Origin of the sequence: Streptomyces fildesensis (assembly GCF_016107395.1) — a bacterium.
Classification (GTDB): domain Bacteria; phylum Actinomycetota; class Actinomycetes; order Streptomycetales; family Streptomycetaceae; genus Actinacidiphila; species Actinacidiphila fildesensis.
This window is the reverse complement of the sequence record NZ_JAAIKO010000034.1, coordinates 1-54,829: the sequence shown is the minus strand read 5'-3', so window position 1 is coordinate 54,829 and position 54,829 is coordinate 1. Positions and strand designations below refer to the sequence as shown.

At 69.1% G+C, this 54,829-nt stretch carries 59 protein-coding genes and 4 pseudogenes; 22 read left to right on the top strand and 41 right to left on the bottom strand.

The features are described from left to right. Positions 1-327 precede the first annotated feature (327 nt). Positions 328-825, top strand: a complete 498-nt coding sequence (locus tag C6N31_RS31320; RefSeq protein ID WP_138355334.1) for a pyridoxamine 5'-phosphate oxidase family protein — start codon at positions 328-330, stop codon at positions 823-825. A 243-nt stretch (positions 826-1,068) separates the two neighbouring features. After that, positions 1,069-1,794 carry a PIG-L deacetylase family protein gene (locus tag C6N31_RS31315; RefSeq protein ID WP_138355333.1) on the top strand — a complete coding sequence of 242 codons (726 nt, stop codon included), beginning with the start codon at positions 1,069-1,071 and terminating at the stop codon, positions 1,792-1,794. A gap of 164 nt (positions 1,795-1,958) precedes the next feature. On the opposite strand, the gene C6N31_RS31310 is transcribed toward C6N31_RS31315, so the two are convergent. Further along, positions 1,959-2,375 carry a hypothetical protein gene (locus C6N31_RS31310; RefSeq protein ID WP_198358681.1) on the bottom strand — a complete coding sequence of 139 codons (417 nt, stop codon included), beginning with the start codon at positions 2,373-2,375 and terminating at the stop codon, positions 1,959-1,961. A gap of 202 nt (positions 2,376-2,577) precedes the next feature. Then, positions 2,578-3,471 (bottom strand): ISL3 family transposase, encoded by an 894-nt coding sequence (locus C6N31_RS46185; RefSeq protein WP_198358679.1) that lies wholly within the window; start codon positions 3,469-3,471, stop codon positions 2,578-2,580. A 356-nt stretch (positions 3,472-3,827) separates the two neighbouring features. Between C6N31_RS46185 and C6N31_RS31300 the strand changes: the two genes are divergently transcribed. Beyond that, on the top strand, positions 3,828-4,565 hold the full coding sequence (locus C6N31_RS31300) for a VOC family protein (RefSeq protein ID WP_138355330.1): 738 nt from the start codon (positions 3,828-3,830) through the stop codon (positions 4,563-4,565). Positions 4,566-5,029: 464 nt separating this feature from the next. Here the strand turns inward: C6N31_RS31300 and C6N31_RS31295 are convergent, their stop codons facing one another. The 12 genes from C6N31_RS31295 to C6N31_RS31240 all read right to left on the bottom strand — a co-directional run bounded on the left by C6N31_RS31295 (position 5,030) and on the right by C6N31_RS31240 (position 18,514). Continuing rightward, positions 5,030-5,914, bottom strand: a complete 885-nt coding sequence (locus tag C6N31_RS31295) for a GNAT family N-acetyltransferase (RefSeq protein WP_138355329.1) — start codon at positions 5,912-5,914, stop codon at positions 5,030-5,032. 812 nt (positions 5,915-6,726) lie between these two features. After that, positions 6,727-7,239, bottom strand: a complete 513-nt coding sequence (locus tag C6N31_RS31290; RefSeq protein ID WP_198358676.1) for a tetratricopeptide repeat protein — start codon at positions 7,237-7,239, stop codon at positions 6,727-6,729. Positions 7,240-7,588: 349 nt separating this feature from the next. Next, a complete protein-coding gene (locus C6N31_RS31285) occupies positions 7,589-7,999 on the bottom strand; it encodes a DUF3291 domain-containing protein (protein ID WP_138355328.1) in 411 nt (136 codons plus the stop codon). A 294-nt stretch (positions 8,000-8,293) separates the two neighbouring features. Then, the gene (locus tag C6N31_RS31280) at positions 8,294-8,827 is read right to left on the bottom strand and encodes a MarR family winged helix-turn-helix transcriptional regulator (RefSeq protein WP_138355327.1); all 534 of its coding nucleotides are present in this window, start codon (positions 8,825-8,827) and stop codon (positions 8,294-8,296) included. A gap of 235 nt (positions 8,828-9,062) precedes the next feature. Beyond that, on the bottom strand, positions 9,063-9,710 hold the full coding sequence (locus tag C6N31_RS31275; protein WP_138355326.1) for an SGNH/GDSL hydrolase family protein: 648 nt from the start codon (positions 9,708-9,710) through the stop codon (positions 9,063-9,065). 66 nt (positions 9,711-9,776) lie between these two features. Continuing rightward, on the bottom strand, positions 9,777-10,616 hold the full coding sequence (locus tag C6N31_RS31270) for a sugar phosphate isomerase/epimerase family protein (protein WP_198358674.1): 840 nt from the start codon (positions 10,614-10,616) through the stop codon (positions 9,777-9,779). Positions 10,617-10,758: 142 nt separating this feature from the next. Further along, positions 10,759-12,186 (bottom strand): polysaccharide lyase 6 family protein, encoded by a 1,428-nt coding sequence (locus C6N31_RS31265; protein WP_138355324.1) that lies wholly within the window; start codon positions 12,184-12,186, stop codon positions 10,759-10,761. A gap of 32 nt (positions 12,187-12,218) precedes the next feature. Continuing rightward, positions 12,219-13,652 carry a polysaccharide lyase 6 family protein gene (locus C6N31_RS31260; RefSeq protein ID WP_138355323.1) on the bottom strand — a complete coding sequence of 478 codons (1,434 nt, stop codon included), beginning with the start codon at positions 13,650-13,652 and terminating at the stop codon, positions 12,219-12,221. Positions 13,653-13,699: 47 nt separating this feature from the next. Next, positions 13,700-15,076 (bottom strand): alpha-L-fucosidase, encoded by a 1,377-nt coding sequence (locus C6N31_RS31255; RefSeq protein ID WP_138355322.1) that lies wholly within the window; start codon positions 15,074-15,076, stop codon positions 13,700-13,702. 278 nt (positions 15,077-15,354) lie between these two features. Then, entirely contained in the window at positions 15,355-16,221 is an 867-nt protein-coding gene (locus C6N31_RS31250) for a carbohydrate ABC transporter permease (RefSeq protein ID WP_138355321.1), read from the bottom strand. Next, positions 16,218-17,189: a carbohydrate ABC transporter permease gene (locus tag C6N31_RS31245; protein WP_138355320.1), complete on the bottom strand. Its 972-nt coding sequence runs from the start codon at positions 17,187-17,189 to the stop codon at positions 16,218-16,220. The genes C6N31_RS31250 and C6N31_RS31245 overlap by 4 nt, the downstream gene beginning before the upstream one ends. Next, positions 17,186-18,514, bottom strand: coding sequence for a sugar ABC transporter substrate-binding protein (locus C6N31_RS31240; RefSeq protein WP_138355319.1), 1,329 nt, complete (start codon positions 18,512-18,514; stop codon positions 17,186-17,188). Before C6N31_RS31240 ends, C6N31_RS31245 begins: the two co-directional genes overlap by 4 nt. A gap of 480 nt (positions 18,515-18,994) precedes the next feature. On the opposite strand from C6N31_RS31240, the gene C6N31_RS31235 reads away from it, so the two are divergent. Further along, positions 18,995-20,005 carry a hydroxyacid dehydrogenase gene (locus C6N31_RS31235; protein ID WP_138355318.1) on the top strand — a complete coding sequence of 337 codons (1,011 nt, stop codon included), beginning with the start codon at positions 18,995-18,997 and terminating at the stop codon, positions 20,003-20,005. 633 nt (positions 20,006-20,638) lie between these two features. Here C6N31_RS31235 and C6N31_RS31230 read toward each other — a convergent pair. The 4 genes from C6N31_RS31230 to C6N31_RS31215 all read right to left on the bottom strand — a co-directional run bounded on the left by C6N31_RS31230 (position 20,639) and on the right by C6N31_RS31215 (position 22,831). Further along, on the bottom strand, positions 20,639-21,136 hold the full coding sequence (locus C6N31_RS31230; RefSeq protein WP_138355317.1) for a GNAT family N-acetyltransferase: 498 nt from the start codon (positions 21,134-21,136) through the stop codon (positions 20,639-20,641). Between the two features lie 140 nt (positions 21,137-21,276). Then, positions 21,277-21,654, bottom strand: a complete 378-nt coding sequence (locus C6N31_RS31225) for a hypothetical protein (RefSeq protein ID WP_187145200.1) — start codon at positions 21,652-21,654, stop codon at positions 21,277-21,279. A 1-nt stretch (position 21,655) separates the two neighbouring features. After that, entirely contained in the window at positions 21,656-22,243 is a 588-nt protein-coding gene (locus C6N31_RS31220; protein WP_138355316.1) for a DUF3558 family protein, read from the bottom strand. 84 nt (positions 22,244-22,327) lie between these two features. Beyond that, positions 22,328-22,831: a VOC family protein gene (locus tag C6N31_RS31215; protein ID WP_198358672.1), complete on the bottom strand. Its 504-nt coding sequence runs from the start codon at positions 22,829-22,831 to the stop codon at positions 22,328-22,330. A 133-nt stretch (positions 22,832-22,964) separates the two neighbouring features. On the opposite strand from C6N31_RS31215, the gene C6N31_RS47015 reads away from it, so the two are divergent. The 3 genes and pseudogenes from C6N31_RS47015 (at position 22,965) to C6N31_RS31200 (ending at position 25,697) form a co-directional block, all read left to right on the top strand. Further along, complete coding sequence (locus C6N31_RS47015; protein ID WP_427196975.1) at positions 22,965-23,471, top strand: LmrA/YxaF family transcription factor; 507 nt, start codon at positions 22,965-22,967, stop codon at positions 23,469-23,471. Positions 23,472-23,875: 404 nt separating this feature from the next. Continuing rightward, entirely contained in the window at positions 23,876-24,415 is a 540-nt protein-coding gene (locus C6N31_RS31205; protein WP_138355315.1) for an ArsR/SmtB family transcription factor, read from the top strand. Beyond that, positions 24,412-25,697: pseudogene (locus tag C6N31_RS31200) on the top strand (MFS transporter). The gene C6N31_RS31205 and the pseudogene C6N31_RS31200 overlap by 4 nt, the downstream one beginning before the upstream one ends. A 731-nt stretch (positions 25,698-26,428) precedes the next feature. On the opposite strand, the gene C6N31_RS31195 reads toward C6N31_RS31200, so the two are convergent. Continuing rightward, positions 26,429-26,902, bottom strand: a complete 474-nt coding sequence (locus C6N31_RS31195; RefSeq protein WP_138355314.1) for a hypothetical protein — start codon at positions 26,900-26,902, stop codon at positions 26,429-26,431. 354 nt (positions 26,903-27,256) lie between these two features. Between C6N31_RS31195 and C6N31_RS31190 the strand changes: the two genes are divergently transcribed. Then, the gene (locus C6N31_RS31190; protein ID WP_138355313.1) at positions 27,257-27,577 is read left to right on the top strand and encodes a serine hydrolase; all 321 of its coding nucleotides are present in this window, start codon (positions 27,257-27,259) and stop codon (positions 27,575-27,577) included. On the opposite strand, the gene C6N31_RS31185 is transcribed toward C6N31_RS31190, so the two are convergent. The 5 genes from C6N31_RS31185 to C6N31_RS31165 all read right to left on the bottom strand — a co-directional run bounded on the left by C6N31_RS31185 (position 27,465) and on the right by C6N31_RS31165 (position 31,498). Further along, positions 27,465-28,388: a M20/M25/M40 family metallo-hydrolase gene (locus C6N31_RS31185; RefSeq protein ID WP_138355358.1), complete on the bottom strand. Its 924-nt coding sequence runs from the start codon at positions 28,386-28,388 to the stop codon at positions 27,465-27,467. The two genes, C6N31_RS31190 and C6N31_RS31185, sit on opposite strands and share 113 nt — an antisense overlap. Positions 28,389-28,489: 101 nt before the next feature. Then, positions 28,490-29,527 (bottom strand): dipeptidase, encoded by a 1,038-nt coding sequence (locus tag C6N31_RS31180; RefSeq protein ID WP_138355312.1) that lies wholly within the window; start codon positions 29,525-29,527, stop codon positions 28,490-28,492. Positions 29,528-30,345: 818 nt separating this feature from the next. Further along, positions 30,346-30,582 carry a YbjQ family protein gene (locus tag C6N31_RS31175; protein WP_138355311.1) on the bottom strand — a complete coding sequence of 79 codons (237 nt, stop codon included), beginning with the start codon at positions 30,580-30,582 and terminating at the stop codon, positions 30,346-30,348. Positions 30,583-30,693: 111 nt separating this feature from the next. Further along, the gene (locus tag C6N31_RS31170; protein ID WP_138355310.1) at positions 30,694-31,023 is read right to left on the bottom strand and encodes an SH3 domain-containing protein; all 330 of its coding nucleotides are present in this window, start codon (positions 31,021-31,023) and stop codon (positions 30,694-30,696) included. Positions 31,024-31,138: 115 nt separating this feature from the next. Continuing rightward, positions 31,139-31,498, bottom strand: a complete 360-nt coding sequence (locus tag C6N31_RS31165; protein ID WP_138355309.1) for an SH3 domain-containing protein — start codon at positions 31,496-31,498, stop codon at positions 31,139-31,141. 454 nt (positions 31,499-31,952) lie between these two features. Between C6N31_RS31165 and C6N31_RS31160 the strand changes: the two genes are divergently transcribed. Together C6N31_RS31160 and C6N31_RS31155 are read left to right on the top strand one after the other, a co-directional pair. Beyond that, positions 31,953-32,537, top strand: a complete 585-nt coding sequence (locus C6N31_RS31160; RefSeq protein WP_138355308.1) for a dihydrofolate reductase family protein — start codon at positions 31,953-31,955, stop codon at positions 32,535-32,537. Beyond that, positions 32,534-32,947 carry a VOC family protein gene (locus C6N31_RS31155; protein WP_138355307.1) on the top strand — a complete coding sequence of 138 codons (414 nt, stop codon included), beginning with the start codon at positions 32,534-32,536 and terminating at the stop codon, positions 32,945-32,947. The genes C6N31_RS31160 and C6N31_RS31155 overlap by 4 nt, the downstream gene beginning before the upstream one ends. 160 nt (positions 32,948-33,107) lie before the next feature. Here the strand turns inward: C6N31_RS31155 and soxR are convergent, their stop codons facing one another. Next, positions 33,108-33,572, bottom strand: a complete 465-nt coding sequence (gene soxR, locus C6N31_RS31150; protein WP_138355306.1) for a redox-sensitive transcriptional activator SoxR — start codon at positions 33,570-33,572, stop codon at positions 33,108-33,110. Positions 33,573-33,664: 92 nt separating this feature from the next. Here soxR and fdxA point away from each other — a divergent pair, with 92 nt between their 5' ends. Beyond that, complete coding sequence (gene fdxA, locus C6N31_RS31145) at positions 33,665-33,991, top strand: ferredoxin (RefSeq protein ID WP_198358670.1); 327 nt, start codon at positions 33,665-33,667, stop codon at positions 33,989-33,991. A 148-nt stretch (positions 33,992-34,139) separates the two neighbouring features. Then, positions 34,140-37,403 (top strand): hypothetical protein, encoded by a 3,264-nt coding sequence (locus tag C6N31_RS31140; RefSeq protein ID WP_198358668.1) that lies wholly within the window; start codon positions 34,140-34,142, stop codon positions 37,401-37,403. Between the two features lie 171 nt (positions 37,404-37,574). Here the strand turns inward: C6N31_RS31140 and C6N31_RS31135 are convergent, their stop codons facing one another. From C6N31_RS31135 to C6N31_RS31115, 5 genes are all read right to left on the bottom strand, one after another. Continuing rightward, a complete protein-coding gene (locus tag C6N31_RS31135) occupies positions 37,575-37,847 on the bottom strand; it encodes a DUF4235 domain-containing protein (RefSeq protein WP_269770842.1) in 273 nt (90 codons plus the stop codon). A 20-nt stretch (positions 37,848-37,867) separates the two neighbouring features. Further along, a complete protein-coding gene (locus C6N31_RS47010; RefSeq protein ID WP_381588841.1) occupies positions 37,868-38,110 on the bottom strand; it encodes a hypothetical protein in 243 nt (80 codons plus the stop codon). Next, the gene (locus C6N31_RS31125) at positions 38,107-38,631 is read right to left on the bottom strand and encodes an ATP-binding protein (RefSeq protein ID WP_232485873.1); all 525 of its coding nucleotides are present in this window, start codon (positions 38,629-38,631) and stop codon (positions 38,107-38,109) included. Before C6N31_RS31125 ends, C6N31_RS47010 begins: the two co-directional genes overlap by 4 nt. A gap of 91 nt (positions 38,632-38,722) precedes the next feature. Continuing rightward, positions 38,723-39,232 (bottom strand): DUF3618 domain-containing protein, encoded by a 510-nt coding sequence (locus C6N31_RS31120; protein WP_198358662.1) that lies wholly within the window; start codon positions 39,230-39,232, stop codon positions 38,723-38,725. Beyond that, positions 39,229-39,648, bottom strand: coding sequence for a phage holin family protein (locus C6N31_RS31115; RefSeq protein ID WP_198358689.1), 420 nt, complete (start codon positions 39,646-39,648; stop codon positions 39,229-39,231). The genes C6N31_RS31120 and C6N31_RS31115 overlap by 4 nt, the downstream gene beginning before the upstream one ends. A 236-nt stretch (positions 39,649-39,884) precedes the next feature. On the opposite strand from C6N31_RS31115, the gene C6N31_RS31110 reads away from it, so the two are divergent. The 6 genes from C6N31_RS31110 (at position 39,885) to C6N31_RS31085 (ending at position 44,904) form a co-directional block, all read left to right on the top strand. Beyond that, entirely contained in the window at positions 39,885-40,154 is a 270-nt protein-coding gene (locus C6N31_RS31110; RefSeq protein ID WP_198358660.1) for a DUF5133 domain-containing protein, read from the top strand. Positions 40,155-40,253: 99 nt separating this feature from the next. Continuing rightward, entirely contained in the window at positions 40,254-41,303 is a 1,050-nt protein-coding gene (locus C6N31_RS31105; protein ID WP_198358659.1) for an acyl-CoA dehydrogenase family protein, read from the top strand. Continuing rightward, complete coding sequence (locus tag C6N31_RS31100; RefSeq protein WP_198358657.1) at positions 41,300-42,088, top strand: PIG-L deacetylase family protein; 789 nt, start codon at positions 41,300-41,302, stop codon at positions 42,086-42,088. The genes C6N31_RS31105 and C6N31_RS31100 overlap by 4 nt, the downstream gene beginning before the upstream one ends. Beyond that, positions 42,085-42,702 (top strand): SAM-dependent methyltransferase, encoded by a 618-nt coding sequence (locus C6N31_RS31095; RefSeq protein WP_232485872.1) that lies wholly within the window; start codon positions 42,085-42,087, stop codon positions 42,700-42,702. Before C6N31_RS31100 ends, C6N31_RS31095 begins: the two co-directional genes overlap by 4 nt. Beyond that, a complete protein-coding gene (locus C6N31_RS31090) occupies positions 42,699-43,424 on the top strand; it encodes a glycosyltransferase family 2 protein (protein ID WP_244809730.1) in 726 nt (241 codons plus the stop codon). The genes C6N31_RS31095 and C6N31_RS31090 overlap by 4 nt, the downstream gene beginning before the upstream one ends. Before the next feature lie 394 nt (positions 43,425-43,818). After that, positions 43,819-44,904 carry a glutamate--cysteine ligase gene (locus C6N31_RS31085; protein WP_198358655.1) on the top strand — a complete coding sequence of 362 codons (1,086 nt, stop codon included), beginning with the start codon at positions 43,819-43,821 and terminating at the stop codon, positions 44,902-44,904. Between the two features lie 169 nt (positions 44,905-45,073). On the opposite strand, the gene C6N31_RS31080 is transcribed toward C6N31_RS31085, so the two are convergent. Further along, positions 45,074-45,298, bottom strand: coding sequence for a DUF5133 domain-containing protein (locus C6N31_RS31080; RefSeq protein ID WP_138355294.1), 225 nt, complete (start codon positions 45,296-45,298; stop codon positions 45,074-45,076). A 378-nt stretch (positions 45,299-45,676) separates the two neighbouring features. Between C6N31_RS31080 and C6N31_RS31075 the strand changes: the two genes are divergently transcribed. Beyond that, positions 45,677-46,534, top strand: a complete 858-nt coding sequence (locus C6N31_RS31075) for an RNA polymerase sigma factor SigF (RefSeq protein ID WP_138355293.1) — start codon at positions 45,677-45,679, stop codon at positions 46,532-46,534. A gap of 176 nt (positions 46,535-46,710) precedes the next feature. On the opposite strand, the gene C6N31_RS31070 is transcribed toward C6N31_RS31075, so the two are convergent. Beyond that, positions 46,711-47,061, bottom strand: a complete 351-nt coding sequence (locus tag C6N31_RS31070) for a PRC-barrel domain-containing protein (protein WP_198358653.1) — start codon at positions 47,059-47,061, stop codon at positions 46,711-46,713. Between the two features lie 250 nt (positions 47,062-47,311). Further along, a complete protein-coding gene (locus C6N31_RS31065; protein ID WP_138355291.1) occupies positions 47,312-47,485 on the bottom strand; it encodes a CsbD family protein in 174 nt (57 codons plus the stop codon). A 196-nt stretch (positions 47,486-47,681) separates the two neighbouring features. Between C6N31_RS31065 and C6N31_RS31060 the strand changes: the two genes are divergently transcribed. Beyond that, on the top strand, positions 47,682-47,852 hold the full coding sequence (locus tag C6N31_RS31060; protein WP_138355290.1) for a hydrophobic protein: 171 nt from the start codon (positions 47,682-47,684) through the stop codon (positions 47,850-47,852). A 277-nt stretch (positions 47,853-48,129) separates the two neighbouring features. Here C6N31_RS31060 and C6N31_RS31055 read toward each other — a convergent pair whose 3' ends face one another. The 5 genes from C6N31_RS31055 to C6N31_RS31035 form a co-directional block, all read right to left on the bottom strand. Continuing rightward, complete coding sequence (locus C6N31_RS31055; RefSeq protein ID WP_187145198.1) at positions 48,130-48,336, bottom strand: hypothetical protein; 207 nt, start codon at positions 48,334-48,336, stop codon at positions 48,130-48,132. 57 nt (positions 48,337-48,393) lie between these two features. Beyond that, on the bottom strand, positions 48,394-48,669 hold the full coding sequence (locus C6N31_RS31050) for an isoamylase early set domain-containing protein (RefSeq protein ID WP_138355289.1): 276 nt from the start codon (positions 48,667-48,669) through the stop codon (positions 48,394-48,396). A 408-nt stretch (positions 48,670-49,077) separates the two neighbouring features. Further along, positions 49,078-49,890: a VOC family protein gene (locus tag C6N31_RS31045; protein WP_138355288.1), complete on the bottom strand. Its 813-nt coding sequence runs from the start codon at positions 49,888-49,890 to the stop codon at positions 49,078-49,080. A 545-nt stretch (positions 49,891-50,435) separates the two neighbouring features. Further along, on the bottom strand, positions 50,436-50,990 hold the full coding sequence (locus tag C6N31_RS31040; RefSeq protein ID WP_138355287.1) for a type 1 glutamine amidotransferase domain-containing protein: 555 nt from the start codon (positions 50,988-50,990) through the stop codon (positions 50,436-50,438). A 284-nt stretch (positions 50,991-51,274) separates the two neighbouring features. Then, positions 51,275-51,643, bottom strand: a complete 369-nt coding sequence (locus C6N31_RS31035; protein WP_164297738.1) for a hypothetical protein — start codon at positions 51,641-51,643, stop codon at positions 51,275-51,277. 438 nt (positions 51,644-52,081) lie between these two features. Between C6N31_RS31035 and C6N31_RS47005 the strand changes: the two are divergent. Next, positions 52,082-53,141, top strand: a pseudogene (locus C6N31_RS47005) (IS630 family transposase). 39 nt (positions 53,142-53,180) lie between these two features. Here the strand turns inward: C6N31_RS47005 and C6N31_RS31020 are convergent. Continuing rightward, entirely contained in the window at positions 53,181-53,642 is a 462-nt protein-coding gene (locus C6N31_RS31020) for a DUF4279 domain-containing protein (RefSeq protein ID WP_138351879.1), read from the bottom strand. Positions 53,643-53,858: 216 nt separating this feature from the next. Beyond that, positions 53,859-54,263, bottom strand: a complete 405-nt coding sequence (locus tag C6N31_RS31015) for a type II toxin-antitoxin system PemK/MazF family toxin (protein WP_198358651.1) — start codon at positions 54,261-54,263, stop codon at positions 53,859-53,861. 166 nt (positions 54,264-54,429) lie between these two features. Here C6N31_RS31015 and C6N31_RS31010 point away from each other — a divergent pair. Next, positions 54,430-54,633, top strand: a pseudogene (locus C6N31_RS31010) (transposase); the annotation flags it as partial. Here C6N31_RS31010 and C6N31_RS47000 read toward each other — a convergent pair. After that, positions 54,618-54,829, bottom strand: a pseudogene (locus C6N31_RS47000) (transposase); the annotation flags it as partial. The pseudogenes C6N31_RS31010 and C6N31_RS47000 overlap by 16 nt on opposite strands.

Here is a 54,829-nt window from a genome sequence, read left to right as displayed (position 1 = left end):
ATCCCGGCGGTATCTGTCATGACCTGTGGGCGGGCCAGTTCGGCCAGGTCCACGAGCAGGCGGGCACCGCCGTCCTCGGCGATGCGGCGGCGCCGTTCCCACATCGCTGTGGCCCTGGGCCTGCCAGCGGCGCGCGCTGAACCGACGGAGCGGCACGCATTGCCAGTACACCTCCCCCAGGCTCCGACCGTAGACGGCGTACTCCTGCGCGGCCGCCTCCAGGAGAATTCGTGCGCGGGATGTCGAGAACGTGCGGCCGGCTCCGTCCCAGGGGCACGAGAGGCCGCGAACCGGCCGCTCCACGACCTCGACGAAGGAGCGATCACCATGCAGCCGACCCAGATCACCGAGATCCTGAACCGCCCGATCAGCCAGGATCTGCTGGCCCGCGACCTGACCCGGCTGGCCTACGTCGCCACGGACGGCACCCCACGCAGTATCCCGATCGCGTTCACCTGGAACGGCTCGCAGATCGTCCTGTGCACCACGAAGAACGCCGCGAAACTGCCCGCACTGCGCAAGAACCCGATCGTTGCCCTGACCATCGACACCGAGGTCCACCCACCGAAGATCCTGCTCCTGCGCGGGCGGGCCGAGCTGGACGTCGTCGACGGCATCCCGGAGGAGTATCTCCAGATGAACGGCAGCTACGCGATGACACCCGAGCAGCGCACCGAGTGGGAGGCCGAGGTCCGCTCCCTCTACGACGGCATGGTCCGCATCGTCATCACCCCGACCTGGGCGAAACTCATCGACTTCGAAACCACCCTGCCCACCGCCGTCGAGGAGCTGATCCGACAGCGCGCCGAACGTCAGTGCACCTGAGATCACCGCCTTCGCAAAACGGCGTGGCAGTTCTGCGGTACGAGATCAGGAAATGGGCCGAGGCTCCGCTCCATCGAAGAATCCGAACGCCTGCGATGCTGCTCGTTTCGAGCAGCGACCGGCGTCCGCTCTTCCGCTACCGGCTGCCGGCCCTCACGTCGGGCTCCGCACATCGCGGCTCGCCGCACCACCGCGGCACAATCCCGGTTCCAACTCGACCGGACAGGCCCTAACGTGGCGGAAATGACGGACCAACTGACACCCATGCCCGACGACTGGCAGCGCGCACTGGCCATCGTCGCCCACCCCGATGACCTGGAGTACGGAGCCGCCGCGGCGATCGCCCAGTGGACCGCAGCGGGACGCGAGATCACCTATCTGCTGGTCACCCGCGGCGAGGCCGGGATCGACGGCCTCGAGCCAAAGGAGTCGGCCCGGATCCGCGAGGCCGAACAGCGGGCCAGCGCGGCCGTGGTCGGTGTCACGGCGGTGGAATTCCTCGATCACCCTGACGGCGTCATCCAGGACGGCCTCGAACTGCGCCGCGACCTGGCCGCGGCGGTGCGCAGGCACCGGCCCGAGCTGCTCATCACGCTCAACCACCACGACACTTGGGGCGGCACGGCCTGGAACTCCCCCGACCACCGAATCGTCGGCCGCGCCACGCTCGACGCGGCGGGCGACGCGGGCAACCGCTGGATCTTCCCCGACCTGCCGGACGCGCCGTGGGACGGCGTGCGGTGGGTGGCTGTGGCCGGGTCCCCCCAGGCCACGCACGCGGTGGAGGCCACGCCTTCGGGAGCGGAGCGGGCGGTGGCTTCACTGGCGGAGCACCGGGCGTACATCACGGCGCTCTCCGACCAGTCCCCGAAGGACTACGCCCAGTCCTTCCTCCAGGGCATGCTCGACATGGCCGCCCCACGCTTCGGGGGCGTCCCAGCGGTGACGTTCCAGGTCTACCCCCGCTAGTTGCCGGATCAAGGAGCGTTTGCCATGCCATCGAGGACGAGCAGCCCGTCATCTCCGCCTGGAACGTCCCATAGCCGCAGACCACCCGCTCCACGCCTGCCGCACGTGACTGTGCCCCGGCGCGCATCCGGCGCCGGGGCACAGTCGAGGTCGATCACCGGGGACTAGCGCACCGTCGCGTTGAAGACGGGGGAGGCCGTGTTCCCGCTGACGATGCGCAGGCTGTTCTTGCCCTTGAGGCCGAGCTTGACGCCCAGCGAGTAGGCGCCGTTGCGCGCGACGGGGACGGAGGCGGGCAGCATGACCCACTTGCTGCCCTGCCTCTGCTGCAAGGTCACCTTGGTGCCCGCCTTGAGGCCGGTCGTCGTGCCGGTGACACGGAACAGCTGCCACGCCTTGACGGAGCCCACCGACGGCTTCGCACTGATGGTGGCCTTGGCGGCGAGTGACTTCTGCGCGACGGAGGTGCTGGCCGTCGCCGGAGTCGCGGCCATCGCGGCGGTGCCTGCCAGAGCGACGGAGGCTGCCGCGATGGCGCTGACTACGGCGATACGCAGGGAGTGCCGCTTGGTGACGATCATGGTGGTCCCCTCCAGTGAAGCTGTCGGTTGTCACACAAAGGCAAGACAAATGCCATTGGCGTGGTTCTCACCAGAAGAGATGTTCCGTCACGCGAATGCGTTGTCGGCGCGGTGTCACTGTCCTGTAACAGGCACGGCCGGCTCCGTTCACGTGTCGTGCGATGGCGCGAAGGCTGTCACCGCGCTCGATGCGTTCGTGGATTTACTGGTGGCGTTCACGGGTGCGGGTGACCAGAGGCCGTGGCCGTCCATGGATGTCCAGTTCCGTGTGGTCTGGGTTCTCCTGAGGCCGGCTGTCTTCAGTCTGATCGTGATGGGAGGTGAGAGGTTCTCGCAGGTCGGCACGGTGTCGGCCTACAACGCGTTCGACTGCTTCGGCCAGATTGTGCAGGAGGTGCCAGGCGTCGGCCACCTGCTGGGCCTGCGGGGCGCCCGCCTGGGCTCCGTCACGGAATGAATCGGCACGGTCGCGGCAGATGATCCGCACTTCGGGATGGTTCCGCAGCCATGATGCGAAGGTGTTCGCGGCGCGAGCGAGAACGTCGATCGGGCGGTGGGTGGACATGTCGATGAGGATCGTTGCGTAGGTCCGCCCGCGCCGCAGGGCGAACTCGTCGACACCGAGAAGCGGGACATGGGCCGAGGACGGGAGTGGCAGGGCGCGGATGAACCGGAGCAGGGTGTCCTTGCAGGTGCCGATGGACATGCGTTCGGACAGGCGTGCTCCTGCCCTGCCGCCCAGGAACAGGGCCAGGTCGGCGAGCTGGGCGGTGAGAGCGTCCGTGCGGCGTGCGTACCGACGCGTCAGGGCCGGTATCTGCTCGGTGAAAGTGCGGCGGTCACACTGATCGTTGTCACACAGGAGTCGGCGGGCCTGAAGTTCAAGTCGTACACGCTTGCCTGCCACCGGACGATCCGCCAGAGTCCGCGGGTAGTAGCAGTGCACCCTCGCGGATCGCCGTCCATAGTCGGGACATGCTGCCGACGCGGCCTGAGACCTTACGGCGAGCCGGACCTCCGTCTCCGTGAGTGTCACTCGATCGATCCGAACCTCGACACCTGGCAGCAGAACGTCCGCGATGCGGACCCCACCCATCACACAGAATTGATGCCCAACCACCCCCAAAATAGCGACAGAGCGCAGAAGCTGAGCCAGAACCCGTGAAGTAGCAGCGATTGGTCAAGGGTTTGGGCAGCAGCCGGCGATCTTGTGTGCTCCGGATGTCCACCAGAAATGACGTCATCCGACGACCGAGATCGCCTCAAGGCAACGGGATGCCGGTTCTGCGCCTCGGCCGATGATCCGGGCTGGTTCGCGAACCGTTGGCCGATCCGTTCGAGGAACTCCTGCAGGCTGGTCGCGGCGACACAGAAAGAGGCGACCATGGTCACTACCGGGTCGAGCACATGTCGGATCACGGCGGTCGGGCGGCATCTTCTAGGATCTGAGACATGGCAACAAGACTCGTACAGATTAATATGAAGGCCCAGGACGACTCCGTGCTCGGCCGGTTCTGGGCGGAGGCACTCGGTTGGGGTGTCGACAGCGAGGGACCTGGCGTGACCAACCTCGAACCCGTGGGCTTCGTCTACCCCGACCCCGTGGCCGTCTGCATCGACATCGTCGCCCGCCCGGAACCCAAAACGGTGAAGAACCGGGTGCACCTTGATCTGGCCACCACCTCGACCGCCCATCAGGCGGAGTTGGTCGCGCGCCTGAAGGATCTCGGCGCGACGCTCGCCGACGTGGGTCAGGGTGACGTCCCCTGGACGGTCATGGCCGACCCGGAAGGCAACGAGTTCTGCGTCCTGGAGCCCCGTCCGATCTACCAGGACACCGGGCCGATCGCCGCGGTGGTGGTCGACTGCACCGACCCACGAGGGATGGCCCGGTTCTGGGGCGAGACGATGGACTGGACGCTGCACGAGGTCACCGACGACCATGCGACCATGCGTTCCGCCAAGGGCGTCGGGCCCTACCTGGAGTTCCTCCGCACCCCCGATACCAAGAGCGTGTGGAACCGCGTCCACCTCGACGTGTGCCCCTACCCCGGTGACGACCTGGGAGCAGAGGAAGCCCGACTGCGCGCTCTGGGCGCCACCGACCCTGGTATCGACCGGTCCGCGATCTCCTGGACGGTTCTGGCCGATCCGGAAGGCAACGAGTTCTGCCTCCTCTCCCCTCGCTGACCTTGAGCAACGGCTCCGGCCGTTTCGGGTCGGCGGCGAGGACCGCGTTGCGTCAGCGCATGCCGCCGGTGAGGGGGACGGTGTCCCCGGGTGATTCAGCGCGCGTCAGTGGACGCCAGGAAGGCCAGGAGCGGGCCGCCGCTCCCTCTACGTCTCCTACCTGGCGGCCCTGGCACAGACCCGGCACACCTGTCGCGTTGCTGTGCGCGAGCCAGACCCAGATCCGCAGCGGCGCGGGCGTGCCGTGTGGGAATCCTTCGAAGCATGCACAGCCCTGCGCTACGAAGTATCGATCTGCGCGCCTCGCTACATCGTCGGGCCGGCGGATGACACATTCCGCCGGCTCCGCGACCTGCGCGACGTGGTCGCCGACGGATGCGGCCGGGCCAGCGACGAGTACATCACGGGCCGGCTGCGCTACGACGAGGCATACCAGTCTCTTCGGGATGCCATGCGGAGAGACCTCAACGCGGATGCCCAGTGCGTGCGAGCGTGTAGGAGTGGAGTTGGTCGATCTCGATGAATCCTGCTGAATCGTAGAGGCGGTTCGTTGCGGTGCGGTCTCGGTCGTCTCCGGCAGGAGCATCGTCGTCGACGTACAGGATCACCTCGGTGGCGCCCAGCCCGGTCAACACGTCCAGGGCAGAGCCCAACAGGGCGCGCCCCAGCCCTTGGCCGCGTGCGGATGGGGCCACTTCGATCCGCCACAGGACGCCGATGCCGTGGACGGGCGGGCCCACCACAGCCTCCGCGACCACGTCGGGGCCGTTGCGGATCTCCAGCCGTCGGGTGTTCTTGCCCGTGTCGTCGGCGCGGCCGATGTGAACGTGGGCGGCGTGAGGCAGGCCCGGGGTGGGCAGTGCGGCGCGCAGGTACCGCCACAGCCGCTCGCCGGTGAACCCCGCCCGCCGCAACGCCTCATCGGTGACCGCACGGTTCCGGACCGGCAACGCCTCCAGCCCCAGAGACAGCGCGGAGGCGATCTGGAACGCCTGGACCGGGCGCGGCGCCAGTGCGGCGACCGCGCGCCGGATCAGCAGGTCGGCGGTCCGGGCGGCCTCCCCGCAATGCAGCCACAGGATCACCCCCGTGTCGTCCTTGGGCCGGACGGCGTAGGACACCACGCCGAAGACGGCCCCGGTGTCCTCCACGACCACCTCGGTGGTGGGCTGGTCCAGTGCGGCCCACCACTGCGCATCTACTGGCGAGCGGCCCTCCAGCGCCTGATGGAGCATCGCGGGAGTGGTCGGCGGCTGGCCAGGGAGGCGGTCGGCGTTGATCAAGTGGAGAACAGCGGTCTGATCAGCCGGGGTGTACGGGCGCAGCGTGACGCCAAGAGGGGTGCTCACGGATACGACCCTGGCCGGGTGGATCCCTTTTGTCCAGGTGGGGGCGGTGCGTCGTGCGGTGCAACGCGCACACCGGTTGGGGTGGTGTCAGTGATCCGTGCTCCGTGCTCAATGGCTCCCTCGCACTGGGGCAGACATGGCGGCGGCCAGCCGGGGTTCCAGCGCCAGGCCGCCCACTGGTCGGCGTCGGCGAAGGGCCCGGCCCGGGGTGGGCCAGCGGGCCTGAGTCCCGGGCGGGCACGCGGTCACCAGCGCCTCGCCCGTGTCGGCGAGGACCCGTAGCGCCTGTTCACTCCACACCCGCCCGGAGCGGTGTACGTCACGCCGAACGACCGTTTGCCCCGTCTCGAAGGTCTCCACCAGTTCCTCCCTCGCGAGCCCGGCCGGGACATCCGGCAGGGCGGGCACCACTTCAGCGCGCGGGGACGAGGTGGGAAGCCGCCGTTCGGATCCTGTCCGGCCTCGCTGTCGTAGGGTCAGCCCAAGTCGAGTGTCTCCTGCGTGAAGTCGGCCGGGGCGGGGCAGGGGCGGCGGCGCGCTGGCTTGGCGTGCGGCTCTCCAGCGCTCGGTCAGCCGGGTGCTGGCCACGAAACGCCCCAGGCGGCGAGCTGTGCTCCGCCGGTTGCCGTTCGGTTGGGCGCCGATGGACGGTGAGGTGGACGGCAGCGGGGCATCAAGGTCAGGCAGCGAGACGGATGGGTGCCTGCTGGCCCTGTGGCAGGGGGCGGGCCAGGCGGCGGGCCCTGACTCCTCGAAACCGGCAGCTTCGCGCCCGCTCAGCATCCCGCCGGCCTTGCGCAGGGGGACGCTTCCTATTCGGGGCGGCCGTCGGCGAGCCACTGGGCGAGGCCGCTCAGCCCGACCGCCCACCGCCCGAGGTCGGTGACCTCGGCGTGCCCGGTGACGACGGTGAGCAACTCGGCCACCGCCTCGTCCGGCCGCTGGGCATCGTTGAGGGTCAGGGCGCGGAAGACGCGTACGGAGTCGGAGTCGGGGAACTCCCTGCGGGCGCGGTCGAGCACCACGAGCGACGTGTCCAGCTCGCCCAGCCACCTCAGGGTGCTGGCGTACTGGCACAGGCACCGGCGCAGGGCGTCACCGTCGAGGCCGAGGGCGAGGGCCCGCTCGTAGTAGCCGCGGGCGGTCTCTTCCAGGCCCGCGGTGTCGTAGGCGCCACCCACCTCGTATACAAGGACTGGGTGGTCGGGGTGTTCGGCGAGCAGCGCCTGGAAGTACGCGATCGTCGGCGCCATGTTCGCCCGGTCGCGCTGGTCGTAGCCACGCTGGATCGCCTCGGCCAGTTCGGGTGTCACGTCGGTCGTCACTACTGCAGCTCCCCATGTGTACGAGTGATCAACTGACCCTATCGCAGCCTCGTCCGCAGACAGTTGGACGTGTTCTGCCGGCTTCTGTCAGGCAGTGCCCCGGCGAGTTGGCTTTGGGCAGGGTTGTGGGCACGCAGTCCGCGCCCGGCCAGGTCGGGAGTGCGTCCCGCGTCCTCCGCGGTGGCTTTTGCCACTTCGGTCAGCCCGATGACACCGCCTCGAGCTGAGTCAGCTCGTCCATGCGCAGTGCCTGCCGGAGCTGGCCGCGCCCGAGACCGCCAACGGCGTGGCTGGACGATCTTGTCCGGACGGTCAGTGGACGTGGCTGCGGGCAGGACGCATCAGCTGGTCAGCGCTCCTGGGCTTCCTTGGTCGCCATTTCGTCGAGTCGTCGTTCGGCCTCGGCCCAGCTGATCGGGAGATCCGCGACGGAGGCGTCCCAGAACACGAACGTGGAATCGCTCATCGTGGAGCGCATCGCCTTCATGATGGAGCGGTGCGGCTCCGTCTGAACGAACGTCATGAGCTGCTCACGGCTCTCCCATGCGGACAGTGTCTGGAACGTCCGCTTGACGGGCCGGGCGACGAGCGAGGCGCCGAAGCAGCCTGGAGCTTTGCGGACCTGGCGCCACGCCGCCAGCGAGTTGAGGAAGAACCGCGGCACGTCCTTAAGGCTCCGGACCTCGAATCGCGACGCCATGATCAGCGCGGATTCGTGGCCTTCGGGAGAGTTGGGGGTGGTCCAGCGCAAGGTGGGCATTGAAGTACTCCTCGGTAGTGGCGTCGTGCTTGCCGGGGCAATCTGATGATGTCAGGGAAGGAGCGTGCGAGCCGGTCGAGTTGGGGATGACGAAGGTGTCGCCGGAGCGGACCGCCGCGAGGTCTTGGTCCAGTCCGGCCCGGTCCCGGTTGCTGGCGGTGAGCGAGTCGCCGCCCACGGACCCGGAGTGGAATGTTCAGTCCCCCATCGCCGTGCGATTGCGGCCAGGTTCGAGGGCGAGAAGGGAAGCGGCGGGGATGCCCTGGCGGAACGGACTGCTCGGGGGCCAGTGACTCAAGCCTCGCCCGCCAGGCGGACGTCGCTCGTGTCATTCGCCTGATCACCAAGGCTGATCAGCAGAGTGCGCAGGGTAGCGGCGAGGTCGCCTTGCCGGTGCGGATCGAGCGCGGCGAGGATGCGCCGTGAATTGTCGAGGTGGGCGCCGATGACACGGTCGATGAGCTCGCGGCCGGCGGGGGTGAGGGCGACGATGACCGTACGCCGGTTGGCGGGGTCGAGGTCGCGTGTGACGTAGCCCTTGGCGACGAGCCGGTCGAGCCGGTTGGTGATGGCACCGGCCGTCTTCATCGAGTGGCGGGTCAGTTCCCCCGCGGTCATGCCGCCGGGTGGGCCGGCGCGGAGGAGGGTCCCGAGGACGTCGAACTCGCCCATCTGCAGCCCGAATTCGCTGAAGAGCGCTTGGAACTCGCGCTCGACGATACGGGTCACCCGTGACAGGCGGCCGAGAACGTTCACGGGGGACGCGTCGAGGTCGGGGCGGACGCGAGCCCACTGTTCCACGATGAGGTCGACGGCGTCACGCTCCACGAGGACTCCTCAACGTTGAAATGTTCGACGTGAGATTACCACCGTGACGCACGCTCCTCAACGTCAATTATTTGAACGTCGAAGTGCCTTTCATGGGCGCCGAGTCACCGCCCGCGATCACCGCGCCTGCCCTCATCGGTGACACCCTGCGGCCTGATGCCGAATCACGATCACCCCGCCGTCCCTGGGCCCCAGCCGGCGTGCAGGGTTCGGGGCAGTCTCTTCTGGGGCGGTGCTACCGCCGCCCGTGCGGGGTCGTGGGAGCGACCTCGGCGAGCCAGGCGTCGGCGATCAGCCGGTGCCCCAGAGGGGTCGGGTGGACGCCGTCCGGGGCCAGCTCCGCCGGCTCCCGATCCTGCGCCGCGCGGGGCAGGACAAGGTCTGCGCGGACCACTTGGGCTCCGTTGTTCACAGCTGCCCGCAGGACGGCGTCGGTACGCGGCGACAGGTCCTCGAACCAGCGTTCCTGGTCCGGCCCGACCGGGAGCAGGAACGGAGTGATGACGACCAGCTGTGCGGACAGCTTGCTCGCGGTGTCCGCGAGCAGGCGGTCGAGGCACGCCTCGAACTCGTCGACCGGACTGGGGAGGTTTCGGTCGTAGCGCCGCCAGGTGTCGTTGATGCCGATCTTGACCGTGACGACGGTGGGCCGGTGGTCGATGACGTCAGTGCTCCAGCGGGATGCGAGGTCATACACGCGGTGGCCGTTGATCCCCCTGTTGATGATGCGGGGGCCGGGTCCGTCGTGCGCCCGCTCGCGCAAAGTCCGCGCGATCTCGCGGACGTATCCCTGGCCGAGCGATGCGGGATCCGCACGGTCGCGGCCCGCGTCGGTGATGGAGTCCCCGATGAACAGGAGCGTGTCGTCATCCTTGATGTGCATGTCTGCCGTCCTGGCGTTGTGGGCGGAGGACGGGACGCCTGTCGTGGCCCGTCGGATCACAGTCAACTACGTCTGACCGGATGGGGATTGATCTGCGGCGCGCCTGAGGGTCTGGGCCTCGCGGGCCAGCACCGCGGGGTCGTCGCCGGGGACGAACTCCAGGAGCGCCTCGACACCCCGGCCCGCGAGCAGGCCGAGCGCTGGAGCCCACAGGTCCCAGCGGTCCGCCAGTGGAAGCCTGTTGTGGCCGGGCCACCACGAGAAGACGTGTACGGCGGTGACCCGGTCGCCGAGTTCGACGAGCCCTGCCAGCGCCTCCTCGTCGGGGGTGTCCTGCGGCGGCTGCCAGTACGTGCGGACGTTGTCCGCGCCCACCTCGTCCAGCAGCCGCAGGGTCGAGGCGACGGTGTCGGTGAGCGTTCCGCCGTGGAACTCCGGCGCGAGCTCCAAGCCGTGGTCCGCGGCGATCCGGGCCGCCTCCCGCAGGCAGAGCACGGTTTCGTACCGCTCGTCCGGCAGGACGGACCGCGATCCGGTTCCCCCCGCCCAGACCCGTACCCGCGGCGCCCCGAGCACCACGGCGGCCTGGGCCACAGCGGGAAACGCCGCCAGCTCCGCGCGGGTGGCACGGAAATACGAACCGTAGGAACAACAGGCCAGCCCGTAGCGGTCGGAGACCTCACGCACCGCTCGGATCGTGCCGGGCTCCCCCGCCGGCGCGTGCACGTCCGCTCCCCACTCGATCACCTCCAGGCCCGCGTCAGCCGCGCGTCGCGCGACCTCGGCAGCGGGCAGCCGGCGGAAGGTGACCGAGCACAGGCCCAGGCGGGTCAGCCCGGTGTCCAGCCCGCCCGGCCGACCCAGCGGCGGGCGCTCCACCGCGGTCCGTCTGCTCTCCTCGGTCATGACCCTGCCTTGCTCGCGATGTGGCCTGCGGATGGTCTGCGATTGCCCGGCCGGTCCATCCGACCCGGTCCACCGCCCGGGGGTCGGGCGGACCGGGTCGGATGGACGGACCGGCGTGCGGTGCCCCGTCACCGGGTCTCGCTCAGGCGGCGTTCGGGCCCACGTCCGCAGCGGTCAGCGGGTGCCGCAGTACGGGCGCCGTCGCGTACTCGTCGGCACCGATGTCCCGTACGCTCCCGCGCTGATCCCCGTCGATGTCGTCGGCCACGACGGTGCCGCCCAGCGTGGCCGCGCCGATCGCCGGACTGCCGGCCGTCAGCCGCAGAACACCGTCCGTGCCCCGACCGAGCCGCGGGTCGGCCCGGGTGAAGCCCCCGGAGGGGATGTTGCCGTTGGCGGCCGCCCCCCACAGCAAGTTGCTCTGCCAGGTGAAGCCGGAGGTGGCTCCCATGGCGACGAGGCTGCCCGAGTCGCCGACCAGCAGGTTGTCGGCGATGGTCACGTCCTGCGGCTCGTACGTCCGCGTCTCGCCCGACAGCGTGCCGGCGTTGTTGATCAGGGAGTTGTGCGCGATCACCGCGCGGTCGCAGGCGTCGTTGCCCCGCCGCTGCTCCTGCGTCTCCCCCGGGGTGTGGTCACGGGTGGTGCCGCTGCCGACCACCAGGGCCCGGCCGGACAGCCCGCTGAGGTAGTTGTTGACGATCACGTGGTCGTTGCCGTAGACGCGCACCCCGTCGATGCCGCCGATCAGGTGGTTGCCCTCCACCCTGGAGCGATTGCCGTGCCGCAGCACGATGCCGCCGCGGCTGTCGCGGATGGTGTTGTACCGCACGGTGTTGTCCGAGGACTTCACCGAGATGGCCTCGGGGTCGCCGTTGCAGCGCTCGAACAGGTTGTACTCCACGTAGGCGCCGGCCGCCGACAGGGCCCGGCCGCTGACGCCGAGGCGGATCGGCTCGCCGCCGTTGTCCCCGGTGAAGGTGTGGTCGGAGAAATGGTTGCGGAAGATGTGCAGGTTCTGGGCCATGGCGGTCGAGCCGGGACCGTCGACGACGAGGAAGATGCCCGCGGTGGTCTTGTTGTGGAAATGGTTCCGGTCGATCTTCGAGTCGTCCGCCCGCACGACGACCCAGTACGGATCGCCGGTGTCCGCGAACTGGAAGTCGTTGCGGGTCAGCCGGATCGCCGAGCAGTCCGCCGGGATCTCGAGCGTGGTGCTCTGCCGGAAGGCGAAGCCGCTGATGGTGATGTTGCTGGAATTGCTGAGCACGAAGCCGCGTGCGCCCCGCAGCACCGCGCCACCGCGGGTCTCGGACACGATGGTGATGGGCGCGGCGCCGGTGCCGTTCTTGCCGGAGATGGTGATCGCGCTGCCCGTTGGAACCGTGTAGGTGCCGTCGGCGACGATGATCCGGTCACCAGGGGCGGCGCCGTTGATCGCGTTCTGGAGTGCTGCCAGGGAAGCGACCGGGATGTCGGCCGCCGATGCGCTGCCCGACAGCGTGGCGGTCAGGGCTGCGGCGCCAAGTGCGGTCACGGCGGTGCCTTTGAGGAACGTGCGTCGTTGCATGGTGCCTCCTGCGTCGAAGTGGGCGGGTGCGCTCAGCCGGCCTGAGGGCCGACATCGGCCGGGGTCAGGGGTCCGCGCCTCGGCGCCCGGCGGGAGTATTCGTCCGCGCCCACATCCCGGGCCCTGCCGCGGGGCTGTCCGTCGATGTCGTGGGTGATGCGCGGCCACCGCAGCGTGCCCGCGTCGATCGCCGGGCTGCCGGCGGCCGGCCGGGCGATGCCGTGCGGGTCCGTCACCAGCCTGGGGTCGACCCGGATGCCGCCACCGGCGGGGATGTTGCCGTCGGCGGCGGCACCCCACAGGAGATTGCCCGACCAGGTGAAGCGCACGGTGTTCGCCATCGCGACCAGTTGGCCGGTGTCCGCGACGAACAGGTTGTCCGCGACGGTGACGTCCCGCGGCTCGTGCGGACGCTGACTCTCCCCGGAGAGCGTGCCGTTGTTGTTCAGCAGGGTGTTGTACGCGATGAGGATCCGGTCGGGGGCGTCGTTGCCGCGGCGCGCCTCGGGCGTCTCACCGGGGAGGTGATCGCGCTCCGAACCGCTGCCGATCACCAGGGCCCGCCCGGACAGGCCGGCGAGGTAGTTGTTGACGATCACATGGTCGTTGCCATAGATCCGCACGCCCTCCGTGCCGTCGACGAGGTGGTTGGCTTCCACCCGGTTGCGGTTGCCGTGCCGCAGGACGATCCCGCCGAGACTGTCGCGGATGGTGTTGTACCGGATGGTGTTGTCCGAGCTCTTCACCGAGATCGCCTCGGGATCGCCGTTGGCGCGCTCGAACAGGTTGTACTCCACGACCGCGTGGGCGCTGGACAGGGCTCGGGGGCTGACGCCGAGCCGGATCGGTTCGCCGCCGTTGGAGCCGGGGAAGGTGTGGTCGGAGAAGTAGTTGCGGTACACGTGGACGCGCTGGGCCATCTCCTCCGTGTTCGCGCCCTCGATGCCGAGGTAGATGCCGAGGGTGCTCTTGCCGTGGAAGTGGTTGTGGTCGACGCTGCTGTCGTCCGCGCGCACCATCACCCAGTGCACGCCCTCGATGTCGGCCAGTTGGAAGTCGTTGCGGGTGAGCCGGATGTGCGAGCAGTCCGGGGGGAGGTCCAGGGTGTTCTTCTGCCGGAAGGAGAAGCCGCTGAGGGTGATGTGGCTGGACGCTTCGAGGAGGAAGCTGTGCTCGCCTTCCAGGATGACGCCGCCGCGCGTCCGGGCGGCGATGGTGACGGGCGCGCGCCGGGTGCCCTGCTTGTTCCGAACGGTGAGCGGGCGGTCCGGTGGGACGGTGTAGGTCCCGTCGGCCACGATGATCCGGTCACCGGGTCGTGCCCGGTCGATCGCGGCCTGCAGCTCGTCCAGCGTGCGGACGGCCGCCGGGGCTGAGCTGGCGCTGGCGCTCAGCGGTCCGCCGACGGGGGCGACGGCCAGCGCCGCCCCTGCCGCGGTGCCCATGAGGAACGTGCGGCGTTGCATGGTGCCTCCGTGAGGGTGTGGTGGACGGACGGTGTGCCGGCTGGCGCTCAGCCGGCGGCCAGGGTGTCCCGGGTGGTGTCCCCGGCGTCCTGGGTTTCCTGGGTGTCCAGGAACAGTTCGATGACAGGTACGGGGGTATCGGGGCGCCGGACCGGGAGCTGGAGCGTGAGCGTTCCGGCCGGCTGTCCGCCCATCTCGGTGTTGACCGCGGGCCGGTCCGGGTCGATGTGCACCGGGATGATCTCGGACGCGTCGTTGAGCAGTTGGGCGTAGCGCACCCGGCCGGCCAGGCCCGGCAGGTGCAGGTGACGCAGCGGCCAGGCGAACAGGTGGACGTAGAGCCGGTCGCCGCGCTGGGTGTACCGGCATTCGGCGGGGGCGGTGTACGAGGAGGGTCCGCAGCCGCGGATCGCCCGTTCGTGCAGTTGCGTCCACCGGCCGATCTCCTCCAGGACCGCGGTGTCGCGCGGGTCGAGAGCGCCGCGGCCGGTGGGTCCCACGTTGAGCAGCAGGTTGCCGCCCTTGGACACGCCGTCGACGAGCATGCGGATCAGCAGGTCGGGGCTCTTGTGGTCCAGGTTGTCCCGGTCGTAGCCCCAGCTGCCGTTGAGCGTCTGGCAGGCTTCCCACAGCACGGGTCGCCCGTTGTCGGTCATGGGACCGGACGGCTGGTACTGCTCGGGGGTGACGAAGTCCCCGGGAAGGCCGGTCCGGTCGTTGACGAGGACGTGCGGCTGCAGTTCGCGAATGGTCCGCAGGAGCTGCGGGGAGTCCCAGTCGTCGGGTCCCTTGCCGCCCCACCAGGTGCGCCCGGCATACGAGAAGTCGAAGAACAGGTAGTCGACGCGTCCGAACGAGGTCAGCAACTCGCGGACCTGGCCGTGCAGATAGCGCTGGTAGTCGCGGATGTCCCGCTCGGCGTGGGATGCCTTGAACGCCTCGTCGTCGCGCTGCGGATGGGTGCCGTCCACGGGGAAGGACGGATGGTGCCAGTCGATCAGCGAGTAGTAGAGGCCGACCTTGAGCCCCTCGGCGCGGCACGCCTCGACGAACGGCCCCACGAGGTCACGGCCGTGCGGGGTGTTGGTGACCTTGTACTCGGTCAGGGCGCTGTCCCACAGGCAGAAGCCGTCGTGGTGCTTGGTGGTGAGCACGACGTACCGCATGCCCGCCGCCTTGGCCGCTCTGGCCCACTGGGCGGGGTCGTAGCGGTCCGGGTCGAAGTGGTCGAAGTACACCTGGTACTGCTCGTCGGTCAGTCGCTCACGGTTTTTGACCCACTCGTGCCGTGCGGCGAGGGAGTACAGACCCCAATGGACGAACATGCCGAACCGGGCGGTGGTGAACCAGTTCGTCTCCGGGCCTCCTACGGGATCCGGGGTCGCGGACGGGTGCGCCGGCGGGGTGTCGGTGCTCGGAGTCATGGGGAATCGCTCTTTCTCATCGGCGTCCGGCGGCTTTTCGGTGCGCGTCAGGGCTGGTCGTAGGGAACGGGGGCGGGAACCGGGCCGACGCGCAGGCACGTCAGGGTGGCAGGCCCCGGGGGCCGGTGCGGGCTGCGGGGCCGGCGCAGGCCGCGGGCCGGAACGGGCCGGAACGGGCCGCGCGGGCTGCGCGGGCTGCGCGGGCTACGAAGTCACCGGGGCCGCGGGTCGGTCCGCGAGTCAGCGGTCAGTTCGTGGGTCGGTGGTCGGTTCGCGGGTCAGCCCTTGAGCGCCCCGGAGGACAGACCGCTGACGAAGGACCGCTGGAAGAACAGGAAGACGATCACCGAGGGCAGCAGGGCCAGCAACGAGGCGGCCATCACCACTCCGGGCGTCACGGCCGGGTCGATCCGCAGGGTCCGCAGCGCCAGCGGCAGCGTGTACGAGGAGGAGTCCGTGGAGACGAGCAGGGGCAGCAGGTACTGGTCCCAGATCATGGTGAAGCCGAAGACTCCGATGACGCCGAGGGCGGGCTTGCACATCGGCAGAATGATCTGGGCGAAGATCCGCAGGTCTCCGGCGCCGTCGATGCGGGCGGCCTCTTCCAGTTCGCGTGGCACGTCCTTCATGAACTCGGTCATCACCAGGATGGAGAATCCCCAGGCGCCCAGCGGGACGATCATGCCGGCGAGGGTGCCGATGAGGTTGAAGTGGACGACCGGCAGGTCGGAGAGAATGACAGACAGCGGGAGGGCCAGGATCTCCTCGGGCAGCATCAGCGTCGCCAGGATGGCGACGAGCGCCAGCGTCATTCCGGGAAACACCTTCCGGGCCAGCGCGTATCCGGCCAGCACGGAGACAACGACCTGGAGCAGCAGCCCGAAGCCGACGACGAAGAACGAGTTCAGCAGGTACTTGAGCACCCCCTGGTCGAAGGCGATCCGGAAGTTGTCCAACGTGAAGCCCTTGGGCACGACGCTCAGCTGCGTCGGGTCCTTGATGTGGCCGAAGGCGCCGACGAGCAGGGCCAGCAGCGGGCCCGCGAACACCGTCAGGACCAGCAGGTAGATGACGGCCTTCAGGATCCGTCCGCCGACGCTGCGGCTCTCGGTCAGGCCCAGCGCGGTCTCGGTCGGCGCACTCACTTGCTCTCCCTCCGCCGCAGCAGTTGGACGATGATGGTCAGGATCAGCGTCGCGACGAACAGCAGGACCGCTCCCGCCGCGCCGACGCCGAGCCGGTTCTGCTCGAGCCCGAGCTTGTAGATGAGGGTCATGACGACCTCGGTGGAGCCGTTGGGCCCCCCGTTGGTGAGCAGGAACACCTCGGTGAACACGCGCAGTCCGCGGATCGCGGCGAGGATGAACAGAATCGAGAACACCGACCGCAGTCCGGGCACCGTCACGTACCACACCCGCTGCCACCGGGAGGCCCCGTCGACCTTCGCCGCCTCGTACAGGCCGCGGTCCACGCTCGTCAGTCCGGCGAGGAAAATCATCATGTCGTAGGGGGCACCCCGCCAGATGCCGGTGAGCATGATGGAGGCCATCGACGTGTCGGGGTCGTTGATGAACCCCGACGGACCGGCTCCCACCAGGCCCAGAACGGAGTTGAGCATGCCGTCCCCGGTCGGGTGGTACATGATCCGCCACAGTTCGGCGACGACCGCGAGCGGCACCACCACCGGAAGGAACGCCGCGGAGCGCACGAATCCCAGTCGCCGGCTCTGCCCCTCCATCAGCAGGGCCAGGGCGAAGCCGAGTGACATCGCGCCGACGGTCTCGCCGACGGCGAGCACGACCGTGTGCCACGCGGCCTCACGGAATCCGTGCGACTGCAGCACCGTGGCGTAGTTCTCGGTGCCGACCCACCGGTTTCCCAGGTAGGGCTGCACATCCTGGAAGGACATGGTCAGCGCGCTGGCCATGGGAATGAACTTGAAGTACAGGAAGAGCAGCAGCGCCGGGGCGAGGAAGAGCCAGGGCGTCCACCACCGGCCCGATCTGCGGCTGCGCCCCCGACGACCGGCGGTCCCGCCGCCCCGGAGGGCCGGTTCGCGGGGGGCGGAGCCGGCTGCCGCACGGGCGGCCGGTTCCGCCTGGTCGAGGCTCATGACGCGGCGATCCCCTGCTCCTTGAGGATATCGGCGAGCTGCTTGTCGAGCTCACCCAACTTGGCGTTGATGTCGAGGCCGCAGTCCGCCATCAGCGCGTTCACCGCGTCCGCCGTCACCTGCCGCACCGGCGTCCAGTTCGGTATGGAGGGCGCGTACCGCCCGGAGTCCTGGTACGCCTGGGCGTAGGTCTTCCAGCGCGGGTCGGGACGGATCTGGGAGATGTCCACGGCGGTGTTGACGGGAAGTTGCACGGTGTAGCCGGTGGCGCCCTCCATCCCCTTCTTCTGGCCTTCGACGGACACCGCGAAGCCGGCGAAGGCGTCCTGGCCGGCCTGGTTGTCCGAGCCGGCCATCAGGTAGACGGAGCCGCCCTCGGCGAGGACGGTGGCGTCCTTGGGTCCCTTGGGCATCGGCACGACCTCGTACTTGTCCTTGCCCAGGGACTTGTCGAAGCGCGGCAGCAGGTACGGGCCGACGACGAACATGCCGGCTCGACCCGACTCGAACGTCTCGTTCGTCGGCGGGGTGTCCATGGTCACCGCGCCGGGCTGGATGGCCTTGGCCTTGCACCCCAGGTCGCGGAACCACTGCATGGCCTGCACCGACGCCGCGGTGGTCATCGCCGGCTTGTACGTGCCCTTGCCGGCCTCGGTGATGAAGTCGCCGCCCGCGGCCCACAGGAAGTTCGAGAAGTACCAGGAGGCGTAACCGCGCTTGGTGGACAGCGGGGCGGCGAGCCCGGCGGTGTTGTTCTTGCCGTCCCCGTCGGGGTCCTGAGTGGTGAAGGCCGTGGCCATCGCGGCGAAGTCGTCCCAGTTGCGCGGGACGTCGAGCTTCAGCTTCTCGCGCCAGTCCTTGCGGATCAGCAGCGCGGACGCCTGCGCGGAGAACGGCAGTCCGTACTGCTTGCCGTCCAGGCTCTGCCCGGACTTCAGGCCCTGTTCGATGATCTGCTTGCTGTCCTTGATCTTGCCCAGGTCGATCTCTCGGAGCAGACCTTGGCTGTGCATGGTTCCGAGCTGCGTCACGTCGTTCATGACGATGTCGGGGAGCTTCTTCTGGGCGGCCCGCTGCTGCAGTTTGGTCTCGAAGTCGTCGAAGATGGCCGTGACCTTGACCTGGTAGCCCGTGGCCTTCTCGAAGGCGGCGGCGAGCTGCAGTGCGCCCTTCTCCCCCGGTCCGCCCGGGGTCGTCCTGGTCCAGAGCTCGAGAGGTGCCTTGGGGTTCTGCTTGGCATCCACTCCCGCAGCCCCGGAGGTACAGCTGGTGAGGATCAGAACCGAGGCGAGGGCCCCCGCGCCGATCCATCGCGATCTCTGCATGACAACTCCCGGTTTCGCCCGCATCACCGCGGTCTAGAAAGCGCTTGCTGGGACGGTAACCGGGTCCGAATCAACGGTCAATAGTCCGATGAATACAAAGGGTTTCGACTGACCGAAGGAGCGCTCATCTGGCACACTTCCGCACCTCCTCCAGCCGGCGCGACGGATGGGAGGGACGACCCGACTCCTATAAATGGGTTCTTGGCCATACAAGTTGGGCATCGACGGGAACGGTTGTTCACCCCAAGGGGCGCCTCGTTCCCCACGGCCGCCACTCGACCAAGGAAGATCGACATCCAGGGTCACGGCGATGACATTTCAGTGATCCGATGTATGGTTCCTGCGAGCTACGGGCCGGACAACGAACAGCCCCCACCAATCCACGACATAAAGCCAGACGCTTTCCATCACATCCGAGCAGGGACCGCCGACCGTCCGGCTGCCGGTCCACCACCGGACAGGCCGAGGAGACAACCCGACATGAACGCACCGGCCACCGCACCGACAGCCCTGTTGGTCATGGAGGAAGAACGCCGGGCCGACGTCTACCCGCCCGCAGTACTGGCCGAGATCGGCCGGCTCGTGCACTGGCAGGGACCGCCCCTCACCCGGCAGGAGCTCGACGCGGACCCCGACGTGCTGCGGACCGTCGACATTCTGCTCACAGGCTGGGGTGCACCCCTTCTCGACGGCGCCCTCCTGTCACGGGCCCCTCGGCTGCGGGCCGTTCTCGTCGCGGCGGGGTCCGTCCGGCACCTGACCACACCCGCCTTCTGGGAGCGCGACATCCCGATCGTCGCGGCCGCCGCGGCCAATGCCGTTCCGGTGGCGGAGTTCACCCTCGCCCATGTCCTGCTCGGACTGAAACAGGCCCACCGCATCGAGCGGGAGATGGCGCAGAGCCGCCGCTTCCCCACCGATCCCGACGTCCCGGGCGCGTACCGGTCACGGGTCGGCCTGTTGGGACTCGGGCACATCGGCCGGCTCGTCGCCGCCCACCTCGCCCGCTTCGAAGTCGAGGTCCTCGCCACGGATCCCGTCGCCTCCCAGGACACCGCCCAGCGCGCGGGAGTCCGGCTGATCTCCATCGAGGAACTCTTCGCCACCAGTCACGTCGTCAGCCTCCACGCACCGCTGCTGCCCCAGACCCGCGGCTCGATCGGGGCACGGCTGCTCAACTCCATGGGGCCGGGCACGACACTGATCAACACCGCGCGGGGCGCGCTGATCGACGAGACGGCCGCCGCGCAGGTCCTGCACGCCAGGCCCGACCTCACCGCCGTACTCGACGTAACGCACCCCGAGCCCCCGGCTCATGACTCACCACTGTTCACCCTTCCCAACGTCGTCCTGACACCGCACCTGGGCGGCGCCATGGGCGCCGAACGCCACCGCCTCGGACAGCTCGTGCTCGGCGAACTCCGCCGCTTCACACAGAACCGGCCGCTCCAGCACGCCATCGACCCCGCCCACGCCGCCTCGCTGGCCTGACACCGCCGGCCGCTGCCGACCACTGCCGACACGGTTCCCTTCCTCGGGAACCTTCGATCGGCGACGTCACGCAAGGTCATGCTGTACCGCGTGCCCGGGTCCGGGCAAGCCTGATCGGCACCCGATTCCACCCGCTCACAGCCACGGGCATCACGTAAGCGAAACGTGAGTGAGACGTTAGCGAGGGCTGCGAAACTGCGAGGTCGGCCAGCACCTCCCGGCCCCGAATCCGCTCCGCGGACGCGTCGGACCGGACCGCCGCCGTGAGCGAAGGAGTCGACCATGAGCCCGAGCGGAAGGAAGGGCGGCTTCGGTGCGCCCGCCCGCACTTCCCTGGTCATCTGCGCACCGGGTGGGCAGATGGATCCGAACTCACCGGGTTCTGTCCGCAGGTGTAGCGGTAGTGAGGTGTAACGGATGTGCGGGCCGCCGGAGCAGTTCTGGGCAGACGTGGGGTTGCATGAGCTCCGGATGCCAACCAACCAGCTCGAACTCGGCTAGCGCTGTGGCCGCGTGGTTCACGCAGCACCCCGCATCCGCATCCGCAGCGAGAAGGGCATCCGCTGGGGCGGACGCCCCCTCGCCGCCGCAGCCTGACCCAGTGAGGGATCCCGCCGTGCCCGGATATGGAGATCAGACAGCGGCCAGGCTCTTCGCCATGACCCGCTCCCTGCCAATGCCATCGGGCAGAAGATCGCCGGGCTCACCCGTGTCCGTGAAACCGTGCCGCTCATAGAGTGCGGTCGCCTTGCGGTTGTCCGGCATGACGGACAACCGCAGCGTCGTGACGCCGCGCTCCGCTCCCCACCGCTCGACCGCCTGGATCAGGTAGTCACCCACGCCCTTGCCCCGAGCCGTGGGGGCGACCCACATCGAGATCAACTCCACATTATCTGTTCCCTCGCCCGGTACTCCGCTGGCGATGCCCACCGGAAGGCCGTCGAGGAGCGCGACGAGATCGAGCGCTCCAGGAATCGACAGACGGGCACGCCAGCGTGCCTCTCGGTCGCCGGAGCCCTGCCACTGAGCCAGCGTCGATCCGAACGCGTAGGGCGCCTCAGTAAGCGCGGCCAGTCGCAACTCCCGCCAAAGGGGCCAGTCGTCTGATGTCAGACTACGTAGTTCAAGCATGATCCACACCCTGCCTGCAGGGCGGGATGGGCGGCAAGTCGATGACAACCATCCAAACGAGGTCGTCCACCCCGGTGACCAGCAGAAACCGGGGAGCAGCGGTGGCTCACGAACTCGCAGAACACGAGGCCTCGGTGAACCTATCCGGTCACGGCACTAGGTGCTCGCTTCCCGGCATCACTGAGATCACCCGCGGTGGCGTGCCCGGCCCGCGGCCCGCGGCCTGCGGCAGCCCGGCCCACCCCTGGCATCCATCCGGCACAGGCGCGGCTGCGCTCTGGCTTCCTGGCGAAGCTGCCCGTGTCGGCGTCGGTGAGGACGTCGAGTTCGACCAGGCGCTTCGGCTTGGCCCGGATGCCCACGACGTTCGTGGGCGGGAGTTCGTGGCCGAGGGCCTGGGCGACGTCCCTGGCCCGCAGCGTTCCGGTCTCCTCGTTGAACACGGCAAGGATGCGGGTGAAGTCCGGGTGCTCGGGCAGTTCTGGCGAGCAGGCGCGCACGGCAGGCAGCGCCGCCACCTCACTTCTTGGTGACTCCCGTCAGCACCTGTCGGGTGAAGTCCCTCGCCACGTCGCACGCCTTGCTAACGCGAAGCGCCGGATTGCTGCTGTCTTCGTTCCGGACATTGACCTCGAGTTCGTCGGCGTTGACCTGCATGGAGTCGTCACAGGAGTTGCCGATCGCAGTGGCCGCGACCCCTGGGAAGCCCAGGACGTCGATCTTCTTCTGGATTCCGTACTCGTCCACGGACAAGTCCACCGACATGTCGACGATGCCGTTGATCTGCACCTCCGTCCCGCCGCTGTGCCAGTCACAGCCGGAGTCCGAGCTTCTGCCGGATTCGCTGCCCTCCTTGGCGTCGGAGGGCTGAACGCCGATCGCGGTCAGCGACTCGGCCCTCAGCGCTTTGCAGACGTCCATCCCCTTGAGTGTCGTGCGCGGCCCCTTGGGGATCGACGGCTCTCCTCCGGCGGGCTTCTTGGCGCCTGTTGAACCGGTCGATTTCCCTGGGGAAGACGAAGATGACGAGTCGCTCCCACCGCACGCAGCGGCCCCCGTCCATACGATCACCATCAGCGTCGCCGCGGCGACATGTCGTTTCTGCATGGGGACGAGCGTGACATACGAAGGCCGGACCTCGTGCGGTGACTCATGAAGTCGCCTGGGGCAACGCGTTCGGTCGGAGTGGCACTATCGGGTGTGCTGAGTGAGGCCGAACAGAGCGCCGGTGGGATCGCGCAGGACCACGTCTCCGTTGGAGTCCTGGCGAACTGCGGTCGCACCGAGTTGCAGGGCCTGCTTGGCGTCGGTGTCGGGCCTGTCACTGGCGAAACTGACCGGCCAGAGTGATCGCTGTGCCGTTGGAGTCCCTGGCGGCGGGCTGGTCGCGGCGATGGAGTGGTCCGGCAGCCGGAACTCTGTGTGGCCGGGGTTGTAGTTCCAGTTCAGGGCTGGTCGGTAGAAGGCGGCGGCCTGCGCGGAGTGGTCGGTGAGAAGGCTGATGCCGGCGAAAGCGCCCGGTTCGCCGGTCAGTTGCATGCCGTCATGGGTGCCGGGCTGCCAAAGTGACAGTGGTGCGCCGACGGGGTCGAGAGCGACGGCGTAGTAGCCGAGTGTCCCGACTTCGGTGGGTGCCACGATGATCTGGGCGCCCAGGTTCGTGAAGCGAGTGGCGGTGGCCTGGATGTCCGACACGGTGACGTTGATCGTCCAGTAGGGTGCGCCGGCGTCCTCGGCCGGCCCAAGGGCGGCGACGAGATGTCCGCGCAGCGTGCAGAGCCTGTAGCCGTTGGAGTCCGGTGGGGCGACGGTCCAACCGAACAGCGCGGTGGCCGCCTCGCCCCGCAGTGGGGCGAGCCGGCGTCCAGCGCCGAAGCGGTGGCGACCTGCGGTGTCAGTCGTAGTAGGGCGAGTTCAGGTCGATGCTGGCGTCCTTGACGATGTCACCGTCGAACAGTCGCGTCGTTGCCGGGGCTCCGGCCCGGCGGGCCTCTTCGGCGAAGGGGCCCTGAGCGAAGGTCAGGGCGTTCTCCGCGCTGTCGAACTCGTAGAAACCGGCTGCGCAGTCGCGGCGGTCACCATCGACGGCGGTGCGGCCATCGCTGACCGAAGCAGCCTGCGCACCGTCGCGGCCGAAGGGTTCACCGGCTGGACCGGCGAGCTCGCCGGAAAACTCACTCAGGCCGGAATGAGCCCATCCCCGGCCGCCGATCTGGCCACTCTCCTGATCGTCACTCTCGAAGGCGCCCACATCCTGTGTCGCGCAGCGGGCAGCACCACCCCTTTCGACAGAGCCGCCGCGGCCCTGCTCTCCGCCCTCCCCAACTCGGGTTGACCCGGCGTCAGAGCACAGCAACGTGGCGCGCTGCAACGATCGTTCCGGCCGCTGTCGCGGCAGACACCGCGGCGGTGTTGGACGAGGCGCCGAGTCACTTCTCGCCTTCGTCGCACCGGATGCCACCGACCGGAGCGTCACGTTCAGCTGAATATGACGGGACGTTCCCCCTGATGCCCTTGCCGCATGGCGACCCCCAACAGTGACGGCCGCCTGAGGTCCCTTCGATCGAAGCCGCCCGCCAGGGGTGGTCTTCATATCCGCGCTTGGGGCGCCCCAGGTACCACAGAACGAACGAGCATCGCTGGTGGCGACTACGAAGGCCTCACGGGCTGGAGAACCGATTCCGGAAGCCCGAACAAAACCCCTTGACCAATGGTCAAGAAGTGTTGACCATTGGGGCCATGCCTACAGACGATCTCCCCGAGACGTTCCACGTCACCACCGACGAGCAGCTACGCGCCGTTTCCAATCTCACGCGTCACCGGATCATGGCCGTGCTCCGCTTCGAGCCCGCGACGATTACGCAGATCGCCGAGCGAGTGGGCATTGCGAAGGGGAGTTCCAGCTACCACGTACGGCTGCTGGAGCGGGCCGGCCTGGTGACGGTGGTACGAACGCGGAAGGTCCGGGGGGTCACCGAGCGGTACTACGCCATGGCCGCGCGGTCGATCGTGCTGCCGGACCCGGGCGAAGGAGGGCCGGATGTGCTGATGCGGCATGCGGTGGCGGACCTGGAGGCAGCGCCGGCGGATGGCGAGCGGCACGTACGGATGGCGCATCTGCGGCTCACCGACGAGCAGTTCGCGCGGTTGGGGGCGCGGATGCAGGCACTGGCGGACGAGTACCGGGAGCTGTCCGATCCGTCGCTGCCGGACGCGTCACTCGTCTTCGCACTGTTCCACCCGACAACGCGTGAGCAGGCCGAAGGGGACGCCAAGTGACCTCAGATATCCGCAAGTTGCCGACCGGGTTCGGACGGCTGTGGACCGCGCAGACGGTCTCCTCGCTCGGTGACGGGGTGTCGCACGCCGCGCTGCCGCTGCTCGCGTTGACGTTGACGCGGGATCCGATGGCGCTCGCCGTCGTCACGGCCACCGGAACGCTGCCGTGGCTGCTCTTCGGGGTGCTCGGCGGCGCCCTGGTGGACCGCTGGGACCGTCGGCGCACGATGTGGGTCACGGACGCGGCGCGTGCGGTGCTGCTCGCGATACCGGCGGCAGCGGCCGCGCTCGACGCGCTGAGCATTCCACTGCTCGCGGCCGTCGCCTTCCTGCTCGGCCTCGGCGGGCTCTTCTTCGACACGCCGCCACGGCCTATCTGCCGGATCTGCTCGGCCGTGACCCCGCGCTCCTGGAGCGCGCCAACTCCCGCCTGCGCGGCGCCCAGACCGCCGCGTCCGGCTTCGCGGGACCGCCTGCGGGCAGTGCGCTGCTCGCGCTCGGGCGAGCGGTTCCGCTGCTCGCCGACGCGGTGTCGTTCGCGCTGTCCGCACTGCTCGTACGGTCGCTGCCTGCCGCACCCCGGCCCGTACCGCAGGCCCGCGAGTCACTGCTGCGGCAGGCGCGGGCCGGCGCCTCGTACGTATTCCGGGATCAGTTGCTGCTCGGACTCGCCCTGCGTCCGGCGGTCGGGAACATCGCCTTCCTCGCCGTGGAGACCGTACTCGCCCTGTTCGCCCACGACCGCCTCGGCATCGACACCTACGGCTTCGGCCTGCTCCTCACCGCGGAGGCCGCCGGCGGCCTGCTCGGCGCGGGCATCGCCTCCTTCCTCGGCCGACGACTCGGCACCGGCACCGCGCTGACCTGCACGGCCGCCGTCGAGGGACTTGCCATCCTGGGCCTGGCCGCCGCCCCGAACCCGTACGTGGCCGGGTTGGCACTCGCCGTCTGCGGGGCCGGCATGGGCGCCACGATGGTCCTCGCCCCCTCCCTCCGACAGGCGATCGTCCCCGCCCACCTGATGGGCCGGGTCGCCTCCACATCCCGCATGCTCGCCATGTGCGCCGCCCCCATCGGGGCCTTCCTCGGCGGCTGGCTGGCCAGCACCTACGACATACGCACCCCGCTCTACACCGCCGCCGGCCTCCTCCTCACCATGACCGCCGTCACGTCGACCATGACCAGCAACCGCCACGTCGAGGCGGCGCTGCGCGCCGCCGCCGCGGCCGACGATCCAGCTCACCCGGAAACGCGGGATCCCGTTCAGGAGAGTGCCCTTTAGGGCTCCGTGAGGTCGTTGCGCCAGCGCTCAGCCCAGCTCGGCGTTCCTCGCCTCGGCCCGGAGCGTCGGGTGCCTGGCCTCTACCGGATGCAACGAGTGGCCCAGCGGGCGAGTGCAGGACGCCGGTGTTGAGGACCAGACCGAGGGCGGCGAGCTGGTCCTCCCGGTGCGCCTGGTGGATCTGGCGCCGGCCGCCGTGGCAGATCGCGCCGGCGCGTGCGCTGCGGTACTCAGGATGGCCTGTTCAGTCGGCCTTGGCCAGGTGGGTCCCGAAGGTCGACACACAGCCCGACCAGCAACTTGTCGCCTACACGGCCCCACCGGACTCCCCCTCCCAGGAATCCCTGCGCTTCCTCCTCCAGTGGTCCGCCCAGCCGGACGACCACACCACGAACCGAAGCCGCCGCCACTGGCCCGCGCCGCGTGCCCGCAGCCGCGGCCGGTGGTCAGGCGCGCCGGCTCGCGCCGAATTCGGTGGGTTGACGCAGTCGACGGCGTCACCCGGTCAGGAGTCGCGGGCAAGACCCTCGCCGCTGACTCCGACAACTCCTCCTGAACCTGCAGCTCGAGCGGCATCGGGCCGCCAAACCACGTGCGTGGCATGACGAGTTCGCGCTCGCGGGATAGATGACGCCGAGGGCTGGCGGCTACTGCGGATGGTCCGCGGAGGCACTGGCGCGGTGGTGACCTGGCGGCGCGCGCATGCCGCGGCTGAAGCACAAGTCGGCGCGTCACTGCTCATCGAGGGGTGGCTGTCGGGCGAGGAACTCCTCGAACGCCGCCTTCTGCTTCGGATCCATGAAGCCTTGGCGGACATTGCGGGCCTGCTCTTCGAGCCAGTGCGCCTCGTCGGGGACCAGGAGCTCGGCGACCACCACTCCCCCACGAGCGACCGCCGTGCGCTCTCCTGCGCGACGTCGAAAGAGCGTGAACGCGCCGAATTCCGCTGGGTGAGCCAGCTCCGGCTCTTCCGCATCGGCCCGGTTCTCGTCCCTGGCGTCACTCGTCGGGTAGGCAGTGGGAGCCCAATGCTCCCAGAGCGCCAGCGTGGCCGCGGGCACCAGCACAGCGCGCTCCGCCTCGTCACGCCCCTCCCACATGAACGTGACAGTGACAGGCTCGCCAACCGCCTCAGCCAGCCCGAGCACCCTCTCCACCTCATCGTTGACCGGGTATCCCACCACTACATCTATCTGAATCCCCATGGTTCCTGAGGCTACTGGCACCCTCCGACATGTCAGGCACGCTCCTGCACCCCGTCACCCACGGCGCGAAACCGGTGATGCCATCGACAGACCGCCTGTCAAGCTCGTCCGACCCAGCACTGATTGAGGCCTGCCGCCTCCTGGGCCGCTCCGGAACCACGCGGACCACAGCTTCGAGGGAGTCGATTCACGGTCGCGGTCGCCCCGGCCGTCGGGGCGTCCCAGTCGCCACCGGCTTCGTCCGGACGCCCCAACCGAAGCGGCCGATTTGGTGCCGCGGCACTGGGCCGTCACTTCGTGTACTACCTAGGCTGAGGTGCATTCCGAGTCGCGTACACAGGGGAGACCTCGCCCATGACCAGCGAAACTGCGGCCATCGACAGAGCCGCCATCACACACCTGGCCGGTGAAGCAGCGGCCGAACTGGGAATCGTCGGAGCGCAGGTCGCCGTCGCCATCGGCGACGAGGTCGCCGAATGCTCCGTCGGCGTCGAGAACATTGCGACGGGCCGAGCCGTCACCCCGGACACGCTGTTCCAGATCGGTTCCACGACGAAGGTGTTCACCGCCGTCCTGCTGATGCAACTGGCCGATGCGGGCCTGGTGCCCGGGCGAAGAGCCCGGCCGACGAAGTCGCTTCCAGAGGTGCCCGGTTGGGGCCGCCGGAGACGCTGAGACGGGCACCGGGGGTGTGCACGGGGAGGCAGCGGATCAGTTCGTCCACCCGGCGCTGGGCCGCAGCGTCCGGTACCCGCACGTCGACGGAGATGGAGGCCCGCGGCGGCACGGTGTTGACGGCCGTTCCCGCCCGCAGGAGGGTCGGTGTGACGGTGGTGGCGTCCGGACCGTGGGAGACGGACAGTTCTTCGTTGACCAGGTCGCCGAGCCTGCTGATCGCCAGGACCTGGTGGGCGGCCTCGATGGCCGCGTTCACGCCCTTCTCCGGTTCGAGTCCGGAGTGCGCGGCCCGGCCCCGTACCTCGATCTCGTACTCGGACACCCCCTTGCGCGCGGTCTTCAGTGCCCCGCCGTCGGCGGAGGCTTCCAGGACGAACGCGGCGACGCACCCCTTGGCGGACTCCTCGACCAGTTCGCGGGAGGTGGGCGAGCCCAGTTCCTCGTCGCCGGTGATCAGGACACGGATGCCGTCAAGCGTGGGCAGCGACCTGAGCGCGTGGAACATCTGCACGAGTCCGGTCTTCATGTCGAAGACCCCGGGTCCGCGGGCGATTCCGTTCACGACCGACCAGGGGTGGGTGGCCAGCGAGCCCATGGGCCACACGGTGTCGTGGTGCCCTACGAGCAGCACCCGGGGCTCACCGAACGTCCAGCGCAGATGGGTGACTCCCCCGATGACGAGGATCTCGGGCGCGGCTCCGAGGTGGTGGGTGCCCTGGGCGGCGACGGTCGCGGCGCTGGCTGCGACGGCCTGATGATCCGCCGAGAACGACTCGCAGAGCACGAGCTCTTCGAGGTCGGCGAGCATGGCGTCGAGATTCATGGTGCCCGCCGACTCCGGACCGGTGACGGGCACCGGGACGGCGGCGGCCTGCGGGCCGGAGGCGGATACCGGGACGGCGGCGGGCGTCATCGGGCGCGCCCCAGTTCCGCGCGGAAGAGCCGGTGGACATTCCCGCCGAGGATCTTGCCGATGTCGGCCTCGGGGTGGCCGCGCCGGAAGAGTTCCGCCGTCACGAGGGGCAGGCCCGCCGGGCCGTCGAGCCCCGGCAGGGTGACGAGCGGGTCCATGTCGTCGAGATTCAGATCCTCGCAACAGGGCGGGGTGACGTCGAGAAGGACCTCGCGTACGAAGTCGGGCCCGATGCCGACGTGGTCGATGCCCGCGACGGACGCCACATGCTCGATGTGGTCCACCAGCTTCTCCAGGGTGCGGTCCTCCTCGGCTTCGGCGAGAAAGCCGGGGAAGAAGTTGACGCAGACGACGCCGCCCGTGGCGGCGACTCCTCGGAGCTGCTCATCGGTCAGATTGCGGTGGTGGTCGCTGAGTGCGCGGGCCGAGGAGTGGGTGGCCAGGAGCGGGCGGGTGGCCAGTTCGAGGACGTGGGCCACCCCGGCGGCGCCGAGGTGGGAGACGTCGAAGAGCATGCCGAGTCGTTCCATCTCCGCCAGGGCCCGGACTCCGGCGGCCGTGAGCCGGGAGCCGGTGGCGTCCTCTCCGCTGCCGTCGGCGAGCGGGGTGCGGTTCCAGTGCGCGATGGAAGCGACACGCACGCCGAGGCGGTGAAGGGTGTGGAACAGCTCGACATCGGCGTCGACGCCCGGCGCGCTCTCCAGGGCGAGCACGAGTGCGATCTTCGACGCGGCGAGAGCGGCGTCGATCTGGTCGCCGTCCTCGCACAGGGCCACGGTATCCGGGTTCCCCTCGGCCAGCACATGCGCGGTCTCGATCATCCGCAGGGTGCGGCGCAGCGCGCCCTCCGGCCGGTAGGCGTCGTCGATGAAGACGGGCAGCACTTGGATGTCCACGCCTCCGGCCTGGAGCTGCGGCAGCCAGCGTTCACGGAAAAAGTCAGCCCAGCGGAACGGGGGCCGCGCCGACACCGCCATCAGCAGATCGTTGTGGGTATCGGCGACGATGGCGCGGTGGTGCAAATCAGCGGTCACGTCGGAGCCTTCCAGTGAGAGTTGTCCCTGACGTTATGGCGGCCGATGGGCTCACCTCTCATCCTCGACGACGAAGAACCACGGCTGCCTTCGTCGTCCGCGCCAATCGAGCCAGGCGGATTTCCCCGCCGACCCGGGCGAGGGCCACAGCGCTCCCGTCCGGCAGTGGAGGTGCCGCGCCTGCAACGGGCATCTCCTTCACCAGCAGCGGTTCGGAGAATGGAAGGTGCGCCGGGCCTCCTGGCCGGCGGTGGGTGGCCGCAGGCATGCGTTGTGCCGGCGGCCACCTTGTTCCGCCGCGGTGCCGAGGATTCGCCACAGTGAAGGCGGTCAGCGACCGGGACCTCCTATGGGGCACCGATACGAGCGCCTGCGGCGGAGAGTCCCGTACGGCCCCGATGGATCACTGAAGTTCGAGGAGTACGCCACCACCACGGAACCAGAGTGCTCCTGTCCCGTCCCGGCAACGGGCTCATGGATGTGCGGGTCTCGCAGTGCAGCCTGCCCCGATTCGGGGGCGGGCTGCCGGTGGGGGCCCAAGCAGGACGTGGACGCTCGCAGAGCACCACCGTTTTGGTCGCGGACCGGGCCGGCTGCGCTGCCATGCGGCGCGTGGGCCCCTGGGTCACGCGATCGACTCTGCCGGGAATCGGCGGGATCTGCGACAGCTTCAACCGGCCCAGTTGGAACGCGCGCTTCTCCACGACCGTGCGGACCTCGGACACCTGCCGGGTCGCCCACACATCGACGACCGGACCGTCCGCGACATCCGTTTCCTCATGGGCTGTATGGGCAGGCCGGAGCCGGTGCGAGGCCTCTCAGGCGTACCTGATCGCTGTTCCGTAGGCCATCAGAGCCATCGGGAGGACAAGGAGTCTGACCCCGATGACCTCCTGAGCGCCGAGTCCCGCAGCCCTGACGCTCAGCGAGGAGAGAGCCGCGTCGGCGCCCCTCACGGGGTCGCCCCATACAGTCCAGCTGTGGGCAACGGGGTCTTCTCGTCGGGGGATGTCGACGGTGACGACATTGACCGGATAAGGAAGATCTATAGCCATGGACAGGTGATGCTCTCAGCCTCGCGAGCTGTGCGCAACCGGCTCCCGCGGGGGTGCGAACGCGCGGTGTCCGCACCCCCGCGCGGCTCGTGCGCCGGGGCGCCGAGAGGGTCAGGGGCGGGTCGAGTCGAGGTAGGCCGCGTAGATCCAGACGTTGGTCCGTCCGCCCCACAGGTTGCCCCGGAACCATCCGTTGCGGTACTCGACGGTGTCGAAACCCTGGCCCCGGTGGACCTGTCCCAGCGGTGTACCGCCGGGAGAGGCGCGATAGATGACGTTGTTCTCCGTGACCCAGCACGTCTCGCGTTCGAAGCACACGTTCTGCGGTCGCGCCGGCTGAGCCGGGCCCTCGGCGAGCGCGGGTCCCGCGGCGAGTCCCGTGAGCAGAGCCGCTGTCGCGCCGACTGCGGCGAGACCACGGACGAGGTGATGAGGCTGCATGGCTGAACACTCCCGTTGTGTCGAAGAATTGGTGCGATCGGAATGCGGCCCCAGCAGGGGCCGCACGTGCTTCTGCTGGGGGCCGGGTGCCTCCCTCATGAGGTGCGGAGGATGCTCAGGCCGGGGGGTAGCAGCGGCCTACCGGCACGGTGTGCCAGGTGACGAAGTCGTCGAGCGCCCAGCCGGTCACCCCGGTGGTGTTGTCCGTGAGGTAGACCCAGCCGTAAGCCAGGCACCGGACGGTCACCGAGTGGTTCGTGTATCCGTAGCCCTTGGCGGTGCAGCCGGTCCCCGGCCCGGTGCGGATATTCACTCCGTTCCCGGTGAACCCACCGGGAGAGTTGTAGTTGGTCGACGGCGACTCAGGACACGCCGCGGGGGCCGCGGCCGCCGCGGGAGCCACGGCGACCACTCCGCCCAGGAGTGCCGAAGCCGCCAGGGCAGTGCCCAGCACGAGGTTCTTCACTTTGCGCATCGGTGGTGTACTTCCTTCCGGTTCTCGGAGGCTGTGCAGCAACTGCTGTCGCGGGCGCGGCCGATGGCCAACAGCTCCGGACCGCACGCCGCTGGCCTTCCAACATCACCGTGAAGAACCGCTCCGTCCATGGTTTCGAATGCGCTTTAAGCGTTTGACAAACTGCATAGCGCCCGGGATCGGGGGGAGCCTGCCGACTGACGGGTGCAGTTCCACGAGGGTTCGTCCTCTGCCCGACGCGTCGTCAGGTCCTTCTGATTGAGGTCGCCGCTGACATTCGGCCGGCGGCGCGCTGGTCATGCCTGCTACCTCCTGTGGAGGCCGCGCAGCAGGGCCGGCGTGTCGGGCCGATGAGTTTCCCGGTTGCCTGAAGTCTTCCTGGTGACATTCCCGCCCCGTCGGCGGCTCAGGAGATGCCGGATCCCGGTGTCATGGAGGAGAGAGGGAGGCCCGGATGAACCACCCCATTCGGCTGTACATGTCGATGTCGCTCGACGGCTATATCGCTGGCCCGGACGATCAGCCGGGGCAGGAGCTCGGCCGCGACGGTGGACGGCTCTTCAACTGGCTCGACGACCGGGAGTCCGACGGTCCCAGCGGACAGGTTTATCGCGAGGCGCTGGCGACCGGCGCGGTAATCTCAGGCCGTAGGACTTTCGAACTCGCCGGGCGTTGGCAGGGCGACCACCACAACGGTGTGCCGATCTTCGTCCTCACCCACCAGGTGGATGACGGGGACGTCCCACCCGGCCACGCGCGTTTCGTCACCGATGTCGAGGACTGCGCCCGCCAGGCTCGCGCAGCCGCCGGGGACAGGCCGGTCCTGGTCCATGGGGCGGGGGCGGCGCAAGCGCTCCTGCGGGCCGGGCACATCGACGAGATGGAGATCCACCTGATTCCGGTCCTCCTCGGGGACGGCCGACGGCTCTTCGATCATCTGGGTAGTGATCACATCGAACTCGACCTCGTCCGACGGCTCGAGGATCGAGACGTCACGCACCTCCGCTACACGGTGCGTCGGCCCGAGGAGACCGCGTGAAGACGCTCTTCGTCTCCTACCGCGTCACCGACCTGGACCGCTCGCTCGGTTTCTACACGGCCTTGGGCTACGTCGAACTGGGCAGGGTCGATGTCGGCGACGGGGCTCGCCTCGTGATCCTCAAGTTCCCCGAGGAACCGGCGGCCTCGCTCGAACTGGTCCACCGCCCCGGCGACGGACCGGTCGACGTGGGCAGCGGTTTCGACCACCTGGCGATCCAGGTGGAGACGCTCGCCACCACCCTGGAGACGCTGACCGAAGCCGGCCTGGGGCCTGAACCCCTCCAGTACCCGGGCGGCCCTCACGGCCCGAAGACGTCGTGGCTCACGGACCCGGACGGTTACCGGATCGAGTTGGTGGAGTGGCCGTCCGGACATCCCGACGGCATGACCGCAGCAGACTTCGCCTGAGGCGGCCACGGTCTGTGGAGTGACGAAGCCTCCCCTCGACGCGACTGCGGCGCAATGCCGTCGAGGGCGAGCACCAGGGGGGTGGGCGGGACCCTCGGGTGAGGGTCCCGGCCGCCCCGGTGCGGCGACCGCGCTGAACTCTCTGGCCCGATAGCACCTCTCACAGCCGCCGGGGCCCGACACCATCGCCGGCGAGCGTGTCGCCGGGGTTCAGCAGGGCGCATGCCTTCATCGAGAGACATCCGCAGCCGATACACCCGGTGAGCTCGGCCTCGAGCCGCTCGATGGTCTGCCGGCGCTCCTCCAGTCGACGCTTCCAGCCACGCGAGGCGCGCTGCCACTCCTGGTGACTGGGCGGACGGTCGAGCGGCACGTCGGCGAACGCCTCCAGGAGGTCCTGCAACGGGATGCCGATCCTTTTGGCGACTGAGATCAAGGCGACGCGGCGGAGCATGTGGCGTGCGTAGTGGCGCTGGTTGCGACCGTCGCGTTCGGACGCGATCAGGCCGAGTTCTTCGTAGAACCGCAGGGCGGAGACGGCCGCCCCGGTCCTGGCGCTCACTTCGCCGATGCTCAGCCAGTCGTCCGGGGTGGCCCGGGCTTCCCTGGAACGGTGATTCTCCATACACAGCCTCCTCTTGACCTCAAGATTACTTGAGGTCATACGGTCTGCTGCGTCAGAGCGGAAAGCAAGAACGACCAGAGGATGGCAGTTCAATGACGTTTGTGATCGCTTTGCCCTGTGTGGATGTCAAGGACAGAGCATGCATTGATGAGTGCCCTCTCGACTGCATCTACGAGGGAGAGCGCATGCTCTACATCCAGCCGGACGAGTGCATCGACTGCGGGGCCTGCGAGCCGGTGTGCCCCGTCGAGGCGATCTTCTGCGAGGACGACATCCCGCAGGAATGGCAGCACTTCACCACCGTGAACGCCGAGTTCTTCTCCGACCTCGGCACCCCCGGCAGCAGCGCGAAGCTCGGTCCGATCGGACGGGACCATCCGATCGTGGCGGCGCTGCCGTCTCAGGATGCCGTCGCCTGACCCCTTGCGAACCGCCCCGGACGTGACGGCCGCATACCGTGAGGTGTCTCACGTGCCGGCAACCTCTCCCCACGCGCTGCCGTCGGCAAGCGCACCACCGCGAAAAACCGGGTGCCCCTGCCGCGTCCACCGGGCACAATCATCGCCGATGCCTCAGCTGATAGCCGACCGGTTGCTCGCCGCCGTCGAACCACTGCCCCACTCGCTCCGGTTGCGCCAGGTGGCCCGCACCTGCGCCGCCCTCGCCTCCTCCGACCTGCTGGCCCTGCTCGCCGAGCTGGACGGCCGTGGCCTGTATGAACGTCGGCTCGCCGCGCTGGCCGCCCTCGCCGGACGGCAGGCGCGCCATCTGATCGACCGGATCAACGACCCCGACCCGGTGGTGCGTCGCTACGCGCACCGAGCGATCGGGGAGCTGCCCTTCCCGGCCGACGACATCGAGTTCACGATGCTCACCGCCCCGAAAGCGGTCCGCGACGAGTTGGCCCGCGCCATTCTGCGGGCCGGGCGCACTGATGTGGCCGAGCGGTTGGTGCCCGTCATCCGCAGGCGCTGGGGCGCCGCCGAGGCGGCCCGGCTGCTGCCGGTCTGCTCGGCCGAGGTCGTCAGCGCCGAACTGCCGATGCTGGCGCACGCGATCACCTTCTCCACCTCGCTCGGTGGCCGCCACCCGGGCGCCGTGCTGGACGAGGCCGAGCGCCAACTCGCCGACCTGCCGTACGGGTTGCGGCAGGCCTTCTGGGACCGGCACGCCCGCGGCCTGGCAGCTGCCGCCACCCGCAAACCGGCCCGGGTGCTGGAGCTGCTGGAACGCCACCCCGTGCGCACCCTCCCCGATCCGCTGCGCGACCGGCTCGCCGACCTCGCCGCCGTCTCCGCCGAACGGACCGTCCGTCTGCTGCTCACGACAGACCGGCACCGCTACGACCCGCCGCTGCGGGCCAACGTGGCCCGCCGACTGGTCGCGGCCCGGCCGGACGGCCTCGCCGTGCTCGCGCACCGCCACCACAAGGACCTCCTGGCGCTGTTGCGGCAGGTACCCCCGGCCCGGCGGGCCGCCTTCTACGACGAAGGAGCGCCGCCCGGCCCGTACCGCTACTGGTGCTCCGTCGACGTCCTCACCGTGCTGCCGGCGAAAGAGCGGCACGCGCGGGCGCGGGCCCAGCTGGCAGCGGACAGCCAGAACCTCATCCCACTCGCCCTGCTGCCGGTCGCCGAGGCACGGCCGAGGCTGTTGGCCGAAACCCACGCGGCCGATGCCTGGGACCGCGGTTGGGCCTGGGCACAGCTGGTCCACCAGGCCGAACTCTCCGGGGAGCCCGGCGCCCTCCCCGAGGCGCTCGAACTGCTCACGCGACTGCGCAACGAGCAGGACCCGGTCCGCCATGAGGCGCTGAACGCCGTCGCGGCGGTGCCGTCGAGGCTTTTCGACGACGCCACCGCCGGGCTGCTGGAACGGCTCACCGACGACGCCCTGACGGCCCGGGACTGTTCGACGGGCACTCGCGCCGCGCTCGTCCGCCTCGCCGGGGCCGTCCTCGGCGAGCATGCAGGGGGGCCGGCCCGCGAACTGCTCGCCTGGGCCGTTCGCACCATTGAACGGACCGACGGCGCCGGCCTCACCCTCCCTCCACGGCGCGAAAGGGCGGCGGTCGATGAGCTGCGGGCCGCCCTGGAACGCTCGGCACGGTCCCGGGACGCCGCACTGCTGCTCGCGCTGGCCGAGACGCTCGGCGCCCGGGCACGACGAGCCCCCGACCTCGCCGAGCTCCTGGAGCGCGTCCTGCACTCGGGCGGCGACAGTGCCGTCGAACGGGCCGTTGCACTGCTGCTGCGCGATTCCGACACCAGCCCTGAACGCGTGGCCCGGCTGCTCGCGCTGAGGCCGTCGGCCATCACGCTGGCCCCGGTGCGGGCCGTAGTGACCCGGGTCCGCACCGATCTGCTCGGCCCCCTGCTTGCCGCTCCCTTGACCGCGGCCGACCTCGCCAACGCCGGCCGCTGGCTCCCCGCACAACAGCACCTGGCCATCGAACAGCTCGCCCGTACGGTCGACGACCCCGCACGGGCCCTGGACGAGCGCGCCGCCGCCTTGCGGGCCGCCGCCCGGATCCCTGTCCACGGCGAGGCTCTGCTGCGCCGGTACGTGGACTCCGCCGAGATCGTCCTCGCCGAGGCCGCGCTCGCCGCGCTGCCCTGGACCGAGCGCCCCGCCGGGGCGCTGCCCGACTTGCTCTCCCACGCCGCCGACGACCGAGCCCGGGTCACCCTGTACGCGGCGGGCCGCGCCGCCCGGTTCACGCCGAGCGCCGAACTCGGCCCGGGGCTGCGCCGGATCGCGCTCGATCCGGGGGCGAGGGTGACCAGCCGCAAGCAGGCCATCCGGCTCGCCGCCGAACACCTGGTCCTCGCCGACGCGGCCGTCCTGCTGCGTGAGGCGTACACCGCGCCCGAGCAGCACCATGACGTCCGCGCCGCCGTGGTGGCGACGATCAGCGAACGGATCGCCGACCTGCCGCTGTGGGACGTGCTCACCGACGCGGCTGATGGACCGCCGGGGCTGCGGACGATGCTCGTCCAGCACCTCCGCGCGCACGAGGTACCCATGGAGCACCGCCCCGCGTTCGCCGGCCTGATGGCCCGACTGGCGATTGACGACGACCTCTTCATCGGCGCATCTGCGCGAGGGCAACTCGTCTCCTGGGGTCGGTATGCGCCGGAGGAGGTGCGGGCAATCGTCCCTCTGGTAACCGACCTCACCGAGCGGGACCGCTGGGAGGGAGCAGCCCGGGTTCTGACCGGGGTGGCGCTGTCGGACGCCGCTCATCCACTCGGCGGCTGCGCGCCCGGCAGCGTCCTGGCGGACGCCCTGACCACGCTGATCGAGACCGTGCACGCCGGGGAACCGGATCTCCCTGGCCGCGACCAGCCGGCCCGGCGGCGGATCGCCGCGCTCACCGGCTCGATGTGGAGCCCGGACGCCCCCGCAGAATCCTTCCAGGCCACCCAGCGCGCGGTTGCCTCACTCCTGCTGACCGAACCCGTGCTGCTGCCCGAGGCCACCCGTCGACTGGTCACGGCGCTCGACCCGGACGCACCCGACCTGGGCGAGCGCCTCGCCGAGCTGGCCGTCCTGGTCGCCGATCGCCCGGCGCTGACCGTGACCACGGCCGAGTCGCTGCGCCGGTACGGCAACGGACGACGGGAGGATCCCGAACACGTCCTGGCAGCCGCCCGCCGACTGGCCGCCGGTGACGGACTCGCTCCCGGCCTTTTCGCCGTCGCACTGACGACGGCCGGGGCGCAGCTCGGCTGGCCCACCGCCTGGCGGGAGGTGCTGCACACGCTGCGCCGTCATCCGCGGCCGGACGTCCGTGAGGCCGCACTGGCGGTATTCACCGATCCAGCGTGACCGGACCTCATGGGGTGGACGCGTTGTCCCGCGATGACGGCACCCGGACTTCCGGCGCGCCCCGGTCCGTGGGAGCCGGGGCTGCCGGAAACCGTCAACCGCGCGGCTCCTCCGACCCGCGTCGGGCCGGTGCACGGCAGAATCGGCCAGTTCCCCGTAGGGCCGCTGCGCTCAGTCGCCCGGCCAGGTTCCGGTGACGCGGCGCCACCCGGTGGCGCCGCCTCGCTGGATGGCCGCCCGCACGACCGAGACGATGACACCCTCGATGGCTGCGGCGGCGAGCACTCCTTTCCAGCTGTGGTCCTGCTCCAGCGGCTGCGGGGCATCCTCGCCAGGGCCGATCCGGTCCCATACCTTCCGGAAGAGCAGGCCGGCCAGTGCGCCGCCCGCCATTCCGACGACGAGACCGACCGGTTTGTACACGACTTTCGCTGTCTTGGGCAAGAGGTCCTCCTTCAGCTCTCTCACGTCATGGGGTCCTTCCCCGTCCCGCATCTCGTTCTACCGATCGCGGGCCAACCGCTCGTTCCGTGGCACGACGGCGTCCCCGGGATCAGTTCGGCGGCACGCAGGAGGCGCCCGGCCATGCTCATCGGCGAGGTGGGTTTGAAGACCCGGAGCATGTTGCCGAACCGATCGGGGCGGCCGAGGTCGTGCACGAAGGCAGCGGCCGACAACGTCACCATGGCCAGGGACCAGAGCTTCATCGCCGTCGCCGTGGCCCGGCGACCGAGTGCCCCGGCAGCGAGGACCGATCCGGCACCCGCCAGCCCTCTGCGGAAGAAGCAGCCCGCGGGTGGGCTTCCACGGTACGCGGGTCGGGACGGCCCGGCGGATGGAAGCACGCGGAGACCGTTTTGCCATGCGACCGAGCGTGGGTCTCCCATTCGTCCGCGAGCGCCTCGACGATCGCCAGCCCGCGGCCCGAGGGCCTCTCCTCATCAGGGGCGCGCGGGGCCGGCAGATGGTCGGAGGAGTCGCTGACGCTGACCTGCAGGCAGCGGCTGTCCCAGGTCAGGACGAGCCGGGCGCTGCTATGAGCATGGATGTGGGCGTTGGTGACCAGTTCCGAGACTGTCAGCAGAATCGCGTCCACCGTCTCGGGCACCTCGCTGGTCCACTCCAGGGAATCGAGGTGCTCCCGGGTCCACCTCCGGCTGGCCCGCACACCCGCTGTCACGGGAAACGACCGGGCCCAGCCGGTGGCCTTGAGCGATGTCTCTCCCATTCGTAACTCCGTACGTCGTCGGCTCACCGTGCCCGGCCCCGCTCCGGCCGATCGGCACGTGGGGCCGCCCCGAAACCCGCTCACACGGGGCTCACCGTGCGTGATTCGACTGCCTCATACCGCGTCGCACCGCCCACAAGGCCACGGCCGCACCGGCGGCCGCGACGACCGTCGCGGTGGGATTGCGGCGGGCGGCCTGTGCTGCCTTTCCCGCGGTATCGCGCACCGACGCGGGTGTGTGCTCCGATACGCCGCCCGCCGCCGTGCTTGCGACCGCGATCAGCTGCTCACCGGCCTGCCAGGCCTTCTCCCGCGCGGGTTCAGGTGTCCGGTCCTGGGCGGCGTGCACAGCGCGCGAAGTCGCGTCCTGGACCCGGCCCACGGTATGGGTCACCTTCTCCCGCATGCCGTCCTTCGCGTCCGCTGCCCTTTCCCGTACCTCCGCCTGGACCTCGGCTGCCTTGCCTTGGGCGCGTGCCTTCACATTCGCCTTGGCGGCCAGAGCCTCGACCGTCTGACCGAGCTGCTCGCGGGTGTTCTCCACGCGCTCGCGCAGCTCCTCGGGGGTGGGAGTCGATTCGCCGGCCTTCTTGTCCGTCATCGGTGCGCCCTCTCCTTGATCTCGGCCATATCGGCCTTCACACTGTCGATCGTCTGCTGTGGTGTCGGCGGGATCGCCTTGCTCACCTGCTTCTTACCTGCCACCGCTGCCACGCCCGCCACCGCGAGCAGGACGCCGGTCATGATCAGGGCCGCGGCCCAGACCGGCACGACCAGTGACAGGGCCGCGATGGCGGTGGCCGCTGCGGCCTGCAGCGCGATGAACGCCATCAGGGCCGCTCCGCTGAACAAGCCGCCGCCGATCCCGAAGCGCTTGCCTTTTCGGGTCATCTCCGCCGTGGCCAACTGGATTTCCTCCCGCACCAGCTGAGAGATCTGCTCCGAAGCCCGGGAAATCAGCTCCCCCACCGGTGCTTCGGACGCACTTTCAGCGGGTGGCCGGACGTCCGGTCCCATCATCGGTCTTCCCGCGCCTTCCGTTGTCTGGTCAGTGGCCCCCATCCCGTGTCATGGGAACCCTTACGGGCGCGCCTACCCCCGTGATGTCGACAGGAACTGCCCCATTCGGTTCTGTTGCCGTCTTCCGACGTCTCCGCGCCCCCGCCGTGCGGCGGAGACTCACGTGCCCGGCTTAGCGCCTGCTCGCGCGGGTAGTCGGCGAATGTCCACTCCCTGGAACGAGGAGAAGTTCCATGCTCATGGCGCACCCCGTCGTCCTGCGTAATCTCCTGGAGCACTACGAAGCCCTTGACGCGCTGGCCCATGCCGATGTGGTGGGGCCGCAGATCCACCACCGGCTCGAGGACGCCGCATACACGCTGTGCGTGTCCACCGGCACCCGCGACATCGACGCGGCGCTCCAGGTCGCCCGGCAGCAGCTCTCCCGTTCAGCGGCACCCGCGGCGGCTGCGGCTCCCGCCGCGGCCTCGGCTCGCTCCGCCGCCGCGGGACAGCGACCATGACCGCGACCGTGTGAGCAGCACGGGCAAACCGTCCGAGATGCAGTCACCCGGCGACCGGGTGAGAGTGGAACAGTCCGCCGACGTCGAGGGAGTTCGATGATGCCGGAAACCACGTATCCCACAGCGGCGCCGCCGAGGGGGCGACCGAAGCACGAGGCGGCGGCCGAAGAGTTCACACCTCGCGCCGCACGGCGGGAGACGGCTCAGCGGTTCTCCCAGCTGGTCGGGTCGCTCGCCACGGGTGAACTGGAGTTTCCGCTGCCCGGCACGGGACGTACCGCCGAGCGTTTCGCCGCGCTGTGCGCCGTCGCCGAGCAGGACCTGTCACTGGCGCGCCTCGCCGAGGGACACGCCGACGCACTGGCCGTGCTCGCCGAACTCGCGGGGCCCGCCCCGGGGCCCGCCGACCGGTGGGGCGTCTGGGCTGCCGAACCACCCGGCGAGGGCCTGACCGCGACCCGCGTCGGGGAGGGCTGGGAGCTCAACGGACTCAAGCAGTACAGCTCAGGGGCGCACAGTTGCACGCACGCGTTGGTGACGGCGACGGCCGAGGACGGCCGTCGCCTCTTCGCCGTGCGGATCGGCCCGCCGGCCTGCGAGCCCGTCGACGGCAGCTGGCAGGCCATCGGTATGGCGGGCAGTGACACTCCCGATGTCCGGTTCACAGCCGTCCCCGCCACAGCGGTCGGGGACGTCGAGGCATACCTCACCCGGCCCGGATTCCAGCACGGCGGTATCGGGGTGGCCGCCTGCTGGTACGGCGGCGCCCGCGCCGTCGTGCGAACCCTGCGGGAGGCCGCAGCAGGGCGCCCGGACCCGCACACCGACGCCCATCTGGGCCACATCGACATGCGCCTGCACGCCGTCGAAGCGGTGCTGGCGCAGGCGGCGGCCGAGATCGACCAGGACCCGATCGACCTGGGAGGGGGCGCCAGGCTGCGCAGCCTGCGCGTGCGGACCCTGGTCGAGGACGCCTGCACCGAGGTGCTGACCCGGGTCGGGCGGGCCACCGGCGCCGGGCCGCTCTGCCATGACGTACGCCATGCCCGCAATGTCGCCGACCTCACCGTGTACATCCGCCAGCACCACGCCGAGCGCAATCTGGCCGAACTCGGAGCTCTGGTCGCACGTCCGAACGAGGCACGATGACGGCATCCGTGGGGCACTCACGGACATCGTCCGGGGGCCCGAAGGTCCTGAACGTGATCGACGCCCCGGGAACCGACGAGTCGGTGTGGAGATCCTGGCCCCGTCTGCGCTCCCTGCCGCAGCTCACCCTTCCGCGACAGGGCCGGGTGGTGGTCGTGGCGGCCCATCCTGACGACGAGGTGCTGGGATTCGGTGGCACGCTGTGTCTGTTGGCAGCGGCCGGAGTCGAGATCGTCGTCGTGTCCGTCACCGACGGAGAGCGGTCGCATCCGTCCAGCCGGGTCCGCACACCGACGGAACTGGCCGGGATCCGGGCCGCCGAGACGCTGGCTGCGCTGCGTGAACTGGGGGCAGGCGCCGCACAGGTGAGGCGGCTGGGCATCCCCGACACCGAAGTGCCCGACCATGAGGACCGGGTGACCTCGGATCTCGGTGACGTCCTTCGCGGGGCCGCGCTGTGCGTGGCTCCGTGGACCGGAGACGTGCACGCCGACCATGAGGCGACCGGTCGCGCCGCGGTGCGCGCGGCGCTCACGGCAGAGGTGCCGTGCCTGCTGTATCCGGTGTGGATGTGGCACTGGGCCCGCCCCGACGACGTCCGCGTGCCCTGGGAGCGCGCGGCCCGCATCGTCCTCCCACCGGAAGCAGCAGCCCGCAAGACAGCCGCTGTGGGGCGGTTCGTCAGTCAGATCCGTCCGCTGGGCCCGGGCTCTGACGAGGCGCCCATCCTGCCGCCTGAAGAGCTGGCCCACCATCTGCGGGACATGGAGGTGGTGTTCCGTTGAGTACCGCGGCGTCCTATTTCGATGACATGTACCGGGGATCGGACGACCCGTGGAAGCTGGCGAGCCGCTGGTACGAGCAGCGTAAGTATGACCTCACGCTGGCGGCGCTCCCCCGGGCCCGGTACCGGTCGGGCTTCGAACCCGCCTGCTCGGTCGGCGAGTTGACCACCCTGTTGGCCGATCGGTGCGATGCGCTGCTCGCCTGTGACCGGGTCGCCTCTGCGGTCGGAACGGCGCAGCGACGTACCGCCCATCTCCCTCAGGTGACGGTCCGGCAACTGGTCCTCCCCCGGCAGTGGCCGGCCGGCACCTTCGACCTCGTCGTGCTGTCGGAGCTGCTCTACTACTTCGACCCGTCCGACCTGAGTCAGCTGCTGGACCGGACGGTCGGGGCTTTGGAGCCGACGGGCACGCTGGTGACCGTGCACTGGAACCATCCGGTGAGGGAACACCTGTGGACCGGGGTGGAACTGGCAGACGTCCTGGCCCGTGTCCCGGAACTGGCCCTCATGGCCGACCACCGCGAAGACGATTTCGTCCTCCAGGTCTTCGGCCGCCTGCAGAGCGATGGGGCCCGTCCGCCGTCGCCCGCCACGCGGGAAGGTCTGGTGTGAACGTTGAGGCGATGGCCGTCGTCGTCCCGGCCCACAACGAACAACTGCTGCTGCCTCGCGCCCTCAACGCGCTGGAAGTGGCCCGCCGTCACCCGGCACTCGCCGGAGTACGAGTGGTGACCGTGGTGGTGGCCGACTCATGCCGTGACGCCACCGCGGCCCTTGCCCGGCAGGCCGGGGCGGAGGTCGTGGCCATCACGGGCCGCAACCCCGGAGCGGCCCGGGCGGCGGGCGCGTCGCACGCCCTGGAAGCTCTCGGCACACCGGCCGCGGGAACGTGGATCGCGTCGACCGACGCCGACAGCGCGGTGCCGCCGGACTGGCTCGCCCGCCAGGCCGAATACGCGGCCCAGGGGTGGGAGGCGGTGGTCGGCACCGTGCGCGTGGAGCACTGGCCCCCCGACGCGGACGCGCTGGCCGCCCGGTTCGAGGAGCTGTACGAGGTCTCCCGCCCCCCGCACGGCCTGCCCTGGGATCATCCGCATGTCCACGGAGCCAATCTGGGCGTCGTCGCCCACAGCTATCTCCGCGTCGGGGGGTTCTCGCCGCTCGCCGTGGGCGAGGACCGGAGTCTCGTCGCCGCGCTCGAACGCGGCGGGCACCGGGTGCTGCGCACCGCGAACCTCTCCGTCGTGACCTCCGCGCGGCTGCGCGCCCGTGCCCGAGGTGGATTCGGGGACCACCTGCTCGGTCTGTCGCAGGATGCCGGCGCCACCGGCTGACGACGCCCTCGGCACCGCAGCCGAGGAGCCCTGCTCTGCCCAAGCCGTCGGGGTAGCTCGCCCGGATACGGGTAGACGCTGCTGGCACCGCTACGAAGGATGAGCGATCATGAGTGATGACGAACTGATGCGCCGCCTGCTCGGTCAGTACGGCCGGACCTTCGCGGACCGGCGACTGTTCCTGGACATCGCCCGCAATAGACAGCCAGACCGTCGTCGCCCCTCCTCGCCGTCCGGCCCCTGCCGGGCGCGCCCGTCGCCACGCCGCTCGGCTGGGACGAGATGGACGAGCTGGAGTTGACGGCCCGCCGCTGGACGAGTACCGACCTGGGCGACCGGCTCGACAGCGACCCCTGCATATGAGATCTACCGGCGCGAAGAAGGGGCAGCTGCCGTGCGTAGTGTGGGCGTCGAGGAAGAACTGCTGCTGGTGGACCCGGGCACTGGGGAGCCACGGGCCGTCGCGGAAGCGGTACTGGCCGCAGAGGTTGAGGCCGACGACGAGGCCAGGCTGGAATCAGAGCTGCAACGGGAACAGGTGGAGACCACCACGCGGCCGCAGACATCGATGAGTGATCTGGCCAGGGAACTGCGGCGCTGGCGAGCAGCGGCCTCGGAGAGGGCCCGCGAGACGGGGACGGAAGTGGCGGCCCTTGCCACATCTGTCCTGCCTGCGGATCCCTCGGTGAGTTCGGGGCGCCGCTACCATCGGTTGATCGAGAAGTTCGGTCTTACCGCGCAGGAACAGCTCACCTGTGCCTGCCATGTGCATGTGGGCGTGCAGTCGGACGAGGAAGGTGTGGCCGTCCTCGACCGGATCCGGCCCTGGCTTTCCGTCCTGCTGGCGCTGAGTGCGAATTCGCCGTTCTGGCAGCGCAATGACAGCGAGTACAGCAGCTTCCGGAATCAGGTGTGGGGGCGCTGGCCCTCGGCGGGTCCTACGGAGGAGTTCGGATCGCCGGAGCGATACCACTCTCAGGTGCGGTCTCTGCTGGGGACGGGGACGCTCCTCGACGAAGGGATGATCTACTTCGATGCTCGGCTCTCACGCACCTATCCGACCATCGAGATCAGGGTCGCCGACGTGTGCATGGACGCGGACGACGCGGTGTTGCTGGCAGCGCTCGTACGAGCTCTGGTGGAGACAGCCGCGCGCGCCTGGCGCGCAGGCGAACCGACGCGGGCGGCGCCGGTGGGTCTGTTGCGACTCGCGTCGTGGCGGGCCGCCAGATCGAGGGTCTCCGACCAACTCGTCCATCCCCTCATCTGGACTCCGGCCCCTGTCGAGACGGTGATCAACACACTGGTGGAGCACACCACCGAAGCGCTGCTGGACGCCGACGATCTGTCCCTGGTCAAGGAGTCGCTGAGTCAGCTGATGGGACGCGGCGGCGGGGCCGGGCTCCAGCGCGACACATACGCCCGCACCGGCGATCTACGGTCCGTCGTCACCGACGCCATTGCCCGCACCAAACGCTGACTGCGACCCCTCGCCGTAAGCGGATCCAGATGCAGGATCGGTGCCTACCTCCTTGAGACAGCTGTTGATGTGACCTCGTGCCAGCAGTGACGGTCCCAGCTGCCAAGTCCCCCATTGCGCGGGCGCGTCAGCTCGCCGACGGCTCGGCCGTATCGGCGGCCCCGCGTCGTCAGGCCGCGGTGGTCATCTGTCGCGTGGACGTACCGCAGTGGCAGCTCGCGACGCGCAGCGCGTCGGCGATGTTCCGGGTGCCGGTGGAGACGCACAGCGTGTAGGCGCTGTCTTCCAGCTGGCGGCGTTCTTCGGACGTCATAGCCCCCGCGCTTTCGAGCGCCCGCAGTTGGTCGTAGCGGTCGATCAGCAACTGAAGCGTGGCGGGGCGAGGCATCAGCATGACGGTGTCTCCTTCGGCGCCGAGTTCTTCGCTCGTCAGGTGCCCCGGCTCGGGCGTGGGCGGGGGAAGATCCAGAGCGGCATGGCCCTGTCGCCGCGTGAAAGCCGCCAGGCGGCGGTTTCGGTGATCACGCATGTTCCCCATCGCTTCTACCCAGCCCTCGGGGCGCCCCACAGCCCTGGGCGGGGGTCCCTGACACAGAACGGTAGCGGCGAGATTCGAGATTGTCTATTTTGGTCACAACAGTTTTTTGTCCGTCGCTGGAACAGTGTCCCGGCAGGACGCGAGTGACACCGGTGGGCTGCAGTTCTCTCGCCCTGCCGGGCGGGAGGTACGTGGGGCTCGGTGCCGAGCCGACCGACAGGGTGAGGAGCAGTCATGACGATCACCGCGGCAGCACAGACCACCATCACCGCTCCGGCCCCGCCCCCTGTGTCGCTGCCGTGGATCGAGAACCCGGGCGAGGTCGCCCCGGCCGACGCACGGGAGCTGTCGAAGCTGTTCTTCGACCGCCTGCGGACACTCGAGGAAGGCATGCGGGAGTACCAGTACGCCCGTAACACCCTCATCGAGCTGAACATGGCCGTGGTCACGTTCGTCGCACGGCGCTTCCGCAACCGCCCGGAACCGCGTGAGGACATCATCCAGGTCGGCACGATCGGCCTGATCAAGGCCATCGACCGGTTCGAGCTGAGCCGCGAGGTCGAGTTCACGACCTTCGCCATCCCCTACATCTCCGGCGAGATCAAGCGGTTCTTCCGCGACACCAGCTGGGCCGTCCACGTCCCGCGCCGTCTCCAGGAACTTCGGCTCGAGCTCGCGAAGGCCGCCGAGACCCTGTCCGACCGGCTGGAGCGGGACCCGACCGTCCCGGAACTCGCGGCATTCCTGGAGATCACGCCGGAGGAGGCCACCGAGGGCCTGGTCGCGTCGAACGGCTACACCGCCGGGACCCTCGACCTGCCCGTCGGCGGCGATGACAGCAGCGACAACACCAGCATCCTGGCCGACCGGTTCGGTGACGTCGACCCGGCTCTGGAGGGGGTGGAGAACCTCCTCGCCCTCAAGCCGCTGATCGCCGCTCTGCCCGAACGCGACCGCGCGATCCTGAACATGCGCTTCGGCCAGGAAATGACCCAAGCCCAGATCGGCGCCGAACTCGGCGTGAGTCAGATGCACGTCTCCCGCCTGCTGAACCGCACCCTCACCCACCTGCGCAACCACCTGGCCGCCTGACCGCCTCTGCCTGAGCAGCCAGCCGTGGCTGAGCGGGTACGCCTCACCCCGGCGTCGGAGGTGTTGGCACAGACGGCGTGATCAGCCCGCTGACGCTTGGCCCCAAGACGCCCGCCCTGTCTCCCCAGACCTGGGGTCTGGGGAGACAGGGCGTCTTGGGGCGATGCGACCGGCTCTCAGGCCCGGTGGGTACCGTAGTAGCCCTCAACCTGCTGGTGATAGCCCAGGTCGCCGGCGTGCTTGTCCTTGTCGAACTCCGGAGAGTTCTTGATCTCGTCCTTGTCGCGGGCGACGTAGATCTTCCGCTCGGCGATGTCGATGGACTGGATCGTCCCCGCCGGGAGCAGGACGTGCTTGCCGAAGATCCACACTCCGGTGTCGACCACGATGTATGCGGCGCTGACCTCGTCGGAGTGCTTGTCGACCTTGCCGATGCTGCCGTTGGTCGCCTCGACCTTGAACCCGGTCAGATCCGTACCGGCCTGGTAACCCGAAGCTGCCGGGTATCCCCACATGTTGTCAGTCACAAGAAACCCTTCCGTCGTCGTGCAGTGGTGCGAGAGATCCCTTCCGGCTATTCGGTGGGAAACCCTCAAAAGTCGCCTTCCCTGCAACCTCCGACCAACACGCGTTTCCTCCATCGCCGGACAATATGGCGTGGATCGCGTGCATCAGACGGCGGTCCGCGAAGATACGGCGGGAGGAAGGCGTTGAAGCCCTTCCGGCCGCGCGAAGGCCGCAGTCGTGGATGGCTGCAGGGGATCACGTCGCATCAAGTCAGTGCTTGAAGGCGTCCTTGATGTGCTCGCCGGCCTGCTTCACATCGCCCTTGGCCTGGTCGGCCTTGCCTTCGGCTTCGAGGCGCTCGTTGCCCACAGTCTTACCGGCGGCTTCCTTGACCTTGCCTTTTGCCTTGTCCGCGGTGTTCTCGGCCTTGTCTTCGGCACCCATGGTTCCTCCAAGATCTGTGCGGATGATGCACCTGGCCGCCTACCCAGGTCGGCCACGTCAATACCCGGCAATTTCGGACACATGAGGAATCACCCGGCGCTCCGCCCCGGCGACGAAGGGTGCCCTCCGATTGGCGGAAAATTGTGTGACTGCGGAATCCATCCCGGGGTATCCGCTGGTCAGGAGGTTGATAACCATGGGTCCACTGCTTCTGGTTCTACTGCTCGCCCTGATTCTGTTCGGCGCCGGGTTCGCGCTGAAGATCCTGTGGTGGGTCGCCGTCGTCGTACTGGTGGTCTGGCTGCTGGGCTTCGTCATGCGCGGCACGGGTGCCTCCGGCAGCCGCGGTCGCTGGTACCGCTGGTAGGCGGCCGCATCGCACGTCATCGTCAGGCCCCGGCCCCGCCGGGGCCTGACGCATATCAACACCGCGCGAGCACGCGAATCAGCGGCACGCTGCCCGACCGGACACGAATCCGGCGGTCCGGCTTCGGGTAGACGTGAGCTAGCGGGGGCGGGCGGGGCGTCGATTCTCGCGGGCAGCCGGTCCACTCCGGCCACCGCCCTGGACGTCCGGGTCGTACTCCGGCGCGTTCTTGATCTGCCCTTGGTCAGGCCGATGTAGATCATCTCGTCATCGTGGTCTACCCGCCGTGCGGTGCCGCGGGTAGCACGACGTACTTGCCGATCAGCCAGGGCTTGGTGTTCACCACTGGATACGCGCCACCGACCTCGTGAGAGGCACTGTCAATCTTCCCGATGTGACCATCGGTCGCTTCGACCTGGTAGCCGATCAGGTCGGTACCGGCCTCATAGCGCGCATCGGCGGAGTACTCCCAGATCTCTGACATGACGCGCTTCCTCCGGGGGAGATCTCCGGTTGAAGGCGGTGCGTACGGGATCGGCGCTCAGGTGTGGAGGAGGCTGTTGTCTCCGTCGTACCCGTCGGCAGCTTCATCGTTGAACCAGTGGTCGCCTTCCGCGAGATACCGGAAACGCACTCGCCTCGCGGTGGGCATCTTCACCGTGACCGCCCGCGTGCCGTCGAGACGCTCCTCCAGCGGATGGACGCCCGGCTGCCAGCCATTGAAATCACCCACCACGCTCACCGCACCTCTCGGCTCCTCAGCAGGCAGCACGAACGTGACTTCAAGAGCGTTCTTACGCTGGGTGCGCTCCAACACGGCATGGCTCCTTCTCAGAGGGGGAACATCCACAGACATCCTCATCGCCGAACAGCCCAGCCACCGGCCCAGCACGGCCTGCGGCGCCCCAAACCCACCCCATCGGCGCACAGCCACCAACCATCCCCACAAGCGTCGGGGGACATCGCCATGGGAGCAGGACCAGCCCATCAGCCCCGCGGCGCGGCGAGCCAGAGGGGAGCCGATGCTCTGCGGGGCCGGGCAGGCGCTGCCGGATGCCATCGAACGGGGCTTGCGGAGCAGCCGAGTTGGCACCGACGGCCGCTCCGCTCACCGGTTGCCAACACGTCGCCGAGGCGACTCCCACCAGCACTGTTGCGCCATTCCGGTGGATCGAATGGACCAGCCGGTGGAATCCCTCACCTCGCCGCATGAGTGGGAGCGCACTCACCTGCCGGAAGTGTGCGGAACGACGGTGAACAGCCCCCCGTCGGGGTCACGCAACGTTGCCTGTCCCTGACCGGGCGTGGGAGAGTGCGGAACGGCGGTTCCGCCGAGTTCGAGGGCTGCCCGCACGCACGCTTTCACATCAGCCACGGGGAAGTGCACCTGCCATCGGGGACGCCTCGCAGGGTCCGGCGCCACCTCGACAGCGCCGGAATTCAACCGGGCCATCACATGCCCCGCGCTGCGCAGCACCACTTCCTGGTCCTCGTAGGCGACCTCGCAGCACCCGGGGCGTTCGCACGCCCAGTCCAGGACCTCGCCGTAGAAGATGGCTGCGTCGAATGCATTGCGGGTCCACAGTCGCAACCACGCCGGTGCTTGTCGCCGCCATGCATCCCACTGGGACAACAACTGCCCTTCCCAGATGCCGAAGACGGCGCCGTCCCGGTCCGCGGCCAGTGCCCCGCGGCCGTCCCCGAGGCTCAGCGGCCCAACCGCGACCGTACCGCTGCGCTCCCGGATCCGCGCCGCGGTCACGTCCGCGTCCGCTACCGCGAAGTAGGGGGTCCATGCCACGGCCACCTGCAACGCAGGCGCCAGAGCACCGATGCCCGCAACGGGCGACCCGTTCACGAGCGCCACACTGAACGCGTCACCCAGTCCGCCGGGCCGAAACTCCCAGCCCAGCACCGCTCCGTAGAACCGCTGCGCGCTCTCCAGATCGCGGGCCATCAGACTGATCCAGCACGGTGCGCCGAAGACGTCGCTGCCGGTGGTTCCTGCGGTGGGCCCCGCAGCTTCTTTGTTCTCCATCGCTGACATCTCGTCCGTCCCGGGTTTCCGGCCGCATCGTGAACGTGAGGGCGCCGCTCCCATTGTCCTCTTGCCGCTTCAACGCGCAGGTCGCCGATCGGATGCGGGCGGCCGTACGACCGCCGGTGCCGGGCTTTCCACGCACCTGCTCAGGAGCAGGTCCACCGCCGGCACTCGCGATCTCGCGTGTTTCACACCACTGTCCCGTGCCCGCTCAACGCCGGGAATCGTGCTGTCCGGCAATCCACGGGCGTCGGGTGTCATCAGTGGTGAGCGAGGAAGTCCCGCAACTCGCGATGACGACGCCGGCATCGCGCCCCAGACCCGCCTCGGAGCACCACCCCAGGAACAGGCCCAGCCGCCACGGCAACCACTGCCCTGAAACTCCGTCGGCCGCCCCGTGGGCTCGGCGCCTTCCTCGGGGCAGCGGCTCTCCCATACGTCAGGGCCGTTGCCACGCCACTCCACGATCGTGGGATCGCGTAAGCACGTGGTCGCCCTGGGGTTCGATCTGCAGGTGGTCAGCCATGGCAAACCCCTACCCGCTACGCCGCGGCGAACACGGAGACCAGTGCTTCGCCGAAGGCGGGCAGGTCATCGGGTTTACGGCTGGTCACCAGCACATTGGGTCCGGCAGTGCAGATCTGGACCTGTCGGTCGACCCACTGCGCGCCGGCGTTGACCAGGTCGGTGCGAAGGCTCGGCCATGAGGTCAGGCTCCGCCCGCCGACCGCATCGGCCTCGATCAAGATCCAAGGGGCGTGGCAGATCGCAGCTACAGGCTTCCCGGCGCCGAAGAAGGCCCTGACGAAATCCACCGCAGCGGAATGCATCCGTAGCGCGTCGGGATTGGCCACGCCGCCTGGCAGTACCAGAGCGTCGTATTCGTCGGCCGAGACACCGTCGACCACATCGTCGACTTCGAAGGTGTCACCGTGGTCCAGATGGTTGAATGCCTGGACCCAACCGCTCTGGGTGGACACCAAGCGCGGCATGCCTCCCGCCTCGAGAACGGCCTGCCAGGGCTGGGTCAGTTCCACCTGCTCGACGCCCTCGGGTGCAACCAGGAACGCAATGGTCTTTCCCTGCAAGGTGACCATGAGGCGACCTCTCTTCGTACGCGGAGTCGGAAAGCGCCTTGGAATCAGCGGAACGCCTCCCCGGCCGCACAGTCCCCAACAGCATCAAGGCTTTCACACTCTCAACGCCCCCGCGCTCCACGAATCCGGACGCCGCCCACCGCGGCGTGCCAACGCAGCAGCGACGTGAGCGGCCCGCTGGTCGTTGCAAGGGCAGTGTCGTGAACCCGCACAGCTGGAAGCACCGCCGTCTGCGACAGCGTGGTGCATACCGGCCGCCCGGCTCCGCGTTTCGGCCCGGTCAGCTATCGAACTGAGCTCACCAGCCGCAATTGCACGTCCTTCTCCTGGTCCCCGGCGGCGGTGCTGCGTTCCTGAACGTTGAAGGCGGCGGATAGTGCCTCCAACATCTCGTCAACCGCCCAGTAGCCGCCCTGGAGGCCAGCCTCGACGGCGGCTGACAGCCGCGCCGGCGCGAGGGGCGCATGCTCGGGGGTCACCTCGAAGGTGGAGGCCCACACGGTGTGCGGGTGCGATGCGGCGTTCGGCGCCTCGTCGTCTGTGCGGTCGCAGTCGAAAGATCGGCGCAGTGCCTCGAAGACGGCATTGGCATCTTCTTGCGAGCAGCTGGTGAGCGTCACCACCACTGGCGTCGTGGGCTGTGTGCTCTTCACGGCAATCCCTTCCTTTCTCGATTGTCCCGTGAAATGGGGATCCGCGCGATCCTGGGCCGCCGAGTGCCGCAGCACGCTGCTTGTGAATCCTGAACTGAGGGCGCGAGAAATCTACGGTGACGCACTTGCCGGAGCCTGGTCGAGTCGAACCACTGACGACCATGATTCCTCGTGTCCTAAGCCGGTGCCACCAGTGCCCGTAGAACAAACCGCCGCGTTCAAGCGCAAGGGCCTTGCCCCGCTCCCAGGGCCATGGCACAGCCTGGCCCCCTATTTGCCTCTGCTCGCTAACAATCTGCGTGACGGGGGAAGGTCACGTCCGTTGGCGTGGTGTATCGACGGCCAATCGGTGATTCGTTTTCAGGCTACTGAACTTGATTGGGTGATGTCGGGGTCGTTTGCCTGACAGTCGCTGGCCCGTTCCGGTAGCCGTGAGGTGTGCGGTACGCGCAGGGCGGCGGGCTGACCGACGCTGAGAGAGTCAAGCGGGAGCGGTTGCGGCTGCAGGCCGTCGAGCGCTTCGAGAGCGGGCAGAAGAACGGGGAGATCGCTGCAGCGCTGCGGGTGAGCGAGCGGGGTCGGTGGAGCGGTGGCGACGGGCCTGGCGTGAACAAGGCGAGGCCGGGGTGCTGTCGAAGGGTTCTCCGGGAAGGTCTCGGCTCAGTGAGGCGCAGGTCGTGAGGCTGGAGCGGGAGTTGGAGCGCGGCCCGCTCGCCCACGGATGGGCGGACCAGCGGTGGACGCTCGCCCGGATCACGACGCTGATCGGCCGGCTGTTCCACGTCTCATACACGGTAGAGGGCACATGGCAGCTGCTGAAGCGTCACGGCTGGTCGTGGCAGCAGCCCGCACGACGGGCCATCGAGCGCGACGACGAGGCGGTCGCAGTATGGAGGAAGGAGACCTGGCCGTGGGTAGGAGCGTCGCGGCGGAGCGCGGCGCCTGGGTGGTCTTTGAGGACGAGGCCGGGCAGTCGATGACTCCGCCGCGGGCCAGGACCTGGGGCCGGATCGGCCAGACATCCGTCGTCCGCGTGCGCGGACGCGGCTCCGGGCGGGTGTCGATGGCGGGCATGACCTGCTACAGGCCGGGCGAGCGGTCCCGACTCATCTACGCGGTCCGCGAGTACAGGGGGCGCAAGGACGAACCGAAGGGCTTTGGTTCGCGGGATTTCCGCGACCTGGTTGTCCGCGCTCACGCCCAGCTCGGCGGCCCGATCGTGCTGGTCTGCGACAACCTCCGCCTCCACCTGACCGCCGGAATACGGGAGTTCATCGACGCGAACGAGGAGTGGCTCACTGTGTTCCAGCTGCCCGCCTACGCCCCCGATCTCAACCCGCAGGAGGGCATTTGGTCCCTGGTCAAGCGCGACATCGGCAACCTCGCCGCCGACCTCGGGCAGATCACCCGAGTCGTCAAGCGCCGGCTCAAGAAGATCCAGTATCGCCCGGACCTGGTCGACAGCTGCCTCACCGGCACCGGACTCACCTTCGACTGACCAGTCGAGTCCCTCGACCCAGCTTGGGTGGGGCGGCAATCATCCCCCCATGACACCCACCTCTGACGTGGGCGGGTACAGGTCGAGGACGACAGTGAGACCCAGCCCGCCGACCTCGGCGAGCAGGCGGGCCGGCAGGACGCACGCTCCCTGACCGCTCTCACTGCCGAACCCGAGAAACAGATCCAGATCGCACTCGGCGGACAGACGCATCAGCTCCTCACGACTGCCGCTGACCACTCGGACCAGCGCCGCGACGTGCTCCTCAAGCTCGCTGTCGCTTCCGAGACCGCTCCGCCGGATCCAGACACTGGACTCCCTCCGGGCACTCCTCGGGTTCCGGGGACTCATCAAGCTCCCCTGTTCGAACAGCTCGTCCGGAACAATCCCCAGACGAGCCGAGATCTCGTCGGCGCGAACGGTCCGACTCATGATCCGAATCGACCCGGCCGCCCACATCGTGTCCGGCAACAGCGATCGCATCGTCAGGTCTTCTGGCACGCCCACACAATCGCAGGCCGATCAGCGTTCGGCCACCGCATTCCCGTCAGGACGCACGCACAGCCCGCCCACCCGACATCACCCAATCAAGTTCAGTAGTACTCCAGCCGTAGATCGTGATCTCGAGGGTGAGGGGAGTCGAGGCGGCAGGTGTCCAGCGTGGATCATCTCGCCCGAGATCGCCCATGCCGTCGCGGGCGTCGGCTCCTTCTCCGTCTACCCGAGTTCACCGCGACGGAGGGCGTCCCTTATCTCGCTGAGCTTCGCGGTCGTTGCCGGGGTCCGCTCCTGTGCTTGTTCAACGAGTCGGAGGGCATCGTCGATCTCGCTGAGCTTCCTGGAGGACAGGACGGCCGCCCGCTCTATCAGGTCGTCCCGGGACACGGTGGTCAGCCACGTGCACGGGGTGAAGCCTGGACGCGGGAACGCGAGCCGCAGCACGCCTTCGAGCGGCAGCCCTTCACCGGCGCCGACCGTCACTTCGATGCCCAGACCGCCGATGTCGAGGCCCGCCGGAGCAACGACCTGCATCACCTGGAACCCGGACGCGTCGTCTCCTGACAGCAGTACGACCAACCTCCGCTCGTCGAACTGGACCCACCAGACTTCGCCACGTTGCACAAGCCCTCCGATACACAGGAAGGCAGGCAGACGCTGCGCGACCTGACGCGGTGTGGAGACGGGTGCGGCCACCGTTGATCATCGGTGTGTGAAGACAAACGATCATGCGGTGGCCGCAGGTCACAGCGTAGACCCTGCCTGCTGGTAGGAGGCGTTCGAGGGCCTGATGAGCCGGATAGCGGGACGCTTCACACGGGTCGAATCCCGACGCCGGGCAAGGAAGTTGGTACTCGGCCAGTTGTCGGACCTGCCGCGCAAGAACTGCTGGACCATCGCCGAGTGGGCCGGGGACAGGACCCCGGACGGCATGCAGCACCTGCTCGGGAGGGCGAAGTGGGATGCCGACCAAGTCCACGACGAGGTGGGTGACTTGTCGTCGAGGGTGGTGATCACAGACTCCATCTGGTGGCGGACGGCGTCGGCGTCGGGCTGTTCGAAGACCGTCCGCAACAAGGTGGCCACCTACGGCTGAGCGGACTTCGGAACCTTGGTCAGCAAGTTGCGCGCGTAGTGGAGTCGTAAAGATTCAACATGTTGCCTTTCCTCGCGGGACTCGTTGAGCCGGT

Bases quoted from the DNA above. Each gene is read 5' to 3' on its own strand.
- C6N31_RS31120 (WP_198358662.1), bottom strand. From the start codon at position 39,232: ATGACGGACAAGAAGGCCGGCGAATCGACTCCCACCCCCGAGGAGCTG.
- C6N31_RS47010 (WP_381588841.1), bottom strand. From the start codon at position 38,110: ATGAAGCTCTGGTCCCTGGCCATGGTGACGTTGTCGGCCGCTGCCTTC.
- C6N31_RS31220 (WP_138355316.1), bottom strand. From the start codon at position 22,243: ATGCAGAAACGACATGTCGCCGCGGCGACGCTGATGGTGATCGTATGG.
- C6N31_RS31205 (WP_138355315.1), top strand. From the start codon at position 23,876: ATGCCTACAGACGATCTCCCCGAGACGTTCCACGTCACCACCGACGAG.
- C6N31_RS31105 (WP_198358659.1), top strand. From the start codon at position 40,254: ATGCCGGAAACCACGTATCCCACAGCGGCGCCGCCGAGGGGGCGACCG.
- C6N31_RS31170 (WP_138355310.1), bottom strand. From the start codon at position 31,023: ATGCAGCCTCATCACCTCGTCCGTGGTCTCGCCGCAGTCGGCGCGACA.
- C6N31_RS31255 (WP_138355322.1), bottom strand. From the start codon at position 15,076: ATGACTCCGAGCACCGACACCCCGCCGGCGCACCCGTCCGCGACCCCG.
- C6N31_RS31275 (WP_138355326.1), bottom strand. From the start codon at position 9,710: ATGCACATCAAGGATGACGACACGCTCCTGTTCATCGGGGACTCCATC.
- C6N31_RS31045 (WP_138355288.1), bottom strand. From the start codon at position 49,890: ATGGAGAACAAAGAAGCTGCGGGGCCCACCGCAGGAACCACCGGCAGC.
- C6N31_RS31175 (WP_138355311.1), bottom strand. From the start codon at position 30,582: ATGGCTATAGATCTTCCTTATCCGGTCAATGTCGTCACCGTCGACATC.
- C6N31_RS31115 (WP_198358689.1), bottom strand. From the start codon at position 39,648: ATGGGACCGGACGTCCGGCCACCCGCTGAAAGTGCGTCCGAAGCACCG.
- C6N31_RS31140 (WP_198358668.1), top strand. From the start codon at position 34,140: ATGCCTCAGCTGATAGCCGACCGGTTGCTCGCCGCCGTCGAACCACTG.
- C6N31_RS31110 (WP_198358660.1), top strand. From the start codon at position 39,885: ATGCTCATGGCGCACCCCGTCGTCCTGCGTAATCTCCTGGAGCACTAC.
- C6N31_RS31270 (WP_198358674.1), bottom strand. From the start codon at position 10,616: ATGACCGAGGAGAGCAGACGGACCGCGGTGGAGCGCCCGCCGCTGGGT.
- C6N31_RS31075 (WP_138355293.1), top strand. From the start codon at position 45,677: ATGACGATCACCGCGGCAGCACAGACCACCATCACCGCTCCGGCCCCG.
- C6N31_RS31040 (WP_138355287.1), bottom strand. From the start codon at position 50,990: ATGGTCACCTTGCAGGGAAAGACCATTGCGTTCCTGGTTGCACCCGAG.
- C6N31_RS31245 (WP_138355320.1), bottom strand. From the start codon at position 17,189: ATGAGCCTCGACCAGGCGGAACCGGCCGCCCGTGCGGCAGCCGGCTCC.
- C6N31_RS31100 (WP_198358657.1), top strand. From the start codon at position 41,300: ATGACGGCATCCGTGGGGCACTCACGGACATCGTCCGGGGGCCCGAAG.
- C6N31_RS31065 (WP_138355291.1), bottom strand. From the start codon at position 47,485: ATGGGTGCCGAAGACAAGGCCGAGAACACCGCGGACAAGGCAAAAGGC.
- C6N31_RS31055 (WP_187145198.1), bottom strand. From the start codon at position 48,336: ATGTCAGAGATCTGGGAGTACTCCGCCGATGCGCGCTATGAGGCCGGT.
- C6N31_RS31310 (WP_198358681.1), bottom strand. From the start codon at position 2,375: ATGATCGTCACCAAGCGGCACTCCCTGCGTATCGCCGTAGTCAGCGCC.
- C6N31_RS31125 (WP_232485873.1), bottom strand. From the start codon at position 38,631: ATGGGAGAGACATCGCTCAAGGCCACCGGCTGGGCCCGGTCGTTTCCC.
- C6N31_RS31300 (WP_138355330.1), top strand. From the start codon at position 3,828: ATGGCAACAAGACTCGTACAGATTAATATGAAGGCCCAGGACGACTCC.
- C6N31_RS31060 (WP_138355290.1), top strand. From the start codon at position 47,682: ATGGGTCCACTGCTTCTGGTTCTACTGCTCGCCCTGATTCTGTTCGGC.
- C6N31_RS31265 (WP_138355324.1), bottom strand. From the start codon at position 12,186: ATGCAACGACGCACGTTCCTCAAAGGCACCGCCGTGACCGCACTTGGC.
- C6N31_RS31160 (WP_138355308.1), top strand. From the start codon at position 31,953: ATGAACCACCCCATTCGGCTGTACATGTCGATGTCGCTCGACGGCTAT.
- C6N31_RS31190 (WP_138355313.1), top strand. From the start codon at position 27,257: ATGACCAGCGAAACTGCGGCCATCGACAGAGCCGCCATCACACACCTG.
- C6N31_RS31230 (WP_138355317.1), bottom strand. From the start codon at position 21,136: ATGCTTGAACTACGTAGTCTGACATCAGACGACTGGCCCCTTTGGCGG.
- C6N31_RS31195 (WP_138355314.1), bottom strand. From the start codon at position 26,902: ATGGGGATTCAGATAGATGTAGTGGTGGGATACCCGGTCAACGATGAG.
- C6N31_RS31285 (WP_138355328.1), bottom strand. From the start codon at position 7,999: ATGCCCACCTTGCGCTGGACCACCCCCAACTCTCCCGAAGGCCACGAA.
- C6N31_RS31240 (WP_138355319.1), bottom strand. From the start codon at position 18,514: ATGCAGAGATCGCGATGGATCGGCGCGGGGGCCCTCGCCTCGGTTCTG.
- C6N31_RS31320 (WP_138355334.1), top strand. From the start codon at position 328: ATGCAGCCGACCCAGATCACCGAGATCCTGAACCGCCCGATCAGCCAG.
- C6N31_RS31165 (WP_138355309.1), bottom strand. From the start codon at position 31,498: ATGCGCAAAGTGAAGAACCTCGTGCTGGGCACTGCCCTGGCGGCTTCG.
- C6N31_RS46185 (WP_198358679.1), bottom strand. From the start codon at position 3,471: ATGGGTGGGGTCCGCATCGCGGACGTTCTGCTGCCAGGTGTCGAGGTT.
- C6N31_RS31260 (WP_138355323.1), bottom strand. From the start codon at position 13,652: ATGCAACGCCGCACGTTCCTCATGGGCACCGCGGCAGGGGCGGCGCTG.
- C6N31_RS31185 (WP_138355358.1), bottom strand. From the start codon at position 28,388: ATGCTCGCCGACCTCGAAGAGCTCGTGCTCTGCGAGTCGTTCTCGGCG.
- C6N31_RS31315 (WP_138355333.1), top strand. From the start codon at position 1,069: ATGACGGACCAACTGACACCCATGCCCGACGACTGGCAGCGCGCACTG.
- fdxA (WP_198358670.1), top strand. From the start codon at position 33,665: ATGACGTTTGTGATCGCTTTGCCCTGTGTGGATGTCAAGGACAGAGCA.
- soxR (WP_138355306.1), bottom strand. From the start codon at position 33,572: ATGGAGAATCACCGTTCCAGGGAAGCCCGGGCCACCCCGGACGACTGG.
- C6N31_RS31080 (WP_138355294.1), bottom strand. From the start codon at position 45,298: ATGCTGATGCCTCGCCCCGCCACGCTTCAGTTGCTGATCGACCGCTAC.
- C6N31_RS31235 (WP_138355318.1), top strand. From the start codon at position 18,995: ATGAACGCACCGGCCACCGCACCGACAGCCCTGTTGGTCATGGAGGAA.